This is a genomic window from Maribacter aquimarinus, assembly GCF_047345505.1.
GTDB lineage: Bacteria > Bacteroidota > Bacteroidia > Flavobacteriales > Flavobacteriaceae > Maribacter.
In genome coordinates this window covers 57672-113052 of record NZ_JBLFEO010000012.1, presented here as the reverse complement: position 1 = coordinate 113052, position 55381 = coordinate 57672, and the positions used below count along the sequence as shown (strand labels likewise).

Below are 55381 nucleotides of genomic sequence, written 5' to 3'. Positions count from 1 at the left end.
AACACATTTTTAAATTGAATGTGGCCCGAAACAAATGGATTTTAAGAAAGGACATTGCCCGTTATGTGGGAAAGAACATGGGGGGCATAGAAATCACCGAATCCGGGATCATAGCGGCGGCCCACCTGGCTGGTGCGGGCAACGTGAAGCACTATCTCCGTTCTTTTGGGGAGATCGATGTTTCCGATGGCTTTGGGAGTTCCATTTCCAAGTACATCAAAAAGTTCAAAGGCTATGACATTTCGGCCATTCCCCCCTTGAAGAATCCGCGTATTTAACCATCCTTGGAACCAGTGCAGTGTTGGATAAAGTGAAGGGGGCACAAGACAAGACCCTGCTAGGCCAACAACATAAAGATGGTGGGTCTTTTGTGCAGGTCCACCTTTTCCTGTTTCCATTGGGAAACCGTCTTGGTGGCAATGAATTCGCTGCTCAGCGAAATATCCGAGGCAATGCAGATCCTGGTGTGCGGCCCAAGATGGCGGAGCATGCTCTCCAAAAATTTATTGTTCCTGTACGGGGTTTCAATGAACACTTGGGTCTGTTGCTCTTCTTTAGACCGCTTCTCCAACAGCTTCAACTTTTGCTTGCGTTCTTGTGCGTCTATGGGCAGATAGCCGTTAAAGGCGAAGTTTTGCCCGTTGAGGCCGCTGGCCATCACCCCCATTAGAATGGAAGAGGGCCCCACCAAGGGTATGGCACGTATCCCTTTCTCGTGGGCCATGGCCACGACACTGGCTCCGGGATCGGCAATGCCGGGGCAGCCAGCCTCAGATAGGATTCCCACATCAACCCCCTGCATACAAGGCTGTAAAAAAGAAGGAAGTTCGGCCGCTTCGGTAAACTTGTTCAGTAAGAACAAGGTGAGATTGGGCTGTGATTTGCGGGGGTGTATCTTCTTTATGAAATGCCTGGCCGTTTTTTCATTTTCCACAATATAGTGGTCAATTTTTTCTATGGACTGTTTTACGGACATGGGAAGCACCTCCAAGGGCTCATTGTCGCCCAGGGTGGTGGGGATGAGGTACAAATGTCCTTTGGGTGGTTTTTCCATGGGTGCTATTTTGCGTTAAGGTGGGCGGCGACCTTTTCACAGGCATCGGTGATCAGGGAAAAAATGTTCTCGAATCCTTTTTCGCCCCCGTAGTAGGGGTCCGGCACCTCGTTGTTGCCGGTGTTCAGGACATCCAACAACAGCCTTATTTTACTGCGCTGGTCATGGGTGGAGCACAACCTGATGACATTTTCATAATTGCTCCGGTCCATGACGTAAATATGGTCAAAACGATCTAAATCCCCGGCCTGGATCTGACGGCAGCGTTGGTGGCTTATATCAATGCCGTGGTCCTTTGCCACCGCTATGGATCTGGGGTCGGGGGGCTTGCCAAGATGGTAATTGCCGGTGCCTGCGGAATCTACCAAGACCTTTTCTGGATCTACCATCCCGGCAAGGATGCCCTGGGCCAAGGGCGACCTACAAATATTGCCCAAGCACACCATCAAGACTTTGGTCTTCATGTTCGGTTATGAAAGTTTTTTGGTAAGGTCCTCTATGTATTTGCGAAACTGTTTGTCCGTTTCAGCGAGGTTGTCCACGGTTTTGCAGGCATGCAGTACGGTGGCGTGGTCCCTTTTCCCAATTTGGGACCCTATACTGGCCAAGGAGGCCTTGGTGAATTTCTTGGCAAAGAACATGGCCAGTTGCCTTGCCTGCACAATATGGCGCTTTCTGGTCTTGGATTGCAGGGTGGCCACGTCCATTTCAAAATAATCCGAGACCACTTTTTGTATATAATCAATGGAGACTTCCCGTTTTGTGTTCTTCACAAACTTGTCCACGGTCTGCTGGGCCAGCTCCAGGGTCACCTCTTGTTTGTTCAAGGTGCTCTGGGCAATGAGCGAAATAATGGCGCCCTCCAGCTCGCGGATATTGGTTTTTATGTTCTTGGCAACGTGTTCCACGATCTCATCGGGCATTTCCACCCCATCCCTGTACAATCTGTTCTTTAGGATGCTGAACCGGGTCTCGTAGTCCGGGCTCTGTAGTTCCGCAGAAAGGCCCCATTTAAAACGGGACAACAGCCTTTGCTCAATATCCTGCATGTCCACGGGTGCCTTGTCCGAGGTGAGGATCACCTGTTTTCCGTTTTGGTGCAAGTGGTTAAAAATATGGAAAAACACATCCTGGGTGCCGGTCTTGCTGGAAAAGAACTGTACATCATCTATGATCAGCACGTCTATGAGCTGATAAAAGTGGATGAAATCATTTCTGGTGTTTTTCTTTACCGATTCTATGTATTGCTGGGTAAACTTTTCGGCAGAAATGTAGAGCACCGTACGTTCTGGGTACTTGTCCTTTATTTCAACGCCAATGGCGTGGGCCAAATGGGTCTTGCCCAAACCAACCCCTCCAAAGATCAAGAGCGGGTTAAAGGAGGTGCCACCGGGCTTGTTGGCCACGGCCAGCCCGGCCGATCGGGCCAAGCGGTTGCTGTCTCCCTCCAAAAAATTCTCAAAATTATAGCCCGCATTGAGCTGGGACTCTATTTTTATGTTCCTTATGCCGGGAATGACAAAGGGATTGCGGAGTTCCGGGTTCTTTGACTTTATGGGCACGTCCATTTCCTGAGGGGCCATGGTGCCTTTGCTGGTGCTGGGAATCTTCTCTACGGAACCTTCCTTGTTGCCATAGGTGTTTTCCAGTTTAATGTTGTAGAGCAATTTTGCACTCTCCCCCAGCTCCTTGGTCAGGGCCACTTTCAGCAGTTTTACATAGTGTTCTTCCAGCCACTCGTAAAAAAACTTACTGGGTACCTCTATGCTGAGCACATTGTCCGATAGCTTAACCGGTTTTATGGGTTCAAACCAAGTCTTGAATGCCTGCGGTTGAATATTATCCTGGATAAATTTCAAACAATTGTTCCATACGGAAGTCGCTGTGGCATTCATATTAGTTAAACTTCTACTATTTGGTTAGCATTTTATTGAAGAACCAAGCCATCTCCAGGACGGTGATCGGGGTTCCTTTGGGGGAAGGCAAATATGTGAACAAAAAACCTAAAAAAAAAATCGAATCATATTGAATTTGACCTTTTTTTTCCCCATGTTCCCCACCGGATCGGAAGGGCCTCTAAAGATATACTTTTTTATATGAAAACAATGCTGTCAAGAAAAATAACTTTTAGGGTAAGGTACGCGGAAACGGATCAAATGGGCGTGGTGTACCACGGGAACTACGCGCAGTACCTGGAAATGGGAAGGATTGCCTGGCTGCGTTCTTTTGGCCTGTCTTACAGGGAGATGGAAGAGAACGGCATTATGTTGCCCGTGATACAGCTACAGCTCAATTTTAAGAAGTCGGCGCTTTTTGATGACGAGCTCACCCTGGAAACTTCTTTAAAGGAGCTGCCAACCGTACGTATCGCTTTTGGGTATTCCCTTACCAATCAGCACCAAGAAATTGTGGCCACGGGCAGCACGGATCTGGTGTTTATGGACGTTAACAGGAAAAGGCCCATGCGCTGCCCGGAATACATCTTAAAAAAACTGCGGTGAGGCACAGATTTCCATCATTTTTGCTTGCCGGCAGGCTCAAGGGGTCCCTTGCACGATCGTAATCTTCCGGTGCGCTTCCAAGGTCTTCTTCACTTCGTTGAGCTTCCCTTTCCTTACGGCAAGTGTCATTTGGCACTCTAAACCCATCTGTTGGGCCGTAATGCGGAGTTTTTTGGTGCGCACCAAGCGCATCACTTTGTTCATCTCGGCGTAGCCAAAGGAAAGAACAAGGGGCACCTCAATGGTTTTGGTAACGATGTTTGCGCGCTGTAAGGTTTCTTTTGCCGTTTCCCTGTAGGCCGTGATCAAACCGCCCACGCCCAGCTTGGTGCCGCCAAACACCCGTACCACCACAAGGAGCAGATTGGTAAGGTCAAAGGACTGTATCTGGCCGTAGATGGGCATCCCGGCAGAATTGTTGGGTTCGCCGTCATCATTGGCCCTATGGGACCTGTCTTCCGTGCCCAGTTGCCAGGCATAACAGAAATGGTTGGCCGTGGGGTAGGTCTTCTGCAAGGTTTCCAAAAGGGGCTTTACCTCATCTTCTGATGCAATGGGATAGGCATGGCCAAAAAACTTGCTCTTGCGTTCTTTTAGCAATACGCCGTTCACGGGGGCGGCAATGGTGCTATAGCTGTCCTTGGCTTCCATTGGGTTCAGTGCTTTGTTCTTATGTCCCGGATGGTTCTCCGTGATCTTGAACGATCGAAACCATCATAATTGCTTGTTCGGTAATCTTCCGTGGCCATATCAATTTAACTTTCGGAACCCTTAGACCACCAGAATGATGCTTACCACGGCCAAGGCAATGCCCATCCAATTCTTTTTGCTCAGGGGCTCTTGGAACAGTAAAATGCCCAAAAGGGTGGACAGCAGTACAATGCCCACATTGTTCACCGTAAAAATCGAGGCACTGGGCAAGCTGCCGTGATCAAGGGCGAGCAATAGAAAATAAATGGAAAAGAAATTGGGGATGCCCAGGGCAATGCCGCCGATCACATTTCTGGGGTTGGCCCTTATGGGGGTTTTGCCGGCCTTGACCAGGATGAACAATAGGCCCGTGGTACCCGCAAAAAAGAAAAGCAGGGCAGAGAAAAGGGCAAATTCCGCTTCCGGCACGTGTTCTTCCTGAAAATACTTTATGGCCGCATCAATGATCCCGGAGCCCAAGAACACCAAAAAGGGATAGCGCAGCATGGATAGGGAGAACCTTTCCGCAGTTTGCTTCATACTGCTCAGGTACACGGCCACCACCGCAATGCAAATACCCAGGACCTTTACGGTATTGAGGGACTCATCATAAAGCCGCACCCCGAGCAGAACGGGTACCACAAAGGACATCTTGGTGGCCACAGAGGCCACGGACACGCCCAATTTCTGTGCCGTGGCCGCCATAATGTTAAAAACAAGTATAAAGAGGACGCCCAAGGCCAAGGCGCCCCAGAACCAGCTTTTTTCGGGGAGCGCTGCCACATCCACTTGTTCGCCATAAAAGAGCAGGCCCACCGTACAGGCCACCACATAATTGGTAATGATGGCGTAGAGCGTTTGCACCTTAAAGCGCACATACAGCTTAAAGACCACAAAGATGAAGCTTGAAAAGAGGATGCTAAGGACCAGGTAGTGCATTAAAGCTTTGCTTTAAGGTCGGTGATGTCTTCCTCGCCTACTTTGAGGTGCCAGGTGGTTATGCCCAAACCTTCGGCGGCATCGGTGTTTTCCTTGGTGTCGTCCACAAAGAAACTCTCTTGGGGCTTCAAGTCGTTTTCGTTGAGCACAAACTGATAGATGTCCAAATTGGGTTTTCTAAGGTGTATTTCGTGGGAAAGGTAGAACTGTTCAAAACAGGCCTGAAACCTTTGGAAGCGATCAAGACCCATCGTCTTTTTCACATAATCGATATGGAGATCATTGGTATTGCTCAGTAAAAAGAGACGGTACTGTTTGTCGGCTGCCAATTGTTCAATAAAGTGCAACCTGGACTCGGGAAAGTCCAGTAAAATGGAGTTCCAAGCTTGGGTTATTTCTTCCGCCGTTGCCTTGGGAACAAGGCGTTGCAGTTCTTTTATAAAATCTGGGGAACTTATTTTGCCCACTTCGTAGGTCTTGGCCAGCGTGTCCATTTCAGGGGTCAGGGCAGGATGGCCGTATTTGGCCAGGTCACGGTACACGGCCTGCTTGTCCAGGTTTATAAAAATGTCGCCAAAGTCAAAAATGATGTTCTTGATCATGTCGCAGTATGGTTAAAAGGTCATGCCTTATTCTTTTCTGTGCCAAGCACTTCCCCTTTATTTTGGGGGCAGGTACACCATTGTCCATGTTTTTGGGTCCACGGAAGATGCGTGCCTCGTCCCAGAGATCGGCCTCAATAAAGGATTGTAGGGTTTTTGCCCCGCCTTCCACCATGACGCTCTGTATGTTAAGTTGGTGCAACTTCCGCAAAAGCTCGGCCATCGCGTCCGGTCCTTCCGGTAGTGGAACATGGGTAAGGCCGCTTTTGGCCATCCGTTCCCCCTTTTTGGCGCTAAACACCAGGGTGGGAGGGTGGCCGCTTAAAAGATGGTGGTCCCGGGGTATGGCCAGGTGCCTATCCACCACAATGCGCAGGGGCGATGTTCCGCTCCAGTCCCGCACATCCAGTTTTGGGTTGTCTTCCAGGGCCGTGCCCGTGCCCACCAAGATGGCCTGCTCTTCGCTGCGCCATTTGTGGGCAAGCTGCCTGGATAGGGAGTTTGTGATCCAATAGGGTTGGGGTTCGGTCTCACGATATTGTTTTAACGGGGCCATAAAGCCGTCTGCACTTTCTGCCCATTTCAAGACCACATAGGGGCGCTTTTTTAGGTGAAAGGTAACAAAACGCCTGTGGTGCTCCCGGCACGCCTGCTCCAGGACGCCCACGTTTACCTCGCAGCCGGCCTGTTTCAACCTTTCAATGCCCTGGCCCGCAACCTTGTGGTGGGGGTCCGGCATCCCCACCACCACCCTGGGAATGTGGTGCTTTACAATGAGATCGGCACACGGGGGCGTTTTTCCAAAATGGGAGCACGGTTCCAAGGTCACATAGAGCGTGCACTCTTTTAGCAAGGCTTTCTCCTTTACGGCGTTTATGGCATTGACCTCTGCGTGTGGGCCGCCAAAGGGGCTCGTGTGCCCCTCACCAACAATCTTGCCCTTGTGCACCAAAAGTGCGCCCACCATGGGGTTGGGCGCCGTTGTGCCCAAGCCATTCCTGCCCAGTTCAATGCAGCGCTGCATAAATTGGGCGTCCAGGCTCCCGTGCGCATCCAAACGCGGTATGGCCATGTCTTTTTTTTGGTGTTCGTTTTTCTCCGTCACGCTCATTTTGCGTATTTCACGTATCTTCGGGCAGTAAAAATAAGACTTTAAAAACGATTGTGATCTAGGATGGAAACCGCCCTCATCAGACCCATTTCCCCCAAGGACAACGTAGCTGTTGCCCAGCTCATTAGAACGGTATTGTTGGACTTTGGCGTCCCCAAGGTGGGCTCGGCCTACGCAGACGTGTCCCTGGACAGCTTGTACCAGCACTACCAATTGCCCAGGTCCGCTTTTTATGTGGTGGAGCTACAAGGCACGCTTGCCGGATGTGCCGGACTGGGTCCCTTGGAAGGGTATCCGGGCAATTGCTGTGAACTGCAAAAAATGTACTTTTCGGAATCTGCCAGGGGATTGGGCCTTGGTGCAAAAATGATAGACCGCTGCCTGGCCAAAGCAAGGAAATTTGGGTTTCAACAATGCTATCTGGAAACCATGCCCAATATGGAAAGCGCCCAAAAACTATATCTTAGGTTCGGCTTCGATTATATCGATGGGCCCTTGGGCAACACTGGCCACCACGCCTGCACCGTGCACATGCTCAAAACGCTATAGCGATGCTGCTCAGGGAGATAAAACGGATTTACCACCAAGAACTGGATGTCCATTATGGGGCGCCGGAGGTGTCCTCCTTCTTTCATTTGCTCACGCACCACTATTTGGGCCTGGAAAAATTTGTGCTGGCCGTACAACCGGAACTGGTGCTGGGCAAGGAAGAGGAGACGCCCTTGTTCCAAGCCCTTAGCCGTTTAAAACAGATGGAGCCGGTACAGTACATTATCGGTGAAACCGAATTCATGGACTTGAAGTTCAAGGTGAACCCCGCCGTGCTCATACCCCGACCGGAGACCGAGGAATTGGTGCGGTGGGTGTTGGACGATTTTTCCAGCGCAAAAACCAAAGATGCCGAGGCGGCCAAAATACTGGACGTGGGCACGGGAAGTGGCTGTATTGCCATTTCGCTGGCCGAGAACATGGCGGATGCCAAGGTTTATGGAATGGACATATCGGAAGATGCGCTCGCTGTGGCCCGGTCAAATGGGGAGTTGCACCAGGTGGATGTCCATTTTTTCAAGGCCGATGTCTTGGCCAGGGAACCTACCGTTCCGGCCGAAGTTGTTTACGATTGCATCGTGAGCAACCCGCCCTATGTGCGCCGAGGGGAAAAACACGAAATGCAGCCCAATGTGCTGCAATATGAGCCCCACGGGGCACTTTTTGTTCCGGATCAAAACCCATTGGTGTTTTACCGGGCCCTGGCCACCTTTGCCAAAAGGCATCTGTGCAAAAAAGGAAAGCTCTTTATGGAGGTAAATCAGTACTTGGCCAAGGAAACCCTGGCGTTGTTCGTGGCATTTGGCTTTGATCAGCTGGAGCTGAGGCAGGACATGTACGGCAACGAGCGCATGTTAAGGGCCGTTCGCCCTTGAACGTGCCTTTGGGCCTTGCCCGGAGGGAACATGAGAAACAAGGATAAAGATATGAAAGGAGTAGTGGTGTTTTGCGGCAGCAGTGAGGGTGGTGATCCGGCCTTTGCCAGGGAGGCCCATGGTTTGGGTGCCGCCCTTGCACAAGCGGGGATGGACCTCATTTACGGAGGCGCCAAGATCGGCATCATGGGCCAAGTGGCCCAAGGGGCACTGGCGCATCGGGGCAAGGTCATAGGGGTGATTCCCGAATTCTTGAAGCGGAAAGAGGTCTATCACGAAGGGCTTACGGAATTGGTGGTGACCCAAAGCATGCACGAGCGAAAGTTGAAAATGCACGATCTTAGCGATGGCATCATCATGCTGCCGGGAGGTTTCGGTACCTTGGAAGAGTTCTTTGAGATGCTCACTTGGGCACAGTTGGGCCTGCATCCCTATCCCATGGGCATCCTCAATACCAATGGTTTTTATGACGAGCTCTTGCAGATGCTGGCCAAAATGGTGCAGAAGGGGTTTGTGGAGCGCGCAAACTTCGAGGCCATATTGGTGGCGCGCAACATTCCTGAACTATTGCGAAAGATGAACGGGTTTACCCCTTTGCCCGTTCCAAAATGGATGACAAAAGACGAATTGTAATGGATATGGAAAAGAGAATCAAGGCGCTGCGTCAAGCGTTGCGGGAGCACAACTACAATTACTATGTGCTGGACAGCCCCACCATTTCTGATTTTGAGTTCGATATGAAGCTCAAGGAACTTCAGGAACTGGAGGCCCAACACCCTGAATTTTACGATGCCAACAGCCCCACCATCCGCGTGGGCGGTGGGGTCACCAAAAATTTTGAGACCGTGGTGCACGAGCATCGCATGTATTCCTTGGACAACAGTTACAGCAAGGACGACCTGGAAGATTGGGAAAAGCGCATACAGCGCAATCTGGGCCCTGTGCCCGTGGCCTATACCTGCGAGCTCAAGTATGACGGGGCCAGCATCAGCATCACCTATGAGAAGGGAAAGTTGCTGCGCGCCGTTACCCGGGGAGATGGGGTACAGGGCGATGACGTGACCACCAACGTGAAAACCATAAAATCCGTGCCCTTGCAGCTCAAGGGCAATTTTCCCGATCGGTTCGATATCCGGGGAGAGATCGTACTGCCCTTTGATGGGTTTGTAAAAATGAACCAAGAGCGGGCGGCCAATGGCGAAGAGCCCTATATGAACCCCAGGAACACGGCTTCCGGCAGCCTAAAGCTCCAAGACAGCGCCATTGTGGCCAAAAGGCCGTTGGAATGTCTCTTGTACAGCATTGTGGGAAAGGACACGGGCATAGGCACCCAGTACGAAATGTTGGAAAAGGCACGGGAGTGGGGCTTTAAGGTGCCCACGGTGGCCAAGTTGTGCCACAGCACCGAAGAGGTGATGGCCTTTGTGGAACATTGGGACACCGCCCGGCATGAACTGCCCTATGAAACCGATGGGGTGGTGGTTAAAGTGAACAACCTGCAGCAACAAGAAGAGCTCGGCTTTACCTCCAAGGCCCCGCGTTGGGCCATGGCCTATAAGTTCAAGGCAGAACAAGTGAGCACCATCCTGCAAAAGATAAGTTACCAAGTGGGGCGCACCGGGGCCATTACCCCGGTGGCCAACCTGGCCCCGGTGCTCCTCGCCGGAACCACCGTAAAACGGGCTTCGCTGCACAATGCGGACCAGATCGCAAAACTGGACATCCGCGAGGGAGATACCGTGTTTGTGGAAAAGGGCGGGGAAATCATCCCAAAGATCGTTGGGGTGGACATGGCCAAGCGCCCGCCGCACTCACGGCCCACGGTGTACATAGACCATTGTCCGGAATGTGGCGCTCCCTTGGAGCGCACGGAGGGCGATGCCAAGCATTATTGTCCCAATGAATACGGTTGTCCGCCACAGATCACGGGGAGAATCCAACATTTTATCTCCCGTAGGGCCATGGACATAGAGGGACTGGGCGGGGAAACGGTGGTGCTGCTCTTTAAGGAAGGCCTGATCCAGGATTATGCCGATCTTTATGACCTTACCAAAGAACAGGTGCTCCCCCTGGAGCGCATGGCAGACAAATCTGCCGAAAATTTGATCAACGGCATTGCGGCCTCCGTGGCAGTGCCCTTTGAGCGCGTGCTCTTTGCCCTGGGCATTCGCTTTGTGGGGGAGACCGTGGCCAAAAAATTGGCCAAGGCCTACAAGAACATCGATGCGCTGGCCAATGCCACAGTGGAAGAATTGGAGGCCGTGGACGAAATTGGGGAGCGCATTGCCCATAGTGTCATCGCCTTTTTTGGCAATGAAAAAAACCGTTTGGCCATACGGCGCTTAAAGGAAAAGGGCCTGCAGTTCTCCCTCTCTGAAGATGATCTGGCCCAGCAGACAGACTTGCTAAAGGGACAGACCGTGGTGGTGTCCGGTGTTTTTGAGACCTTGGGCCGGGACGAACTCAAAAAGTGCATAGAGGACAATGGGGGCAAGGTGGGATCTTCCATCTCGGCCAAGACCACCTACCTTGTGGCCGGAGACAAAATGGGCCCCAGCAAGCGCACCAAAGCCGAAAAACTGGGGGTGCCCATCATTTCGGAACATGATTTTTTAAAGTTGGTGGGCAGGTAGGGACCAGGGACCGGTACCTTAAGTGACCATGACCAAAGGCATCCGTAAAAAAGTGAAACGCCATGGAGAAAAAATCCGCACTCCCCAAAGATTTAGACGCGTTCAAAGACGCCTTGGAAAGGCCCGGGCCACCTTTGGATTGGCCGCTGGCCTTGAAGGTGATGTGGCACGATGTCAAGGGCGACTGGGAAAGTGCCCATAACATTGCCCAGGATATGTACACTGCTTTGGGCAGTCTCCTGCATGCCTATCTGCACCGTCAGGAAGGGGACGAGTTCAATGCTGGGTATTGGTATCGGCGGGCGGGAAGGGATTTTCCCAAAATGAGCCTGGAAGAGGAACGGTGGGAATTGGTGAACAGCCTACTGACGTAAGGTGGTCTTTTTGCCCATAGGTCGGTTCCCTGCCGTTCCGGCCCCCGGTCAGCCATTATAGCGCCGCGCCATACGTAGGGTCTTTATGGCCATCCGCTTGCGCAGTCGTTCTGGTTCAAGAACCTCCATGGCCTCCCCAAAACCTAGAATAATGCGTTCCAGTTCAAAGTTGAGCCGCACCGAGATGGTAACTTCCACACTGCCATCGGTATGGGTCCGTAGGGTGCGCTGGGAATGGTGCAAGGGCTTGGTAAGGACGTAGGGCGCGTTATGGGCATCTACCCAAAGCCTCACCAAAGAGGGCCGTTCGCGGTTCACGGTAACGCCGATCACATCCTGGTAAAAGAGGTCTGGATCAAAGTCATACCTATTATAGGGAATCTTAAAGTCATAATCCAGGGACAGCATACGATCCAGGGCAAGATTCAGCAAGGCATTGCTCTTGTGGTTGCGCCCCACCAAGAACCAGCGATTGTTGTACTCCTTGAGCAGATAGGGATGGAAGATCACGGTGTTGGCCTTCGTGGCCTTAAAGGATTGGTAGGTGATGTGCACCACCACTTCTTTTTGGATGGCACCATAAAGTTCATCCAGCCAATGGAGGCCCCTTAGGTTTTCGTTCCGATCTAAATGGATGATGGACGGGCGATGGGTTTTCTCCGTATATACCCGATCTTCCAACCGCTGAATGATGCCGCCCAATTCCGAAAAGAGCGAAAAATCCTTGAACTGCTTCAGCATATCCACGGTCTCCGAAAGGACGCTGATGTCATTTTCCGTGATCGGAATGTCGGTGATGGTATAGCCTTCCTGGGCATACCGATAGTACTTTTTGTCGTACACCACGATCGGGGCGTTGTACCCCAGTTTATCGCTGCGCATGAGCTGTATGTCCAGCTGTACGGTACGCTTGCTCACCTGTACGGCCCGGCCCTCATATTCTTGGAGCACTTCGGAGCATGCGGTGATCAAATCGTCCAAACTCCATTTTCGGTAGTGGTTCTGCAAACACTTGTCTATGGTCTTGTAGCGGATCAGGGCATTCTTGTTCTGGGCCATCTTTATTTTGGTCGTACCCAAAGATAAAACTTTCCTGCGCAAAATAATTGCGTAGTGGTTTGAGATCTTTACATCGAACCAAAAAAACAATGATGAAGGGGCTTATAGAGGAAAGCAAGACCTTGTTTGGGGAATACGGACGGCTTTACAGCCTGGACATCTGTTCCCCTTGTTGTGTGAGCCGTGAAGATGAGCAGCTGTTGTTGGGGCACGATCGGTATCAGGTTCCGCTCCCCGCCATCTACGCGTACAACGATACGGCAAAATCGGGCTATACCCTGGAGACCATGGGCGAGCTTAAATATTTTGCCCCGCGCATCTTGGAATTGGTGGCTCAAAATGCCGAGGTGCACCATTCCCGGGAGCTTTACCTGCAACGTTTTCATCTGGCTCCGCGAGAGGGCTGGTCTCCTTCGGAACTGGATTTTTTTGAGCGCTACGCCCTGGCCCTGTTCGCCGAACAGTTGGGCAGTGCCAAGTCTCCGATCCGTACCCTGGTCATGCTGCATGATCTTCCGGTTGATGTAAGCGCGCTATTTCCACCAATGTTTAAACAGCATCCCAAACAATTGGTTTTGTTCTTCGCGGATCTTTACCTGTACAAAGTCAATTGGCGCAAGCACAAGCTTATCAATGCCTTTGCCCGAAAGGAGCTGAGCAATGTGGTCATTGAATTTCTATTAAAAGAGGATACGCTGCGGCGCGTCTCGGAGACCCTGGAACATTTGGTCTGGGTACAAGCCATTGAACTAAGTGCCCGGGAGGAAGAGCAATTTGAAATATTGTACACTGTTTTGGGGGGATTAAGGAATAATTGAACTGCGCAAAATAATTGCGTAGTTGGGGTGCACCTTTGTACCGGAATCATCAAGAAGTCGTTCAAAGACTTCAAAGTAGTGCCCCGCCGAACGAGGAGTCGGCGGGGTTAACCCAAGAAATAAAGAGATGGAAAACAAAGCAAAAATAACGGGCAAGGAATTGGTGGCATTGGGATTTACATCTGGAAAATGGTTTCCGGAGGCGTTGAACCATATCAATGCACAGCAGTTGCGGGGCGAGGCCATGCTCCGCTATTTGGAGCAATTTAGGCCCGGGCCCGTTGTGGACCTATATGCCTCTGCCGCACCTTTTTCCGTGAACATAAAGGCAGACAACCCATTGGAAGAGGGCAACATCCGTTCCGTTTTGGAGTCAATGGAAACGTTGATGCGCACCCCCACCTTGATCAATGGCGCCGTCATGCCAGATGCCTGCCCTGCCGGGCCCAAGGGCACCATTCCCGTGGGCGGGGTGGTAGCGGCCAAGAACGCCATTCATCCCGGCATGCACAGTGCGGACATCTGTTGCTCCGTAATGCTGACGGATTTTGGTGCGGCCAGCCCCAAGGAGGTGTTGAATGCGGCACATGCCATAACCCATTTTGGTCCCGGTGGCCGCGATCAAAACACCCAGTTCCGTTTCCCATCAGAGCTAATGGAGGCTTTTCAGGGCAATTTTTTCCTCAATGATGGCAACATGCTGCAAATTGCCCGTTCCCATCTGGGAACCCAAGGGGACGGCAACCATTTCCTGTTCGTGGGGGTCTCCAAACGCACCGGGAACACCATGCTGATCACCCATCATGGATCGCGTGGGCCCGGAGCAAGGCTATATGCCAAGGGAATGAAAGTTGCCGAGCGCATTCGCCAAGAAATCTCCCCAGAAACCCTAAAACAAAATGCGTGGATTCCTTTTGACAGTGAGGAAGGCCAGGCCTATTGGGGTGCCCTGCAGATCATTCGTGCCTGGACCAAAAAGAACCACGAGGTGTTGCATGACGCCACTTTGAACGCTTTGGGGGTAAGGTTGGAAAACCGTTTTTGGAACGAACATAACTTTGTGTTTCAGGACAATGATGTGTTCTACCACGCCAAGGGGGCCACGCCCCTGGACAAGAAGTTCATGCCCGATATCACCGGCCCACGTTTAATTCCCCTGAACATGGCAGAGCCGGTGCTCATTGTGTCTGGAGAAACAACACATTCCAACCTGGGCTTTGCGCCCCACGGTGCGGGCAGGAACATGAGCCGAACGCAACACAGGAAAAGCAAGGCGGAATTTACGGATGAAGAAGTGTTCCGGGAAGAAACCAAAGGCTTGGACGTACGCTTTTTCTCCAACGAGATCGACGTTTCAGAGCTCCCCAGTGCTTATAAGAATGCGGCCGCCGTCCGTGATCAAATGGATCATTTTGGCCTGGGGGTGGTGGAGGACGAGGTCATGCCCTACGGCTCCATTATGGCTGGAGATTGGCAGGTGAACGCCCCCTGGCGGGCACGGCAACGTGCCAAACAAAGGCAACGAAAGTGATGGATGCCAAGAGTGCCCCTAGTTGCGGGGCACTCTTTTTTTGTATCCAGACCCAGTGGCGGTCCCCTGGTTCTTTTGCATCACAAAAGAATGATTTTTTTTTGACGGATGGGGCTGCTCTTTTTTGATGGTCTATAAGGTGACCCATTTATTTTCTGCGGACGATTTCAAAACGGCCTCCACCACCCGGATGTCCCGTAACCCCTCTTCGCCGGGCACCAGCATGGGTTCGCCCATTTTCAGGGCTTTGGCATCATTGTCCATCTGCAGGGCCTGTTGGTTGTTCACCGGAAAGTTGATCAGCGTCCCGTCCGAAAGGCTTCCCTTGTTCCCGGCGTAGGCGGAGTGGGGCTCCATTTGTAGCGATCCCTTCCCGTAGTTCACTTTTAGGTGGTTCATCCGTATGCCAAAACTGGTCTGGCAGGCGGCGCGTGCACCGCTGGGAAAGGTGAGCTGGAACATGGCGGTTTCCTCCACCTCATGGTAGATTTCGGGCCTTGTGGTGTAGGTCTGGGCCATTACGGAAATGGGTTCTTCCCCGGTGGCCAGCCGCGCACCTTGAATGGCATATACCCCCATATCGCCCATTGCTCCACCGCCCATGGCCTTCTGTTGCTTCCAGTGGTCGCTTCGGCCATCAAAATAACCGGCGGCCGAGGTGAGCATTTTCACGGCCCCAAAGGGCTTCTCGCGTCCCACTTTCATATAGGCCTGTATGTTGGGGTCGTGTTGGCAACGATATCCTATGGAAAGTTTCACTTTGTTGTCCGCACACGCCTTTATCATCGCTTGGCAGTCTGCCACCGTTGGGGCCATCGGCTTTTCGCACCAAACGTGCTTTCCCGCATTGGCCGCCCTTATGCTGTATTCGGCGTGCATGGAAGGGGGCAGTACCACGTAAACCACATCTATGTCCGGATTGTTGGCCACGGAATCGAAAGTGGCATAGCTGTACACGTTCTTGTCCGGAACACCATACTTTTCCTGCCATACCGGTATTTTCTCCGGACTCCCGGTGACAATGCCCCGGAGCTCGCAATGCTCGGTGAGTTGTAGGGCAGGTGCCAGGATATCGGTGCTGTAGTAGCCCAGGCCTACCAGGGCCACTCCCAATTTTTCCTTCTTCCATGTCTTTTTTGGCCAAACGATATGGGGCATCAAAACGGTGGCTGCACCGGCCGCCCCCGTGGTTTTAAGAAATTGTCTTCGCGCTTTTGTCATGGGTAGCTTGGTTTAGCGGAAAAATACAACATTGGGCAGGAATGGGCAAGCCCGGCATCTTTTTACGGTCATACACAACATCTCAGGGAAAATGGGCAGTGTGAAGATACCGTAAGCTCCTGGCCAAGAAACCCCTTAAACCCTTAGGGCCACCGCATCTGCGCTGATGCCTTGGGCATCAAAATAAAAATCAATGCGGCCCAAGTGCACCCCATAACAGCCCACCTGGTTCACCAGGACTTCCTTTCCCTTGGCATTGATCACTTTTGCGGGGGCGTCCAAGAAGGTATGGGTGTGCCCGCCAATGATCAAATGGGTGTGCTTGGTCTTTGCGGCCAAGGTCAGGTCGTCTGGCCGGTTTTCATTTTTATACCGGTGGCCCAAGTGCGAGAGGCAAATGATCAGGTCGCAGCCTTCTTCCGTCAATAGGCGTTCTTCCATGTCCACGGCCACTTCGTACGGATCTAAATATTTGGTTTCCTTGTACAGGTTCTGCGTGACCAGACCGGCCAATTCAATTCCCAGGCCATAGACCCCAACTTTTAGCTGATCGCGCACATAGGTCTGGTAGGGCTTGGTATGCCCGTCCATCATGGTATGGCTAAAATCGTAGTTGGAGGAGACAAAATCGAAGCTGCTATGGGGCAGTTGTGCCAAGAGCCCATCCAAACCGTTGTCAAAATCATGGTTGCCCAAAGTGGCGGCATCGTACTTGAGCATGGACATCAGCCTAAATTCCAACTCGCCGCCGTAGAAATTAAAGTAAGGGGTGCCCTGAAAGATGTCGCCCGCATCGAACAAGAGGGTGTTCGGGTTTTCCCGGCGAATGCCGTTCACCAGACTTGCCCTGCGCGCCATACCGCCCAGTCCCGGGAAACGGCCGTGATCGGCCGGAAAGGCATCAATATGGCTGTGCACATCATTGGTGTGCAAGATGGTCAAGTGCTTTTTGCCCGGCGTTGCGCAAGAATGGAACAGACTGCTGCCAGCCGTTGCCAAGAGGGCCGTGGCCGATGTTTTTTTAAGGAAATCCCTTCTGTACATTTACTTTGGTTTATGGTAACGTTGGTCTATTTGCGGGCGCAGGGTATCTTTTTTGCCAAAATAATCGATCAAGGCATTGCGTATGGAATAGTTGAGGTCATAGAAGGCACTGCCTTCCCTGAAAAAGACCATATTGTCCCCGCCGGCCACCAAGTAATCCGATGTGGCCACGTGGTACAGGCCTTCCGGGTCCACGGGTTGGTGGTTTATGGTATAGGATTTTAGGGAACCGTTGGGTTTTAGCTCAATTTGTAGGCCCGATATGGGATGCGCACGCCGGCTGGTAACAATATGCTTCACCATCTTGTCCAGCGCCGATCCGGACAGGGCCACCACGCTGATGCTGTTTTCAAAGGGCATTACCTCATATGCCGTTCTTGCACTGACGTTTCCTTTGGAAATTACGGCCCGTATGCCGCCGTGGTTCATCAGCACGGCATCCAATGCTTTACCCGTTCTTTTCTCAAAAATGGGGGTTGCCATTTCGTACATGGCATCGGCCATAAGGTTGCCTGCGGTGGTGTTGTAGGGGCCATCTGTTTTCGTGATGTCGTAGGGGGCGTATGCCAGGGTGCTGTCCAACACGGCGTCAATGCGCTCGCGGTAAGGTTCCACAAAGGTTTCCACTTCCAAGGAGGCCGCATGGGCACTGTCTATCACAATGCTTTGGAAGGTGGTCCGTACGGCCTCCCGTGGCGTTTGCCTGCAGCCCAAGAAACATCCAATTGTTACAAATGTAACAATAAGTTGTATTTTTAAATCGGATAAGTGCCCTAACTTCGTCATACGGGTTGAACGGATATTATTTACATTTGTGAAAATGTAAAAATACATGTTTTTCAAAGCAGTTAAAGACAAGTTCAAACGGAGGTCCGGAGCAAAAAGCCTGGCCGGCCTGTTGGAAAGGGATGTACCGTCTTTGGACCGCCCCCCCGGAATACGTTCTTTGGGATGTATAGTGAATTTGGACACCTTTGAAAAAGCGGATGTGTTTTACGAGTTGTTGGAGGAGTTTTCCCTACGGCCCAATGCGGTGAAGATCATTGGGTACAAAAAGCTCCACGACAAAAACTCCCCCTATGCACTCCCTGTTTTTTCCGATAAGGACTTGGGGTGGAACGGCCGTATCGAAAACAGTTATGCCTTGGAGTTCCTGAACAGGGAGTACGATGTGATCATCAATTATTACAAGGAAGATAACTTGCTGCTAAATCTCATGTCCATACAGTCCAAAGCGCGCATTAAAGTTGGTTTTGTCCAAGTGGGCAAGGCTTATAATGACATTATGTTGCAAACGCCCTATGACGATTTTAAGTTGTTTAAAAGTGAACTTAAGAAATACCTGGGCATTTTAAAAGAGATTTGAAATGAAAGAGTTGAGAGGAACCGGTGTTGCTTTGGTAACCCCTTTTACGGGGGAAGGACAGATTGATGTGCCTGCCTTGACAAGGTTGGTGGAGCACTGTGTCTCCGGTGGCGTGGACTATCTTGTGGTGCTTGGCACAACGGCAGAGAACGTTACTTTGGGCAACGCGGAAAAAAAGCTGGTCACGGACACGGTGGTAAAGGTCAATGCAGGCAGGTTGCCCGTTGTGCTGGGCCTGGGCGGGAACAACACCCGAGCGCTTTGCGAGGCGCTTTTGCAGCTCGATCCCGGTCCGTTCACGGCCATTCTTTCGGTTTCACCCTATTACAATAGGCCCACCCAAGAGGGCATTTACCGGCATTTCAAGGAAATAGCCGCGGTTTCGCCCTTGCCCATTGTGCTCTACAACGTTCCCGGCCGTACCGGGAGCAATATGGAGGTGGAAACCACGCTGCGCCTGGCCAGGGAGCTGCCCAATGTCGTGGCCATTAAAGAGGCTTCCGGTGACATGGCACAGACCCTGCGGCTCATTGCCCAGAGGCCACCGGGCTTCTTGGTGCTCTCCGGGGAAGACATGTTGGCCTTGCCCACCGTTACCGCAGGTGGGGACGGGGTCATATCTGTGCTGGGACAGGCTTTTCCGTCCCGTTTCAGTGAAATGATCCGGTTGGGGGCAAACGGCGGCACCAGCGAGGCCTACGCAAGGCACTATGAACTACAGTCCGCTATGGAACTTATTTTTCAGGAAGGCAACCCGGCAGGCATCAAAGCACTGCTGGAGCAGCTCGGGATCTGTCGTGCCCACGTAAGGCTGCCCCTGGTGGAGGCCTCGGAATCCCTGAAAAAAAAATTGCTGGCCTGTAACCAGGCCTTGACCCCTGTGGCGCTGAACAAATCCTTCTAGGCGCACCGCAAACGGCCATCACGCCCTGGGGCCGTGCCGGGCCATTGATGTGGGCGCCCGATCATCGCGTCCTGGGGTGTTTCCCGGGAAGGAGTGGCCCATTGGCTGAGGGCATTTCAAGAAAACAAACACACAAATCCTTTTTAACCAATGGATTATGGGTTTTTTTCTATGCTTTTGAGGGGGCTCGGAAATGTTTTTTAAATTCGGCCAATATGTTTACTTTTGCAGGATGTTTTCGAAGATGCGATATATAGGAGTGCTTTTTGGCGTGTTCTTGCTGCACACCTCTTGCAGTGAGTACCAAAAAGTGCTCAAAGAGGAGGACGTGAAGGCCAAGTATGACATGGCGGAGAAGTTCTATGAGGAAAAGGACTATAAACGGGCCAACAGACTGTTGGAGCAGATCGCACCCAAGTATGTGGGCAAGCCACAAGGGGAGCGGGTCATGTTCTTTTTGGCGGACACTTACTTTAAAAGGGGGGATTACAACATGGCGGGCTACCAATTGGAGCGCTTCATCAAATCCTATCCCAAGAGTGATAAGGTCGTGGAAGCGTCCTTTTTGGGCGCCAAAAGCTATTTTGAACTTTCCCCGGTCTATTCCCTGGACCAGACCGATACGGACAAGGCACTGTTGAAGCTGCAGAATTTTATAAACACCTACGGGGAATCGGAGTTTTTTGATGAGGCGAACGAGATGGCCCAAAAGCTCACCACCAAAAAAGCCCGCAAGGCCTTTGAAATCTTGAAGCAGTACAACAAACTGGGCGAGTTCAATTATGACATGCTCAAATCTGCCATCGCGGCCAGTGACAATTTCATCTCCGGTTTTCCGGGATCGGAATTTAGGGAGGAGGCCCTTTTCATTAAAGTACAGGCAGCCACCAACCTGGCCATCAACAGTTTTCAGAGTTTACAGCGGGAGCGCTTCCAGACCGCGATGGAGGCCTACAAGGCCTTTGTAAAACAATACCCTGACTCCAAATTCAAGGACGAAGTGGCAGACCTTTTGGAAAAGATCCAAAACGGTCTTGAACCTTCCACCGAAGAGATTTCAAAATAAAAGTTTTCAACCTATGAACATGAACGATCTAAAAAATTCCAAGGCACCCGTAAGTACCGTTACCATCAACAAGAACGAGTATGATGCCCCCACCAACAATATCTACGAGGCCATTTCCATAACGGCCAAACGGGCGGTGCAGATCAATTCCGAAATCAAGAAAGAGCTTTTGGAAAAATTGGAGGAGTTTGCCACCTACAGCGACAGTTTGGAAGAGGTTTTTGAGAACAAGGAGCAAATAGAGGTGTCCAAGTTCTACGAAAAACTGCCCAAGCCCCATGCCCTGGCCGTGGAGGAATGGTTAAACGATAAAATATACCATAGGAACACCGAGAAAGACGGATAATGGGAGCGTTGGGCGGTAAGAACATCCTTTTGGGCATCACTGGGGGGATCGCCGCTTACAAGACCACATTTCTGGTACGTTTGTTCATAAAAGCTGGCGCCAACGTTAAGGTGATCCTTACCGAGAGCGCCAGTTCCTTTGTTAGCCCCCTGACCCTGGCTACGCTTTCCAAACATCCGGTCATTGTCAATTTCGTGAAAGAGGAGGGCCATACCGTGGATTGGAACAACCACGTGGCCCTGGGCCTTTGGGCAGACTACATGCTGGTGGCACCGGCCACGGCCCATACACTATCAAAAATGGCCCACGGGAACTGCGATAGCATTCTGTTGGCCGCCTACCTCTCTGCCAAATGTCCCGTTTTCTTTGCCCCGGCGATGGATCTGGACATGTACCGGCACCCCAGTACGGTGGAAACCTTTGACAAACTCAAGTCTTTTGGGAATATCATGATCCCTGCCACGGCCGGCGAGCTGGCGAGCGGTCTTTATGGCGAGGGGCGTATGGCAGAGCCCGAAGACATTCTCTCCTTTATGGAGGCACACCTTGGAAAGGACCTGCCCCTGGCCGGAAAACGGGTGCTGATCACGGCCGGGCCCACTTACGAGGCCATAGACCCCGTACGCTTTTTGGGCAACCACGCCACCGGGAAAATGGGTTTTGCCCTGGCGGAGGAAGCCGCGGCACTGGGGGCCACCGTGGTGCTGATAACCGGGCCCACCCATTTGCGCACCGAGAAAGATGGGATAGAAACCATCAGGGTCACCGGGGCCAACGAAATGTACGGGAAGGCCCACGCCCATTTCGCTGATGCGGACGTGGTGATCTGTGCCGCCGCGGTGGCAGATTACCGTCCCAAAACCGTGGCCAAACAGAAAGTAAAGAAGCAAGGGGACCGCATGGTGCTGGAACTGGTGCCCACCAAGGACATTTTGTTCTCCCTGGGACAGCAAAAAAAACAGCAGTACCTCGTGGGGTTTGCCTTGGAGACGGAAAATGAACTGGAAAACGCAAAGGCCAAACTGGTGCGCAAAAACTTGGATGCCATTGTGCTCAATTCCCTGAACGACCCTGGGGCGGGCTTCGGGGCCAGCACCAATAAAATTACCTTCATTGATACCAATTTTAAAATAGAAACGTTTCAATTAAAGACCAAGGCCGAGGTGGCCAAGGACATCTTTAACGAGATCATAAAAAGAAGGTATGCGTAATTGGGCCATTGTAACGGTATGGTTGCTCATGGGCTTGTGGGCCAAGGCCCAAGAGCTCAACTGCACGGTTACCGTGAATTCCGATCAGGTCTCCCAGACCAACCAGCAGATTTTTAAGACCTTGGAACGTTCCTTGACCGACTTTGTCAATAAACGGAAATGGACCAACCGGGTGTACAAGGAAAACGAGCGGGTAAACTGCCAGATGTTCATTACCGTAACGGATTATGAGGCGGATCGCTTTACCGCCAACATACAGATCCAGTCTTCCCGGCCCGTGTACAACACCTCTTATGAGACGCCCATTTTCAATTACAAGGACAACCAGTTCAACTTTCAGTACATAGAGTTCCAGCCCTTGGTGCTCAACGAAAATGTCTTTGAATCCAATTTGGTGGCCGTGGTAAGCTACTACGCCTATATTATTTTGGGTCTTGATGCGGATACCTTCTCCCTGGAGGGGGGCACCGAGCTGTTCAGAAAGGCCCAACAACTGACCACGCAGGCCCAAGGCAGCAGTTTTGCGGGTTGGAACCAGGACGCCTCGGACAACAGGACGCGCTTTGACCTGATCAGTGACCTGCTCTCCAATACCTACAAGGAGTACCGGGTGGCCATGTACAATTACCACCGCAAGGGCATGGATGTCATGGCAGACAACAACAGCGCCGGAAAGCAGGTGGTGGCGGGGACCATGAACCTCTTGGAGACCATGGTGCGCAGAAGGCCCAATGCCTTTTTGATCGCCACTTTTTTCGATGCAAAGTCAGATGAGATACGCAACCTGTTTTCCGATGGCCCCAAGGTGGACATTGTGAAGCTCAAGGAGACCCTGAACAAGATCGCGCCCCTCTACTCCAGTACCTGGAACGAGATCACCTACTGAATCTTTTCTCAATTCAGAATATGGGTTACCTTTGTCCTGTTAAATCCTGAACGGTGCTGGCCAAACTCTCCATTTCCAATTACGCCTTGATCGACAATCTCCAAGTGGATTTTGACGGTGGTTTTTCCGTGATTACGGGAGAGACCGGGGCGGGGAAGTCCATTCTTTTGGGCGGGCTGTCACTGGTGTTGGGCAAACGGGCCGACCTGTCTTCCCTCAGGGAAAAGGGGAAAAAGTGCATTGTGGAGGCCGATTTTAAGATTGCCGACTATGGCCTGGGACCTTTTTTTGAGGAACATGACCTGGACTATGAAGAGCTTACCGTGGTCCGTAGGGAAATACTGCCCAGCGGGAAGTCCAGGGCCTTTATAAACGACACCCCGGTGAACCTCGGCGTGCTCTCCCAATTGGGCGATCACCTGCTGGACATCCACTCACAGCACCAGACCCTGCAGTTGACCGAGAACGCTTTTCAGTTTAAACTGGTGGACGCCCTGGCCGGGACCAAAGACGAGCTTTTGCGCTACAAAGGCCTGCTCTCCCAATACCAGAGTGCACAAAAGGCCTTGGAGGCCCTACAAATTGCCCAACAAAACGCCCTAAAGGAAAAGGATTACAATGCCTTTTTGCTCTCCGAACTGGAGGCGGCACCCTTGGAGCATGGCATTCTGGAAACTTTGGAGGAAACCCACGCGCAGCTGAACAATATGGAGCTCATCACCGAAGAATTGGCCAAGGGAACCCAGCTGATGGAGGATGAGCAAATGGGATTGCTGCAGCTCGTGGCGGCCTTGCGGCAGACCCTGGGAAAATTGAGCGGCTTCAATGCCCAATATGCGGATGTTTTTGCCCGGGTACAGGCCGTGGCCATAGAACTGGACGATATTGGCCAGGAACTGCACCGCTTTCAAGACAGGCTGGAGGCCGACCCAGGGAAGTTGGAGGTGGTCAATGCCCAGTTGCAGGCCCTCTATGATCTTCAAAGAAAACACGGGGTGCAGGAAATCACAGAGCTCATTGCCGTAAGGGACGCCCTTTCCCAGCAGGCATTTGAAACGGCTTCGCTGGAAGAGAAAATGGCCCAAAAGACCCAGGAAATATCCCAATTGAGGGAACGGCTCCAGGCATTGGCGGCAACACTGACCAAAAAGCGCAACAAGGCGCTACCGGGCCTAAAGGCACAATTGGAGGCAGACCTGTCCCAGTTGGGGATGCCCAGCGCATCATTTGAGATCGGGCTACGGCCCGAAACCGAGTTCAAGGCCAATGGCAAGGACGCGCTGCGCTTCCTCTTTTCGGCCAACAAGGGAACGGCCCACGGCGAATTGAAGAAAGTGGCATCGGGCGGTGAGCTGTCCCGCATCATGTTGGTGATCAAAGCGCTTTTGGCCAAGTACGAAAAACTGCCCACCATCATGTTTGATGAGATCGATACCGGGGTCTCCGGCGAAATCTCCCAAAAAATGGCTCAGATCATGCATCAAATGAGCCAAGAAATGCAGGTCTTTTCCATTACCCACTTGCCCCAGGTGGCCTCTAAGGGTGCCCACCACTTTAAGGTGTTCAAGTTTGATGAAAACCAAATGACCCGTACGGACATGAAACGCCTTGGCACGGACGAAAGGATCACGGAACTGGCACAAATGCTGGGGGGAAAGCAACTCACGGATTCTGCCCTGGCCCACGCCAAACAGCTCTTGGATGCCTAAAGGGACAGGCAGCGATTCGGGCAGGGCAATCCACATATTTTGAATATCTTTGCCCACATAATTTTAACATTACACCATCTGACTATGGCATACGATCTACTCAAAGGGAAACGAGGCATTATTTTTGGCGCACTGGACGAGAATTCCATCGCCTGGAAGACCGCGGAAAGCGTTCATAACGAAGGAGGGCGCTTTGTCCTTACCAATGCCCCCATTGCCATGCGAATGGGGCAGATCAAGGATTTGGCCAAAAAAACGGGCTCCGAAATCGTTCCGGCCGATGCCACCAGTATGGAAGACCTGGATGCCCTCGTGGCCAAGGCCACTGAAATCTTGGGCGGTAAGCTGGACTTTGTGCTGCATTCCATAGGGATGTCCGTCAATGTGAGAAAAGGTAGGGCCTATACCGATCAGAAGTACGACTTCACGGCCAAGGGCTGGGACGTGAGCGCCCTGTCCTTCCACAAGGTGATGCAGGCCCTCTACAAGGCGGATGCCATGAACGAATGGGGCAGTATTGTGGCCCTTACCTATATGGCGGCACAACGATCTTTCCCAGATTACAATGATATGGCGGATAACAAAGCATATCTGGAATCGGTGGCGCGTAGTTTTGGGTACTTCTTTGGAAAGGAAAAGAAGGTGCGGGTAAACACCATTTCCCAATCGCCCACACCTACCACGGCAGGTCAAGGGGTCAAGGGATTTGATGGTTTCATCAGCTATGCCGAAAAAATGTCGCCCTTGGGTAATGCCACCGCCCAGGACTGTGCCGATTATACCCTTACCCTGTTTTCGGACCTCACCAGAAAGGTGACCATGCAAAACCTTTTCCATGATGGGGGCTTCTCCAATACGGGCGTGAGCCAAGAGGTCATTGAAAAGTTCTAGCCCCTCCCCACCGGCCGTGGGCAGGCCCGCCCCGAAACCAAGATAGGATGGATGTGTTCTTTTCCTTCATAGTTCCCGTGTACAACAGGCCCCAGGAGGTGGGGGAGCTGTTGCACAGCCTTGCCCAACAGACCTATGCCGAACCCTTTGAGGTGGTGGTCGTGGAAGATGGATCTACCCAGACCTCCGCCGCCGTGGTACGGGAGTATGCGCAACGGCTCACCATCTCTTACCATCAAAAACTTAATTCAGGACCGGGCAGTTCGCGGAACTACGGGATGGAAAGGGCCCGGGGGAATTACTTCATCATCTTGGATTCGGACTGTATCCTGCCGCCCCATTATCTAAGTGCGGTCCAGCGGGCCCTGGAAGAAGACTTTGTGCACTGTTTTGGCGGCCCGGATGCCGCCCATGCCTCCTTTACACCCGTGCAAAAGGCCATAAATTATGCCATGACCTCCCTGTTCACCACCGGGGGCATACGGGGCGGCAAGAAATCCGTGAACCGCTTTCAGCCCAGAAGTTTCAATATGGGCATTTCCAAGGAAGCCTTTGGCAAGGTGGGCGGGTACGGGAACATTCACCCGGGGGAAGACCCGGACCTTACCATTCGGATCTGGAAGGAAGGGTATGGAACCAGATTGTTCCCAGAGGCCTATGTGTACCACAAGCGACGTATTGACTGGAACAAATTTTATGTGCAGGTGAACAAATTTGGTATGGTGCGCCCCATTTTAAATCAATGGCACCCCCATACCGCCAGTGTGGTGTATTGGTTTCCCACCGTTTTTCTGTTGGGGCTGGTGTTGGCCCTTGTGCTCCCCCTGTTGGGGCTTTGGTGGCCCATTTTGGGGTATGGTGCCTATTTTATGCTTCTTTTGGCAGATGCCCTGATCAAGACCCGAAGCCTCCGGGTCTCGCTCATGGCGCTTTGGGCCACCCTGGTGCAATTTTTTGGTTATGGACTGGGTTTTCTCAAATCCTATCTGTATCTTAAACTTGGGCAGAAGAATGCGGAGCAACGTTTTCCAAACCTGTTTTTTGATTCTAAAGGGCAAATGAGGTGATCGAGCGCATCAAGGTAGGTCTTGGCAAAAGAAAGGTACAGGTCTTTTTGGTCTTCCTGTCCTTTTCCGCCCTTTCTTGGTTTGTGAACAGTCTGGGCAAAACCTACGTGGGCAACAGCTCCTTTGGCATCCAGTACGTAAATGTGCCCAATGCCTTCCGCCTCGCCGAAATGCCCAAGGAAGACATCCAAGTAAGACTGGAGACCGTTGGATTCCAATTTTTGGGACTGTCCCTGCGCAAGCGCATGCTGCAGTTGGACCTCTCACAAACCTCAAAAAAGGATTCCATGTATTTTTTGGCGCCCTTGGTCTATAAGCGGCAAATAGAGAACCAGTTGCCCGCGTCCATAAGGCTGTTGGACGTGGAGCGCGATACCCTGTTTTTTGATCTCACCAAGATCGTGTCCAAATGGGTGCCCGTGGTGCCCAGGGTCTCTTACCAATTGGCGCCAAACCATACCTTAAAAGACGGGTTGGTGGTCTATCCGGACCGGGTGGAGGTGAGCGGCCCAAGTTCGGAAATAGATACCATTGCCCAGCTGCAGACGAGCCCCTTGGACCTGGGAACCATCAAGAGTGATTTTTCCACCAGCCTCCCCCTTGCCAAAGCTGAAGGCCTCACCTTTACCACCTTGTCCCCAAACTCGGTTACGGTCAGCGGTAGGGTCTTTCGGTTTTCGGAAAGGGTGCTTTCCGTTCCCATTACGCCCGTAAATGTGCCGGACAGCCTGGAAATGATCCTTGTTCCCAAGAAGGTGGAGCTGGTCTGCCAGGGGAAATTGGAGGATTTGGAAGCCGTTGCGGCAAGTTCCTTTAGGGTGCTGGCAGACTACCAATTGGCCAAGGAGCGGACCGATGCCACAACCCGATTGGTGTTGGAGAACTGGCCCACGGTCCTGAGCCATGTGCGCTTGCAAACGGATGAAGCGGCCTTCATCATAAAAAAAAGACCATGATCGTAGGCTTAACAGGAGGTATAGGCAGTGGCAAGTCCACAGTGGCCAATGTGTTCAGGGAGTTGGGCGTTCCCGTTTACGATTCGGATGCCGAGGCCAAATTGTTGATGCAAGGGAACGCAGCGGTCAGGGCCGCCATCATGGACCTGTTGGGAAAGGATTCCTACACCGATCAAGGATTGAACCGGGCCCACATTGCCAAAAGGGTCTTTGCGGACAAGGAGCTGTTGCAAGCGCTCAACGCCATAGTGCATCCCGCCGTAAAAAAGCATTTTCTCCAGTGGCAAAAAGAACAGCGCTATCCCTACGTGGTTCAGGAGACCGCCCTCATTTTTGAGAACGGCGCGGCCGATCGCTACGATAAGATCATCCTGGTCACCGCCCCGGAGGAGGTGCGCATACAGCGGGTCATGCAGCGCGATGGCGCCAGTAGGGAGGCCGTTCTGGCCCGGATGGAGCATCAATGGAAAGATGGGGTCAAGATACCGCTGTCAGACTTTGTCATACATAATCTGGAGGTGGGGAAAACCCGGGAAAGGGTCAAGGAAATAAACGCTGCTTTGCTTCCATTTCATTAGGCATTCTGGGATTTTAACATTTTTGTTAAGTTTTGGTTAAACGTGTCCAACCCCTTGGGCTAAATCTGTAATTTTAACAAAATATGAATAAGAGGTTGTTTGTGCTCTTGGTGGTCTTAATGAGCATATCGCTCATTGGCCTCATCGTTGTTCAGAGTTATTGGATCAAGCGATCGGTGGATGATAGTGAGGAGCAGTTTTCCCACACCGTTTCCGAAGTTTTGAGCAGCGTGACCCGGAAAATTGCAGAACGGGAGACCAAAAATTACTTTGATCGGTACCTAAGGGCCAAGGACAGCGTTGGGGAGCTCAAGGGAAAGCAGCTCACCAATTTCTTCTTCATAGACAGGGATATCAACTCCAATGAGATCTTGCTCTATGAGCACGGTATCTTGGAGGAAGATTACGGCATATCCTCCACGTTCTTTGATAGCGGGGATGGTGGTGATTCCACCATCATCAAAAATTACACCAGCAAGCGCACCACCTCCATATTCAAGGAAGATTTTGACCTGGACGGAAAGCGGTTCCGGTTGAACCCCATACAGCGGGTGGAAAAAATTGGCGGCCTGTCGGCCATGGAAAAGGCCGCGATGGAAGATATGTTCGGCACTTACGCCAAACGTGTCCCCATACACAAGCGCGTCTCCAAACAAGAGATAGAATTGCTGCTACAGCGAGAATTGGAGAACAGGGGCCTGGGCATCAATTTTGAATATGGGGTCTATAGCAACGGGCTGCCCACCAAAGTGAAGTCCAGAAGGTTCAAGTACGTGAAAGAGAACGTTTACAGAGCGCCCATGTTCACGGATTTGGAGGGCAGTTCCAGTTTTTCGCTCTTGGTGTCCTTTCCCAAAAAGAAAGGCTTTCTGGTACAGTCCATTTTGGGTTTGGCGCTGCTGTCCCTTTTGTTCACGATCATTATCGTGGTGGCCTACTCGGGAGCCATTTACCAGTTGATCCGGCAAAAACAGATCTCTGAGATCAAGACCGATTTCATCAACAACATGACCCACGAGTTCAAAACGCCCATTGCCACCATAAACCTGGCCGTGGAGGCCATTAAGAATCCAAAGATCATTGCCGATCAGGAAAAAGTGGGCCGCTATCTTAAAATGATACGCGATGAGAACAAAAGGATGCACGCACAGGTGGAGAATGTGCTCCGGATCTCCAAACTGGAAAAAAACCAGTTGGACATCAGTAAGGATAGGGTAGATGCGCACGACCTAATAGCGGACGCCATTTCCCACGTGGAGCTGATCGTGGCCGACCGGGGTGGATACATAAAAACCCACTTGGAGGCAGAGCGGAGCGAGATATTGGCCAATGAAATGCATTTTACCAACGTTTTGGTGAACATCTTGGACAACGCCATAAAGTATTCGCCCGAAGCCCCCAAAATTGATGTCCATACAGAGCGGGCCAAGAATTTTATCATCATAAAGATAAAGGATGAAGGGGCCGGTATGGGCAAGGCGGCATTGAAAAAGGTGTTTGAAAAGTTTTTCCGTGAACATACCGGAAACATACACAACGTAAAAGGGCATGGGCTGGGATTGGCCTATGTTAAAAAAATAGTCGAAGATCATCAAGGCGAGGTCTATGCGGAAAGTGAAAAAGGCAAGGGCAGCACTTTCTACGTTAAAATGCCCTTAATATGAATATTATGGAAACAGTGAACAAGAAGATACTTTTGGTGGAGGACGACCCCAATTTTGGAATCGTTCTTAAGGATTATCTCTCCATGAACGATTTTGACGTTACCTTGGCCAAAAACGGAATGGAAGGATTTGAAAAATTTAAAAAGGACAACTATGACATCTGTATCTTGGATGTGATGATGCCCTACAAGGATGGCTTTACACTGGCCAAGGAAATCCGTGAAAAAAATGAGAACGTGCCCATTGTGTTCCTCACGGCCAAGACCATGAAGGAAGATGTGCTAAAGGGGTACAAGGCAGGGGCCGATGATTACCTGAACAAGCCCTTTGACTCCGAGGTGCTCTTAATGAAATTGAAGGCCATTTTGCAAAGAAAGGCCACCAACGGCCTGGCCGACAGCAAGAAGTTTGAGTTCACCATTGGCGGGTTCCATCTGAACTCCAAACTGCGTTTTCTCAAGTACAAGGACGAAGAGGCCATAAAGCTCTCCCCCAAGGAGAACGAGCTGTTGCGCCTTTTGGCCTTGCACGAAAACGATCTCATGCCCCGGGAACTGGCGCTTACCAAGATTTGGAGGGACGACAATTACTTTACCTCCCGAAGTATGGACGTTTACATTGCCAAATTAAGGAAGTACCTGAAACGCGATGATACTGTGGAGATATTGAACATTCATGGCGAGGGCTTCCGTTTGGTGGTTAAAACGGAGGAATGACACCGGACCACAAAACGAAACAAGATTGAAAAACGCCCCACAGGGCGTTTTTTTATGCCTTCAAGACCGTTGTGATCTGGCGCACCAGCTGTTGGGGGGTGTGGCCAATGGACACTTCAATGGCATCTTTTGGGGGCTCCAGTGCATCAAACTGCGACTGTAGCAAGGCCCTGGGCATGAAGTGGCCCGTCCTGTCCTTCAATCGGTTCATGATCTGGTCCATTGAACCGGACAGGTGCACAAAGACGGCCATATTCGCAAGGCCTTCCACCAAAATGGTCCTGTACCTTTCCTTCAGGGCAGAACAAACAATAACGGCGCCGCTGGTTTGGTGTTCCTTGGCCAATCCGTTCAATCGGCACAGCCAGGGGGCCCTGTCTGCATCATTCAAAGGACGGCCACCCGCCATTTTGTCAATATTGGCCTTGGGGTGGTAATCGTCCCCATCAAAAAAAGGAATCCCCAGATCCTTGGCCAGCAATTTGCCCACGGTGCTTTTTCCACTGCCGGACACCCCCATTACATAAACAATTCTAGGCCGGTTCATCTTCTTTGTTTACCATTTGATCGATCCAGGGCAATAGCGCGTGCTTTTTGTAATCGTGGTCCAGCCAGTGGGTGTCTTGGTTTTTTCGGAACCAGGTGCCCTGGCGTTTGGCAAAGCGCCTGGTGTTTTTCTTTATTTCCATTACGGCGGTGTCCAGGTCATATTGCCCATTGAAATGGGCAAAGAGCTCTCTGTACCCCACGGTTTGCAGGGCATTCAGGTCACGGTACGGGTAAAGCGCCCTGGCCTCTTCCAAAAGTCCTGTTTTCATCATGGCCTCCACCCTGGCTTCAATACGGGCGTACAAAATTTCCCTTGGGGCCCTGAGCCCCACGGTGACGATCCTGAAGTTTCGCTTTTCCCGTTGCTTGTTCAAAAAACTGGAGTAGGGCTTTCCCGTGCCCAGGCAGATTTCCAGGGCACGGATGAGCCGGTGCGGGTTGTTGCGGTCCACGCGCTGCCAATGTTCGGGGTCCAATACGGAAAGTTCTTGCTGCAGCGCCTTGAGGCCCTTGTTGCGCCAAAGGGTGTTCAATTCCGTTCTCAAGGAGGGGTCCACTTCGGGAAAATGGTCCAGCCCCTTTGTCACGGCATCCACATAGAGTCCGCTTCCGCCCACCAAAATGGCCTTGTTGCGGCTTTTAAAAGTGGTTTTCAGCACCGCCAGCGCGTCCCGTTCAAATTGCCCCACGGAATAGGGGTCATGCACGCTTTTGTGCTGTACAAAATGGTGCTGGGCACGTTGCAGTTCCTCCTGGGACGGTACGGCGGTTCCCACCGTCATCTCCCTATAGAACTGTCTGGAGTCCGCAGAGAGGATCTCCGTGCCGTAGTGCTCGGCCAACACTAGGGAAAGCTGGGTTTTGCCAATGGCCGTGGGCCCCACAATGCAGATGAGCGTATCAGTCATTCAACAATCCTCCACAGTGATAACAATGGGTGGCATCGTCCCGGTGGCCCTCACTGGTGCAGTGGTGGCAGACCTGGGTATTCAAGTGCACCCTTTTTTCAATGGTCTTGGCCTTGGCCTTCTTCTTGGAACCTTTTTTTCTGTAGTTTCCCGCAAATTCTGCCGATACAATGCCCGTGGGCACGGCAATGATGCCATAACCAATGATCATGATCAGGGTGGCAATGGACTGCCCCAGGGCGGTCTGGGGCGCAATGTCCCCGTAGCCCACGGTGGTGAGGGTAACAATGGTCCAATAAATACTTCTGGGAATACTCGTAAACCCGGCCTCATCGCTCTCTATGAGATACATCACGGTGCCCATCATCACGGAAAGGATCAGGACCACATAGATGAATACCACGATCTTGGTCCTGCTGGCCTTGAGGGCCTGTTTTAATTGGGAGGCCTCGCCAATGAACTTTACCAGTTTTAGAATTCTGAAGATGCGTAGCATCCTAAAGATGCGGAAAGCCAGCAACACCTGGGAACCCGCAAAAATATAGGACAGGTAGAGCGGAATGGTGCTGATGAAGTCAATGATGCCATAAAAACTGAAAATGTATTTGGAGGGCTGGCGTATGCAGACAATGCGGGCAATGTACTCTATGGTAAAAAAAATGGTGACCACCCACTCCATGAACAGCAGTTGGTCATGGTACTTTACGTCTATCTCCTTTACGCTTTCCAGCATAATGAGCACCACGCTGAACAGAATGAGGATAATGAGAAATATATCAAACTGTTTGCCCAAGGGGGTGTCTGCCTCATAAATGATTTCATGAAGTCTATCTCGCCAGTTCTTTTTTGGGCTTTCCGCTGTCAATTTTCCTGTGGTAAGGGGATTTCCTTGATGTGCTTACTTTTTCTCAAAAATTCCTCAATGATGAAATGGGCATTCTCGGTGGCCTCCATTGGGGTAATGAACTTCTCTAAAATGGATAAATGGGTGATCTGGTGGTTAAGCGTAAAATATCCGGTGCCCAATAGGGCGCCATTTTTAATGACCACCACCGACTTTTCGCCCACCTCGCGGCCCTTGTCCACCAAGATGACATTCTTGCCATATAGGCTGCCTTCCCCAAGGGCGCGCAAAACCCTTTTGTTGTACTTTTCCGCGGGCTCCACACCGGAGCAGGCCCCGTGGCAACCCCCGTCCGCATATTTGGCACAGTTTTTTTTGGCTTCGCTAAAGCCGTTCAATTTGTCGCAAAGGTCGTGTTCCACACCAATCTTATGTAGGTGGTTTTTGGCTCCCAACATGCTCTTGAACCTTCCCCGTCCGGGCTTTTTTGGATTCCAGGGCACTGCCCCAATTTGGTAATGCCCCGTCTGGTTCTTGGTTATCTCCAAGGTATGCGAAAACATGGCTTTACGGGATATCTGGTTGTACCTGGGCCGATTTTTTTTGAGTTCCGCATGTTCCTTCAAAATGGCCATAAGCTCGCTTCCGGTACGTTCAAAAGTGACTTTCTTTGTCGTTTTCACCAATTTCCGTGCTTCTGCACCGCTTTTTGTAAAGAGTTGGTTCACCCTTTTTTTAATGTCCTTGGTTTTACTAAGGTACACAATTTCCCCATCCTTGTCGTGCATGTAAAAGACGCCCGTGGCATTGGGAAGGCTTCGTACAATGTCCAGTTGTTTCTCTGAAAGCTCCCCGTGCTGTTCCTTTCGAATGGTTTCTGTAATGATCATTTTTTCCGTGTCCTTGGCCAAAAGCAACTTAAACAGCTGCAAGGTGGCCAGGGCATCGCCATTGGCGCGGTGCCTATCGCTGACCGGAATGCCCAGGGAGCGCACCAATTTCCCCAAACTGTGCGATTCGGCATCGGGCAGCAATCTTTTGGAAAGATCAACGGTGCACAGGCTCTTGCGCTCAAAATTATAGCCCAATCGTCTAAATTCGGTGCGCAGTATGCGGTAATCGAACTGTGCGTTGTGGGCCACCAAAACGGAATCTTCGGTGATTTCCACGATGCGCTTGGCCACCTCATGAAACTTGGGGGCGGTGCGCAGCATCTTGTTGTTTATGCCCGTAAGGTTTACCACAAAGGGCTGTATGGGTTTCTCGGGGTTTATGAGGCTAATGAAACGATCTACCACTTCATGGCCATTGAACCGGTGAATGGCAATTTCGGTAATGCCCTCCTCATTGTATTTGCCCCCGGTGGTCTCAATGTCTAAAATGGTGTACATGCCTGTTTGTTCGGTTCTGCGGTCTTATATGGACGCGGGGTCCTTTAGTTTCGTGCCCCAAAGATACTACTTCCAATGCGTACCATGGTACTCCCTTCGGCTATGGCCACGGCATAGTCGCCGCTCATCCCCATGGAAAGTGTTTCCAGACCGCCAAATTTTGGGGCCAGGGCATCAAAAAGTTGTTTTAGTCCTCTGAACTCGCGCCGTACCTGGTCCATATTGTCGGTAAAGGTGGCCATGCCCATGAGCCCTTTTACGTTCACGTGCTGCAATGCCTTGAACTCTGGATCATCTGCGAGTGCGGCCAATTCTGCTTCGTCAAAACCGAACTTGGTGTCTTCCTCGGCAATGTGCACTTGCAGGAGGCAGGAGATGACCCTCTGGTGCTTCTGGGCCTGTTTGTTTATTTCCTTGAGCAGTTTTAAACTGTCCACCCCGTGCACCAGGGCCACAAAGGGCGCCATGTACTTTACTTTGTTGCGCTGCAGGTGGCCGATCATGTGCCATTCAATGTCCTTGGGCAGTGCTTCCCATTTGCGGGTCATCTCCTGCACCTTGTTTTCCCCGAATATGCGCTGGCCGGCCCCATAGGCCTCCAAAAGGTCTTCCTTGGGCTTGGTCTTTGAAACGGCCACAAGCTCCACGTGGGGGGGCAGCTCGGCTTTAATGCGCTTTAAATTGTTCTTTATGGTCATACTGACGGGAAAGGAATTAAAAAGGTGGAGGTCATAGGAACTGGGGGGCTACCCGTTCCGCTTTTTTGGAACTGCTGTAATCGTAAAAGCCCTCGCCGGACTTCACCCCCAATTTTCCGGCCATAACCATATTCACCAGCAGGGGAGAGGGCGCGTATTTATCTTTTTTGAAACCCTTGAACATCACCTCCAAAATAGAGAGGCAAACATCCAACCCAATAAAATCGGCCAGTTGCAAGGGCCCCATCGGGTGGGCCATGCCCAGTTTCATCACCGTGTCTATCTCCGCTACCCCCGCCACGCCGTGGTGCAGGCTTTCCACGGCTTCATTGATCATGGGCATCAGGATCCTGTTGGCCACAAAACCGGGATAATCGTTCACCATCACCGGGGTCTTGCCCAAGGCTTTGGAAAGTTCCATCACTTTTTTCAAGGTGGCATCCGAGGTGCTGTACCCCTTAATGACCTCTACCAAGCGCATCACCGGCACGGGATTCATAAAGTGCATGCCTATGACCTGTTGCGGTCTGTTTGTGGCCGCCGCGATCTGGGTAATGGAAATGGAGGAGGTGTTGGTGGCCAATAGGCAGTCTGCCGGGGAAAGGGCATCGAGCTGTTTAAAGATATCCAACTTCAAGGAGGTGTTCTCCGTGGCCGCCTCTACCACCAGTTGTGCCTGGGTAAGCCCGGGGGCCATTTCCGTAAAGGTGGTGATGTTGCCCAAGGTAAACGCTTTTTCCCCGGGGCCTATGCGCTCCTTGGCCAGCATGCGGTCCAGATTTTTGGCAATGGTGGCCAAACCCTTTTCAAGGGCGTCTTTGGAGGGGTCCACCAGGGACACTTGGTGGCCGTGCTGTGCAAATACGTGGGCAATGCCATTGCCCATGGTGCCAGCGCCCAAAACGGTAATCTTATCCATAGTTTTCGGTATTGAATGCGTCAATGATGTTCAGGGCCACCCGGAGGGCATTGGTGCCCTGTTCAAGGGACACCACGGGGGTCCGGTCCTTGGCAATGGCCTCGGCAAAGGACTCCAGCTCTTCCAAAATGGCATTGTTGGGCGCCACTTCCGGGTGCTCAAAATAAATCTGTTTCTTTTCCCCTTCGGCATTTTGGAGCAGCATGTCAAAATCCCCCGGGGTCTCCGGCGCATCCTTCATCTTTACCACTTCCACTTTCTTTTCCAAAAAATCGACGGAAATATAGGCGTCTTTTTGGAAAAAGCGCGATTTGCGCATGTTCTTGAGGGAAATTCGGCTGGCCGTTAAGTTGGCCACGCAGCCGTTTTCAAATTCCACCCGGGCATTGGCAATGTCGGGCGACTGGCTAATGACGGCCACACCGCTGGCATTGATGCGCTTTACCTTGCTTTTAACCACGCTCAGAATGGCATCTATGTCATGGATCATCAGGTCCAGCACCACGGGCACGTCCGTACCGCGGGGGTTGAACTCGGCCAAACGGTGGGCCTCAATGAACATGGGGCTGTCAATGCTCCCCTTTACCGCTTTAAAGGCGGGGTTAAAGCGCTCCACGTGGCCTACTTGCCCCTTTACCCCATGCTTTTTTTCCAACCGCAGCAAGGCCTCGGCCTCGGCCAGGGTATTGGTTATGGGTTTTTCCAAAAAGACGTGCTTCCCCTTGGTCATGGCCCTTTGGGCGCAGTCGTAATGGGAGAGGGTGGGCGTTACAATGTCCACCACCTCCACCGCATCGATCAGGGCATCCAGGGAATCAAAAAAGGTGTGGCCCAAGGAGCGTGCCACCTCCTTTCCGTTCTCGGCATCGGCATCATAAAAACCCACCAGCTCATAGGCAGGGGAGGCCTCGAGCAGCTTAAGATGTATCTTGCCCAAATGTCCGGCGCCCAAAACTCCTATTTTCAACATGTATTTTTCTTTCCCCAAAAATAAGCATACTTGTGTAGTTAACGGAACGCAAGGGCCAAAATAGCGCTGCCAATGTGTGCTTTTTGGTGTGCGATTCTTTAAAAGAAGTTTAACTTTGTGCACAAACCAAGTACTTTTGAAAGATACCTTAAAGCACAAAGGAATGCGCAATCAACTGGCAAATCTGCTGGTTGAAAAAGGCATTACGGACCGCGCGGTGCTCAAGGCCATAAGAACGGTGCCCAGGCACTTGTTCATGGACAGCGGATTTGAGGGGCACGCCTATCAGGACAAAGCCTTCCCCATTGCGGCGGACCAGACCATTTCCCAACCCTACACCGTGGCCTTCCAGACCCAATTGTTGCAGTTGCGCCCGGGAATGACCGTCTTGGAGATCGGTACCGGTAGCGGTTACCAGACCGCGGTGCTCTTGCACTGTGGGGCCAAGGTCTATACCATTGAACGGCAACTGGAACTCTTTAAAAAAACCAACCTGTTCTTTAAAAAGATGCACTACAGGCCCAAAAAAGTGGTTTTTGGCGATGGCTACAAAGGCCTTCCGGAGGAGGCCCCCTTTGATCACATTTTGGTCACGGCCGGGGCTCCGGAACTTCCCAAAGCCCTCTTGGCCCAAGTAAAGGTGGGCGGCAGTCTGGTCATTCCCATAGGGGAAAACGATCAGATCATGACCCGTTTTCTGCGTACGTCGGAAAAGGCGTTTGAGAAAAGTGAATACGGGAATTTTAAATTTGTGCCCCTATTGGAAAACAAGAATTAAGATGGTTTTGCCCTACGGGCGATGATCGTTGGGAAAGGTCGTGGGGGCCGCACCATCAAAGTGCCTTGTTCCCTGCCCAAAAGGCAACCGCTGGCGGAGCCATCCCAAAAATCCTGTTCGCGGGTGGCAAGAAGGGATGCCGAAACATCCAACAAGGACAGGATGGGGCAGGCCGGAAAGGCAGCGGCCGCCGGCTCAGCCGTTGTTGAAGCTCTTCTTTACCCGGTCCAAGTTGCGTTTGTTGTCCCGGTCCCTGATGGTCTCCCGTTTGTCGTACAGTTTCTTTCCCTTGGCCAGGGCAATGTTCATTTTGGCAAGGCCACGGTCATTGATAAATACCCTTAGGGGCACAATGGTGAGCCCGGAGGCCTTTACCTGCTTTTGCAGTTTCTGCAGTTCCCGTTTGTTTAGGAGTAATTTGCGCTCCGCCTTGGGCCTGTGGTTAAAATGGGAGGCATGGGAGTACTCGTCTATCTGCATGTTCACCACGAAAAGCTCCCCCCGGTCATTGAACTCGCAAAAGCTCTCGGCTATGGAAGCGCGGCCTTCCCGCAAGGATTTGATCTCCGTGCCTGCCAGCACAATGCCCGCCGTAAAGGTGTCCAGCAGCTCGTACTCAAAACGCGCCCTTTTGTTTTTGATGTTCACCGTGTTCTGCATGGGTGCAAAAATAAGACAATAGTTAGGGCAGGCCCATTTTAAAACCCCAAAATGTGCGCGCTTTTGCCCAACATCGCTAATTTTGCAAAAAAAAAACGGGATGCGATTACCACTGCTTTTTCTCTGCGTTGGCCTGTGCCTTTCCTGCAAGGAAAGGCAGCCCTCCTCTTCCAGCCCTGCCCAAGACCTGGTAGATAAGAGCATTGTGGCGGCCGGAGGGGAACGGCACCGCAACAGCGACATTGGGTTTTATTTTAGGGACATCCATTACAGCGCCACCTGGGAGAACGGAAAACGTATCTTAAAACGGAAGATGGAAAAGGATACGGCCACCATTGTAGATGTGATGTACCCGGATTCCCTGGCGCGGTTCGTGAACGGGCAGTTTGTGCCGGTGCCGGACACCACGGCCTTGAAATATGCCAACAGCATCAATTCGGTACATTATTTTGCCTACCTGCCCTACGGCCTCAATGATGCCGCCGTGAACAAAGCCTATCTGGGCAGGGAAGAATTAAAGGGGGTAAATTATCATAAGGTACAGGTGACCTTTGATGAAGAAGGTGGGGGCACCGATCATGACGATGTGTACCTATATTGGTTTCATCCAAACACCCATCTGCCAGACTATCTGGCCTACGAGTTTCACGTGGACGGTGGGGGCCAACGCTTTAGGGAGGCCTACAACCCCCGTTGGGTAGAGGGCATTCGTTTTGTGGACTACAGGAACTACAGGCCCAAGGGGAACACCGGGCCCATACAAGACATCGGGGTAAAGTACGAAAAAGGGGAATTGGAGCTGTTGTCCAAAATTGAGCTAAAACAGGTCCAGGTCAGCGCGGGCAGTTACAACTAAAGTTGAGTCGGGTTGCCGAAGCCTCACCATCGATCAGGGTAACGATGAAAAGGGCCCCGTTTTCATTGTCATCCAACTGGCCGTACTTTTCTTCACCCAACAGCTTGTTTACCATGTCCGGGGTGGTGTTGCTGTGCCCCACGATAAGCACCTTCTGGTTAATGTGGTCCCGTTTCAATTTGTCAATGTCCCAGGTTTCCTGATCATAGTACTGTACGTCCACATTCTGTTTCACCGATACGGGGGCGGCGGTCATGGACGTTCTGTTGTAGTCGGTGGAGTAGATGGCATCCAAGGAAACATCGTCCAGGATTTCGGCCCAGTGCATGGCCCTGCCCAACCCTTTTTGGTTCAGCTCGGGGTCCGCATCTTCAGGATTGCTTCTTTCCTTTTCCGCATGGCGGATGAGATAAAAGGTGGTGCTGCCCTTTAGAATGGGTTCGCTGGGGGGCGTGTCTTCTTTACAGGCCAGTGTAAACACCAACAAACAAATGGCAATGAGGCTATGGGCTTTCATATAAAACGGTCTTGGGGTTATCCAGAAATAAAAATAACGGTATTTTGCCCGATAAATTACCTATTTTTTGTTTTTTTGCATATGAAAAACTTTTGTGGGGCGCTTCTTATTTTCTTTGTTGTAATCGGTGCATGGGGCCAAGAACCCACCCTTCCCATCGATTTTAGGCAACAGAACATCACTGAATACAATTCCAGCCTGCTCAACCCGGCTTTTTCCCTGGACCGCAACAATCCGTCTTCCATTGCCCTTTGGTCCCGCTGGCAGTGGCAAACCTTTGACGCCGACCCCACCTCGCTCTTTATCAATTACACGGCGCGCCTTAACGCGTCCTCTGCCGGTGGCGTTGGCTTTTTCCAACACAACACGGGCATCTTTTTAAATACCGGTGCCGCCTTGAACTACGCCTATGACATTGCCTTGGGGGAGGGCATCACCTTGGGTGTGGGGTTAAACCTCTTTGGGTACATGCAGGAATTGGCAGATACCCGTTTTTTTCAGCCCAACCCACTGCAGCCGGAACTCACCACGGATTTTATCCTTCAGATGGCCCCTGGACTCAACTTGAGGATGGATCGCTTCAGTCTCGGCATCACTTCAGAAAACCTCTTCGATTATAATTTCACCACCAACGAGCGTAGCACGCCTCCCAACGATCGTATGTTCTTGGGAATGGCGGCTTACGATATTGCCATGCCCAGTGTGGCCGCGGATGACAGTGCTTTCTTGAGGCCTGCCGTTTATGTAAAAACCTTGCCCGGGACAGATACCCAAGTGGGGGTCTTGGGGCTGTTGTCCACCTCCAAATTTTGGGCGCAGGCAGGCTACAATACTTTTTATGGGGCCTCTGTGGGGGCCGGCGGAAGGTTCTTTAAGCGACTCTCCTTTGGCGCTGTGGTGGAGTTTGGCACCAGTGAGGCCCTGGAGGGAACGGACCCTTCGTTTGAGCTTGTCACTTCCTATAGGTTAGGGCCCTTGGAGAGAAAGACGCCCCCTGAACCAGAGGAGGAATTGATCGCGGGGAAAGATAAGAACGAGACCAAGGAACAAGAGGGGCTCACCGAGGCCGAGCTGCTTGCGGTAAAAGAGGCCCTGCGAGAGCAGAAGCGTTCGGACAGGGTGGATAAGAAACGTGCCAAAGTGGCCATCAAGGAGGCCAAGGGCGCCGAGGAGCTTCGGTTCAAGGAAACCAGGCGCGCTATGGAGAGGAAAAAAGACAGTATTGCCCGGGCCACGGAACAACAGGCGCTGGCAGAGGCCACCGAAAGGAAACGCCAGAAAGAGGAACTGATCGTGGGGAAGGATAAGAACGAGATCACGGAAAAAGAGGGGCTCACCAAGGCCGAGCAGCTTGCGGTAAGGGAGGCTTTGAAGGAGCAAAAGCGTACGGACAGGGTGGATGAGAAACGTGCCAAGGTGGCCGTCAAGGAGGCCAAGGGTGCCGAGGAGCTTCGGTTCAAGGAAACCAGGCGCGATATGAAGAGGAAAAAAGACAGCATTGCCCGGGCCAAGGAACAACAGGCGCTGGCAGAGGCTACCGAAAGGAAGCGCCAGGAAGAGGAAGCCTTGCGAAACCAAAGGATGCAGGAGCGTGAGGCGGCCGTGGCCTTGGCGCAAAAACGCCAGCAAGATTCCCTCACCGCCGTGCGGTTGGCCGCAGCGGAACAGGCCCAAAAAGAAGCCGAGGCAGCAAAACTGGCGCAGCAGCAGGAAGCGGTGACCCCACAGCCAGGCGAGCGCTACGAGGAAGTGGACCAACAGGGCGACCTGAGACCCGGGTACTATCTCATAGCCAATGTGTTTGGAACCAAGCGCTATTTTGACATTTTTATGGCCGACCTGAAAAAGAAAGGCTTACAGCCAAGATCCTTCTACCGGGAGCAGAACAAATACAATTATGTCTATTTGGAGCGCTATGACACCGTCAGTGAGGCCCGGGCCGCAAGACAGTCAAAATTTGGTGGGAAGTACAATGAGAAACTTTGGATCTTTAGGGTGGTGGGCAAATAGATATGATGGTACGCCCCAGGCAAAGTAATTGTTCACCTTGATGTATTAAAAATTAGTCTTTTTTAAGTGAGTTTAAAAAGGGGCTTCACCGCAATCTTTAAAAGGTGCCACCATTCTGTTTGTGGGCATAAACTCTTGATTCACCATTTGATTTGGGACCAGAAGGCCCAAGGCGTGGGATTTTACATTCCATCAATTATGGAGACTCACCTTATGGATGTTTGTAATAAGACCTATTTTTTGGTCCTACGTCCTAGAGTCCTATCCTAAGTCTGGCCAATGCCATTTTTGTTTCCCCAACATTTGTGCTAGAGCCCTTTAACAGCCCAAAGAACGGCCCTGAGTGCCAAATGGCCCATTGGTACGTAAATGACCGCGTGTTTTTAAGATGACAATGCCTTACCGCCAGTAGGTTGTAGTGTTCCAACGGTCATTTCAGTTCTTGCTTTACCAAGACCTGTAGGTAGGCCATGGAATTGCCCAGGTATTTATGGTCTTTGGTAATGCTGGCCATGGCCACGGCGCCCTGGATGATGGTAAAGAGCTGTTTGGCAAATTGCAGCGGGGTAACCCCAATGCGAAATTCTTGGGCATTGACGCCATTTTCCAGCACCAAGGCTATTTTGCCTTCCACTTCCCTCAAGGTTTCCTTGGCCGCAGCCGCCAAAAGGGGGTTGTGCGCCTGCGCGTCCATGCCAACGTTGAGTATGGGGCAGCCGCCCATGCCCTGGGTAAAGATATGGTAGTTCTTGTAAAAGGAGATAAGGCCAAAAATTTTGTCCATGGACGTCCCCTCCACGGACAAGCGTTCTTCCAGGGCCTGCAATAAATGGTTCCTATTGTGCTCAAAGGCGGCCAGGGCCAGGGCCTCCTTGTTCTCAAAATTTCCGTAGAGCGCCCCTTTGGTCAGGCCCGTGGCATCGGTAAGATCGCTCATACTGGTGCCCACGTAGCCCTTTTTGTTGAACACGGGGGCCACGGTCTTGATGATGTAGGCGGTGGTCTTTTCGGCTTTGGTGGTCATATGGCCTTCTCTTTTTCACGAAGATAAAAAAACTTATACTGTATGGTATATCTTGAATAAAAAAAAGCGCAACTTTAAGGGTTGCGCTTTTCGCTTTTTGGGTTTCCGGAACTAGGAGACCAGGTCGTTCTGGTTTCTAAAGACCAGTTGGTTGTCAAAGGCATCCAGGAGGACAATGCTGTCTGCCTTGATGTCTCCGCTCAACAGGGCTTTGGACATGTTGTTCAGCACCTCCTTTTGTAGGGTGCGCTTTACCGGTCTGGCACCGTACTGGGGGTCATAGCCGCGGCGGGCAAGAAAGTCTATGGCCTCTTCCGTGGCATCCAGGGTGATCTGTTGCTGGGAAAGCATTTTCTTCAAGGCCTCCAGCTGCAGTTTCACAATTTCCCGAATGTCTTGCTCGGTCAAGGGGGTGAACATCACAATATCGTCTATCCGATTCAGAAATTCCGGACGTATCATCTTCTTGAGCAGCCCCAACACCTCCACTTTGGCGGTCTCGGTGGCACTGTGCACATCGTTGTTGTTCTCAAACTTTTGCTGTATGATGTCACTGCCCATGTTGCTGGTCATGATGATGATGGTGTTTTTAAAGTCGGCCACCCTTCCTTTGTTGTCCGTGAGCCTTCCTTCGTCCAGCACCTGCAGCAAAATGTTGAAGGTGTCCGGGTGGGCTTTCTCTATCTCATCCAGCAGCACCACGGAATAGGGCCTTCTGCGCACTGCCTCCGTAAGCTGTCCGCCCTCGTCATAGCCCACGTATCCCGGGGGCGCCCCCACCAAACGGCTCACGGCATGGCGTTCTTGGTACTCGCTCATGTCAATTCGGGTCATGGCATTTTCGTCATCAAAAAGATAGGCGGCCAGGGTTTTGGCCAGTTCCGTTTTGCCCACTCCGGTGGTGCCCAGAAAGAGGAAGGAGCCAATGGGCTTTTTCGCATCCTGCAGTCCGGCCCGGCTGCGCCGAATGGCGTCCGAGACGGCCTGGATGGCCTCTTCCTGTCCCACAACGCGCCGGTGCAGCACATTTTCCAATTTTAAGAGTTTTTCCCGCTCGCTCTGCAACATCTTGGTCACCGGTATGCCGGTCCACTTTGCCACGACTTCCGCAATGTCGTCATTGGTAACCTCCTCTTTGATCAGCGTGCCCCGTTCTTGCTGTGCCGCCAGGTCCTCTTGCAGTTTGGACAGGTTTTCCTGTGCCTCTTTGATCTTTCCGTAGCGCAGTTCTGCCACAAAGCCATAATCGCCGTTTCGTTCGGCCCTTTCCGCCTCCACTTTAAAGTGTTCAATATCGGCTTTGGTCTTCTGGATGTTGTCCACGACCGATTTCTCGCTCTCCCATTGTGCGTAGATCTCGTTGCGTTCTTCCTTAATGTTGGCCAGGTCCATGTTAAGCACCTTGAGCTTGTCCGGGTCGTTCTCGCGTTTAATGGCCTCGATCTCAATTTCGAGCTGCATGATCTTGCGGTCCAGTACATCCAGGTTCTCCGGTTTGCTGTTGATCTCCATGCGCAATTTGGCCGCGGCCTCATCCATCAGGTCAATGGCCTTGTCCGGCAAAAACCGATTGGTAATGTAGCGCTGCGACAGTTCCACGGCGGCAATCACGGCCTCGTCCATGATCCTTACCTGGTGGTGTGCCTCGTACTTCTCCTTGATGCCCCGTAAAATGGAGATGGCACTCTCCGTATCGGGCTCGTCCACCACCACTTTTTGGAACCTTCGCTCCAGGGCCTTGTCCTTTTCAAAATACTTCTGGTACTCATCCAGGGTGGTGGCGCCAATGGCCCGTAACTCGCCCCTGGCCAAAGCGGGTTTTAGAATGTTGGCGGCATCCATGGCGCCCTGGCCGCCACCCGCACCCACCAAGGTGTGTATCTCGTCAATGAAGAGGATAATGTCGCCGTCCGCACTGGTCACTTCCTTGATCACCGCTTTTAAACGCTCTTCGAATTCCCCCTTGTACTTCGCTCCCGCAATGAGGGCGCCCATATCCAGGGAATAGATTATTTTTTCCTTCAGGTTCTCCGGGATGTCTCCCTGTATGATCCGGTGCGCCAGACCCTCGGCAATGGCGGTCTTGCCCACTCCGGGTTCGCCCACCAGCATGGGGTTGTTCTTGGTTCTTCTGGAAAGGATCTGCAGCACGCGCCGTATTTCCTCGTCCCGGCCTATGACCGGGTCCAGCTTGCCGCTGTCTGCCATCTCGTTCAGGTTCTTGGCATATTTGTTCAGCGAATTGTAGGTCTCCTCTGCACTTTGGCTGGTGACCTTGCTCCCCTTTCTTAGTTCCGAAATGGCCGCTTTCAAGTCTTTTTCAGACACGCCCTGGTCCTTTAGAATTTGGGCAATTTTACTTTTGGAGGCGTAAATGGCCAGCAGCAAATGCTCCACGGATACGTACTCGTCGCCCATTTTTTTTGCCAGGGCCGTGGCTTCGTTCACTGTTTTGCCGGCTTCCCTGCCAAACATAAGGTCCGCGCCCTGCACCTTGGGAAAGGTGTTCATTTCCTTGTCCAAGATTTGGAGCACCATATCGGTGTTCACCCCCAGTTTTTTCAGCACAAAGGGAATAACGTTGTCATCCACCTCGGAAAGGGCCTTGTACAGATGCTCGTTTTCTATTTGTTGGTGCCCAAGGGACTGGGCAATGACCTGGGCCTGTTGTATGGCCTCTTGCGATTTTATGGTAAAATTATTGATGTTCATGTCTCGTTTTTTTAGTTTTCCACCTATTTTTACTCTTTCACAGCAACAACCCTACCAACGCATTGGGTACGACAGTTTGTCTTGTTTTTTGTTGATTGATAGGACAATATGTCTTGTTTTTACGTAGGTTGTATAAAGAAGATGGTTATGGGACTATTTGGAAAAATCTTTGGCAATTCCGGAAGCGCACCCCAGGGCGATGGTCCCCAGGTGCCTTGGCAACCCTTGGTCTCGCGCACGCAGTTGGAGGAAATTCCCGGGAAATCCAAGACGCGTCCGCAGCTTATCTTTAAGCATAGCACCACCTGCGGCATCAGCCGTATGGTGCTCAACGGTTTCAACGCCCAATTTGACCTGGACAGGGAGGCCGCCGACCTTTATTATTTGGACCTGCATGCCCACAGGGACCTATCCAACGCCGTGGCCGAGGTTTTTCAGGTCATGCACCAGTCTCCGCAACTACTGATCATAAAGGATGGGGCAGTGGTGGCCCATGATTCCCACGGGGCCATTTCGGACATAGATCTGAAGGATTTTGTTTGATGGTTTGGAATTGATGTCCCCTTTGCCCCGTTGAGGGTGCCGGCACCATTTATTTTTCTATGCCTATCATCACGGCTTTTAAAGCAGTTGGTCAGTGTGATGCACTGCCGCCATTGTGCTTTGCATTCCTGACCCCGACCTTGTTTCTTTTATTTCCCCTTTGGCCTTACCTGCCCTGAGGGGTCTTTTCCATCCCGGTTTTCCTGCCTGCCGTGCCGGCTGAACACCGCAAAACGAGATGGCGCGTTCCCTGTCTTGTCAAAACAACAACCTGCTCCATGCCCAAGCCGATTTTTTTTGGCGATGTGGATTGAGGTCAGAATACAAACACGTGGCTCACAGCGGGATGTTCCCGTGCTTCTTTTTGGGCGGTTCCACTTGTTTGTTTTCCAGCATGGCAAAGGCCTTCATCAGTTTGCGGCGGGTGTGCTCGGGGAGGATCACCTCGTCTATGAAGCCGCGCTGTGCCGCACGGTAGGGATTGGCAAAGGTGTGGGCATATTCCGCCTCTTTTTCCTTGAGTTTCGCCTCGGGATCTTCTGCGGCCGCAATTTCCTTTCTAAAGATGATTTCGCTGGCCCCTTTGGCACCCATCACCGCAATCTCGGCCGTTGGCCAGGCAAAATTGAAATCAGCCCCAATGTGCTTGGAGTTCATCACGTCATAGGCTCCGCCATAGGCCTTTCTGGTAATGACGGTGACGCGGGGCACGGTGGCCTCACTGAGGGCGTACAGCAACTTGGCCCCGTGCGAAATAATGCCCGTCCACTCTTGGTCGGTGCCGGGGAGGAAGCCGGGGACGTCCACCAAGACCAGGAGAGGTATGTTAAAGGCATCGCAAAAGCGGGTAAAGCGGGCGGCCTTCTTGGAGCTCTTTACCCCGAGTACCCCGGCCAGGAACATGGGCTGGTTGGCAATGATGCCCACGCTCCTTCCGCCCAATCGGGCAAAGCCCACAATGATGTTTTCCGCATACGCCTTATGGATCTCATAAAAGGAGTCTGCATCTATGATGCCCTTGATCACCTGGTGCATGTCATAGGGTTTGTTGGGATTGTCGGGCACGATATCGCGCAGCACTTCCCGCACCTCATCTTGGGGCTCATAGGGGAGCCTTGGGGGCTTTTCCCTGTTGCTTTGTGGAAGGTAGGACAATAGCCTGCGCAGGTCTTGCAGGCAGGCCGCATCATTGGCCGATGTCCTGTGCGCCACCCCGGATTTGGTGGCGTGCGCCATGGCACCGCCCAAGGCTTCTGAGGTCACCTCTTCGTTGGTCACCGTTTTTACCACGTTGGGCCCGGTAACGAACATATAGCTGCTCTGTTCCACCATCAAAATAAAATCCGTCATTGCGGGGCTATATACGGCCCCTCCCGCACAGGGCCCCATAATGGCAGAGAGTTGGGGCACCACCCCGGATGCCTGCACGTTCCTGTAAAAGATATCGGCATAGCCCCCCAGGGAACGAACGCCCTCCTGGATGCGGGCCCCACCGGAGTCGTTGAGGCCTATGATCGGGGCCCCGACCTTCATGGCCAGTTCCATGACCTTACAGATCTTTTCTGCGTGGGTTTCCGAAAGGGCCCCGCCAAAAACGGTAAAATCCTGGGCATAGACATAGACCAAGCGGCTCTCTATGGTGCCGTAGCCGGTGACCACCCCGTCTCCGTAGTAGATTTCCCTGTCCATATTAAAATCTGTGGTGCGGTGGGTAACCATAAGGCCCATTTCCTCAAAAGAGCCTTCATCCAACAAAAAGGCAATGCGCTCCCGGGCCGTTAGCTTGTTCTTGGCGTGTTGTTTCTCAATGCGTTTTTCCCCACCGCCCAAATGGGCGGCCTGGATACGTTCTTGCAGTGCTTTTATCTTGGGGTCCATGGGCTCAGGTTTTAGGTAGTCTTAGTTTTTTTTGGTCTTCGGCATAGTGCCAGAGTGCCACCTTTGCGGCAAGCTGTGCCTCTTTTTCCCGTTGGGCCAACAGGGTTTTGGGCGTGTAGTGGTCGTTGACAAAATGGGTGTCGAAGTTACCGGAGGTAAAGGCTTCATGCTGCATGACAAAGGCGCCGAAGGGGAGGGTGGTCTCCACGCCCACCACCTCATAGTTGGCAATGGCCTCGGACATGAGGGCAATGGCTGCTTCCCGGGTGGGGGCGTGGGTAATGAGCTTGGAAAGCATGGGGTCATAATAGATGGGAATGTCCATGCCCTCTTCAAAACCGTTGTCCACCCGGATTCCCGGTCCGCTGGGCAGCCGATAGCGCTCCAAGGTGCCCACACTGGGCAGAAAATCGTTCAAAGGGTCTTCTGCATACACCCGAAGTTCCACCGCATGCCCCATGATCTTCAGGTCTTGCTGTTTTAGCGGCAGGGCCTCTCCACGGGCTACCCTTAACTGTAGCTCCACCAGGTCCACCCCGGCAATGATCTCGGAAACGGGATGTTCCACTTGCAGTCGGGTGTTCATTTCCAGGAAATAGAAATTGTGTTGGGCATCCATCAAAAACTCCACCGTCCCCGCGCCCACATAGTCACAGGCCTGGGCCACCTTTATGGCCGCTTGCCCCATGGCCTCCCGCAATGTTGGGGTGAGCACGGCAGAGGGCGCCTCCTCCACCACTTTTTGGTGCCTGCGCTGTATGCTGCACTCCCGCTCAAAGAAATGGAGGGTGTTGCCGTGGGTATCGGCCATGACCTGTATTTCTATGTGCCTGGGCGAGCTCACATATTTTTCAATGAAGACGGAACCGTCCCCAAAGGCAGAAACGGCCTCGCTGATGGCACGCTCCATTTGCGCTTCCAGGTCTTCTTCACGTTCCACCACCCGCATGCCCTTGCCACCACCGCCGGCACTCGCCTTGATCAATATGGGAAAGCCAATTTGCTGGGCTACGGAGAGGGCCTTGGCCACATCGGTTATGGCCTCATCAATGCCCGGTACCATCGGTATATCGTATTTGGCCACGGCCTCCTTCGCCGCCAGCTTGCTGCCCATGACCCTAATGGCGTGTGGTTTTGGCCCCACGAAAACCAGGCCGTTCTTCCCCACCGCCTGGGCAAAGTCCGCATTCTCGCTCAAAAAGCCATAACCGGGGTGTATGGCATCCGCCTTTAGTTCAAGGGCCGTTTCAATGATCTTGTCTCCCCTGAGGTAGGATTCTGCCGAGGGTGCGGGACCAATGCAGACGGCTTCGTCCGCATAGCGGACGTGGGGCGCATGCCGATCGGCCTCCGAAAAAACGGCCACGGTGCGGATGCCCATTTTTTTTGCGGTGCGCATGACACGAATGGCGATTTCGCCACGGTTGGCCACAAGTATTTTTTTCATCGGTTGCTATTTATTTGTTTTTAAGGTCAGACTTGCCCGTTCCGGTTCAGGCGGGTGCAATTCGCCAATCAACATTTCGGTGGGTATCCGGCATGGTCATGGCACATTTCACAACAAAGCTCATTCAAAAGTAATGAGCGCTTGTTTTTTCTCCACGGCATCGCCTTTTTTGATGGCAATGCTCTTGATGACGCCATCCCTGGGCGATACAATGGTGTTCTCCATTTTCATGGCCTCCAACACCAAAAGGGTGTCGTTTTCCCGAACCTCCTGACCCTCTTTTACGGCAAGCTCCAGGATCAGGCCGGGCATTGGGGCCTCTATCTCCTTAACCACCTGGTTTTCGCCCATGACAAATCCCATATTGGCAATGAGTGCGTCCAAGGGACGGGAAATGGCCACTTGGTAAAGGGTTTGGTTCACCCTAATGGTATAGGTGCGGGAATGGAAATTGGCCGCCACCACTTCGACCTGTTCCGATTGGGCATCGCTCAGTACATGATGGAAAGGGCCTTGGGTGTGTATGATGTCCAGCGCTTTTACATCTTTTTCCGTTACCCTAAACGTAAACTGCCCGTTCACGGTGACTTCGTGGGATTTTTCCATGGTGAATGCTTGTGGATTTGCTTCTAAGGTACTGATTCCTGTTGAAATTTGGAGCCCCCGCTTTTTATTTGGCGCTTGCGGTCCGTTGTACGGCCTCGGGAGGTCCGGGCTTGCCCAGGGGAAGCGGCCCGGTCCCGGTGCCCTTGGCGCCAGCGCTGCCAAAGGCCCTGGATTTCCTGGCAGCGTGCGCCGTGTGCCATACTCAGAATCCGTGTTGCAATATCATAAAAACCCCTTATTTTAGCATTCTAAACACACTACCATTATGAAAGATGTTACCTATTACGCAGAATTGTTGCGAGACAATGTCATTGCCTACACGCCCCGGGTGCTCGGGGCCATCCTGGTCCTTTGGCTGGGTTTTAAGTTATTGAAAAAGGTGGACAAGCTGCTGAGCAATAGTCTAAGCAAGCTGAGCATTTCGGACACCATGCGGCCCTTTATCATTTCACTGGTCACCACCGTGCTAAAGATAGTGCTCGTACTGGTGGCCGTATCCATTCTGGGCGTGGAACTGTCCGGTTTGGTCACCATTGTGGCCGCCATGGGCTTTGCCATTGGACTTTCCCTACAGGGAAGTTTGGGCAACTTTGCCTCGGGGATTCTCATTCTTTTCCTTAAGCCGTACAAGGTGCATGATTGGATCCAAGTGGACGATAAGTTTGGCAAGGTGGAGGAGATCGGCATCTTCAACACCGTACTGGTCACGCCCGGCAACAAGACCCTGATCGTGCCCAACAGCATGATCACGGATGGGGTGGTCACCAATTTTTCCGAAAAAGGGGTGGTGCGCTTGGAGCTCAACGCCAACATTCCCTATGAGGAAGATTTTCCCAAGGTACAGCAAATGATCGCCAGTGCCTTGGCCAACACCCCTTATGTGCTGCAGGATCCGGCGCCTGAAATTGGGATAGAAAGTTTTGACAGTCATTACATCATCCTGGCCATTAGGCCCTATGTGCTGCCGGACAACTACTGGGAAGCCGTCTTTGAGTCGCACAGGGCGGTAAAAAAGGTCTTCCACGACAATAAGGTGCAAGTGGCCTATTCCGAAGGTATTGAACTGGGCAGGATAGGGGGCTAAGCTGCTAAATCCTTACCTTTGCACCTTCAATAAAAATATTTCCATCATGCAGCATCCCAACTGGAAGACCGCCATTGAATTTGACGATATCACCTATAAAAAAAGCTATGGCGTGGCCCGCATTGCCTTTAACAGGCCCAATGTGCGCAACGCGTTTAGACCGCACACCACCAGCGAGCTCATCAAGGCCTTCCACGATGCCCAGGAAGACACCTCCATTGGGGTGGTGCTGCTCTCCGCAGAGGGGCCTTCCACCAAGGATGGCGTCTGGTCTTTTTGTTCCGGAGGCGATCAAAAGGCCAGGGGACACCAGGGCTATGTGGGCCAGGATGGGCAGCACCGCCTAAATATCCTGGAGGTGCAGCGCATGATACGCTTTATGCCCAAGGTGGTGATCGCCGTGGTCCCCGGATGGGCCGTGGGCGGTGGGCACAGCCTGCACGTGGTCTGTGATATGACCCTGGCCAGCGAGGAACACGCCATCTTTAAACAGACCGATGCCGATGTCACCAGCTTTGATGGGGGATATGGATCGGCCTACCTGGCCAAAATGGTGGGGCAGAAAAAGGCACGGGAAATCTTCTTTTTGGGCAGGAACCATTCTGCCCGGGAGGCCTTTGACATGGGGATGGTGAACGCCGTGGTGCCCCATAAGGAATTGGAGGCCACGGCCTACCAATGGGCCCAGGAGGTGCTGGAAAAATCGCCCACATCCATTAAAATGCTCAAGTTTGCCATGAACCTTACCGATGATGGGATGGTGGGCCAACAGGTCTTTGCCGGGGAAGCCACCCGTTTGGCCTATATGACGGAAGAGGCCAAGGAAGGGAGGAACGCTTTTTTGGAAAAGCGAAAGCCCAATTTTGGCGAGGACAAATGGTTGCCCTGAAAACACGGGCCATAGCGGCGGCTTACCGCCATTTCTGCGCTAAAGACCAGCCCATAAAGCGCCCCAGTGGAACCTTAGGGACTTCCCGTGCCTACAAAAAGGACAAGTGGGCCAGTACCGGAAGATGATCGGAAATATGCTTGTTGTTTTCCATGCGATCATCAATGTGCATGTAGCTTTCCACGCCAAGGCGTTCCGTAAAAATATAGTCTATCCTCTTGTCCAAGACCCGGTCATGATCAAAACCGCTAAAGGTTCCCCTGGGGCCATAGAAGGGTTGTTTGGAGACCTTCTGGGCATCCGTGAGCGCACCTTTTAAAAATTGAATGGGGGCGGTGTCCGGCGTCAGGTTAAGATCGCCCATCAGGATCACGGGGTGGCCCTCGGTGTTCAGTTCGGTAATTTTATCGGCGATCAGTTGGGCCGATGCTTCCCTGGCCTTGACCCCAACATGGTCAAAATGGGTATTGAACACCCATAACTTTTTACCGCTCTCCCGGTGCTGGAAGAGGCCATAGGTGCAAATACGTTCCATGGCGGCATCCCAACCCACCGAAATGGTCTCCGGGGTGGGGGACAGCCAAAAGGTACTGCCTTGAAGGAGGGCAAAGGCACTGCTGTTGAACAAGATGGGGGAGTACTCTCCCTTTTCCTTGCCATCGTCCCTGCCCACGCCCAGATGATCATAGCCCGGCAGGTGGGCCTTAAGGTACTCCAGTTGGCGGTGCAGCACCTCTTGCATCCCCAAAAAATGGGGCGCATGGTGCTGTACCAGTTTGATCATAGCTTCTTTGCGTTGCTCCCAATTGTTCACGGTGTCGTTTACATTATCGTATTTTATGTTGTAGGACACCGCCGTGAAATCTTGGGCATTGCCCAACAGGACACCGAGCAAAAAGAAAGCGGGAAGGAGGGTTTTTAGCGTCATTTTTTGATTTTTATGTTGAATTATCCCTATTTTGAAACCGGCCTGTTTTGGGCCTGAACCACTATCCATTAGGCAGCTTAAACTCCTCGTGACATTCGAAACAGTGGTATTTTTTGGAAAATACCGGAATGGGCAAGCCGGTGACCATAAGAATGATCAGGGCTATTTTACCGTTCAGTCCCACGCCATCCACATTTCCGGAGGCACACCTTGGGCATTTCAGTTTGGCATCTGGGTATTCCGCTGAAATGTCCGGATGATCGCTCAGTACTTCCCTTGCCCTTTCATAATCTTTTGGATGCACCTGCAGCTTAATGCCGCCCAGTGCGTTGGAGTAGAAATTATGCACTTGAATGGTTAGCCCATCCTTTACGGTGCAAGCAATGCCAAAGGCTTCCAGTTTGCTTCTGTCCACCAGCACTTGGTGCGGAAAGGTATAGGTCGCTAAAGTAATATGTAATGCCATTGCTTTTTGTAATCCTTGATCCGTGCCCGGGAAACCAAGTCACCTTATGCCGTGCAATTGCCAGCGCCCTTGGCGTGGGCTTTTGGTTAAAAGTAAGCATTTTCCTTTATGTGGGCCATCCTCTTCTGGGTGCCGTATTGGCCCAAGGCGCGATTTTGGTGTCCCACTTCCCATAAAATATCTTCCTGACTGAAGCTTGGGTCAAACCAGGGATGAACGTGCCTGTGCACCTCATTTGGTGACGCCGTGGGCCCGGGCCGCTTTTCAATGGGGCTGGCACTGGGTTTTCCCGAGTCCCGGTGGCTCAGTCCGTTCCCCTGTACTTTTCAAACCAGGCCAATATCCCTGCGATTTTGGCCACGAGGTTGCTCGGTCTGTTGGCAATGCCGTGCGATGCCCCCGGTATGCGCACCAAGGCGGTCTCCACGCCTTCCAGCTTTAGGGCGGTGTAGAACTGTTCGGATTCGGCTATGGGGGTCCTGTGGTCTTCCTCGCCGGTGAGCAGCATGGTGGGCGTGCTTATGTTGGCCACGTAATTCAGTGGGGAGCGCTTAAAATAGGCTTCCGGATCTTCCCAGGGCTTTTTGCCAAACCAATATTTGGCAAAAAAGGCGGGATTGTCCGCATAGAGCACAAAACTGGCCCAGTTAATTACCGGTTTGGCCACCACGGCCGCTTTGAAACGGTCCGTTTTGCCCACGATCCAGGCCGTGAGCACCCCACCGCCACTGCCCCCGGTGACAAAGAGTTGTTCGGGGTCCACATAGCCTTTTTCGATCACAGCATCCACCCCGCTCATGAGGTCTTCATAGTCATTGCTGGGGTAGTTGTGGTGGATCAGGTTCCCAAACTCCTTGCCGTAGCTGGTACTGCCCCTGGGGTTGGCGTAGAGCACTACATAGCCCGCGGCGGCGAAGGCCTGTATCTCCGCGGAATACACAAAGCCATAACTGGTGAAGGGGCCTCCGTGTATCTCCAAGATGAGGGGATACTTTTTGTTTGGGTCAAAATTGGGCGGGGTCACCACCCAACCTTGTATGTCCCTTTGGTCATGGGAAGATTTCCACCAGAGCGCTTCCACCTTTCCCAAATTCCTGGCGGCAAAGAGGTCATCGTTCACAAAGGTGAGGCGTTTGTTCCCTTTTTTGGTGTGCACGCCCAGATCGGCAGGGTGCTCCGTGGTGCCCAGGGTATAGGCCAGGTTGCCGTTGTTGGCCAGGCTAAAATCCCCTGCGTTGTAAGGTCTGCCCAAGGAGAGACCGCCCACTTGGCCCACCATATCGGTCACCTTTCCACCAAGGCTCATCAGGGCAATTTTGGTTTCGCCCTTGTCATCGTATTGAAAGTAAAGCCCCTTTCCGTCCCTGGCCCACTGGATGTTGCTTATGTTGCGGTCAAAGTCCCCGGTGATCAATTGGGGTTCCCCGCCCTTAAGGTCGCGCACGTACAGTTCGTTGGGCTGGTAGCCCAAAAAGCGATCGTCCAGTCCCAAATAGGCCAGTTTACTGCCGTCTGGTGATAGGGCGGGGGCACGGTCCGGCCCGTAGCGATCGGTAATGGCACGGACCGCTCCGTTGTTCAGGTTCAGGGCATAAATCTCGCTGTCATTGGGCTCAAAGGCTTCCTCTGGGTGGTCATTGGCCGAGAAATACAGCGTTTTCCCGTCTTTGGACCAGACCGGGGCCCCGTGGTCATAAGGGGCGTCCGTCCACTGCTTTGGCGTACCGCCATCCAAGGGGAGCGTAAAGATTTGGGTGTTCCCATTTTTCAGATAGCCCCGGCCATCTCCCCTGTAGTTGAGTCGGTCTATGTACACCGGAGGGGCGTTCCACGTTGCACCTTCGGGCGCTGCCGGCATTTGAATGATGGAGTGCTCCTTTTTTGTAACGAACATGGTAAAGGCCAAATAGCGGTCGTCCGCGGACCAGCTTACACCGGACGGGGTTTTTGGGGTATTGGTCAGCGGGGCCGTTTCCTTGGTGTCCATCCACATCACATAGAGCTTGCTGCGCCCGTCTTCCCGGTTGGAGGTGAACACGATGCGATCGCCGCCGTGGGACCAGCGCGGTTGGGCGTCGTTGTGGTTGCCGGTGGTCAAGGGCCTGTTTAGGGAACCGTCGGTGGCGGCCAACCACAGGTTGGAGTGGTTCTTGTCCGTCATGATGTCCTTGAAGTTGCGCACATACACCACTTGGCTCCCATCTGGCGATATTTGGGGATCGGAGATGTATTCCATGGCAAAAATGTCCGTTGGTTCCAGATTTTTTTTGTGCTGGCCCAGGGCCATGGTGCCGGAAAAAAGCAACAACAAAATCACAAATCTTCGCATTGTCCTGTATTTTA

The 55381-nt window shown here is 52.2% G+C and carries 56 protein-coding genes (1 of these 56 running past the window's edge); 28 read left to right on the top strand and 28 right to left on the bottom strand.

The features are described from left to right. On the top strand, nucleotides 1-278 hold the final stretch of the coding sequence (locus tag ACKWCC_RS10690) for a hypothetical protein (RefSeq protein WP_413995925.1). 358 nt of this gene lie to the left of the window's left edge; 278 of the gene's 636 nt are visible here — the last part of the coding sequence; the start codon falls outside the window, past its left edge; the stop codon is at nucleotides 276-278. Between the two features lie 59 nt (nucleotides 279-337). Here the strand turns inward: ACKWCC_RS10690 and ACKWCC_RS10685 are convergent, their stop codons facing one another. Genes ACKWCC_RS10685 through dnaA form a run of 3 tightly spaced genes read right to left on the bottom strand, consistent with a single transcriptional unit; the run spans nucleotide 338 to nucleotide 2949 of the window. Beyond that, on the bottom strand, nucleotides 338-1054 hold the full coding sequence (locus ACKWCC_RS10685) for an SAM-dependent methyltransferase (RefSeq protein WP_413995924.1): 717 nt from the start codon (nucleotides 1052-1054) through the stop codon (nucleotides 338-340). A gap of 5 nt (nucleotides 1055-1059) precedes the next feature. After that, nucleotides 1060-1518 carry a low molecular weight protein-tyrosine-phosphatase gene (locus ACKWCC_RS10680; RefSeq protein WP_413995923.1) on the bottom strand — a complete coding sequence of 153 codons (459 nt, stop codon included), beginning with the start codon at nucleotides 1516-1518 and terminating at the stop codon, nucleotides 1060-1062. Nucleotides 1519-1524: 6 nt separating this feature from the next. Next, nucleotides 1525-2949 (bottom strand): chromosomal replication initiator protein DnaA, encoded by a 1425-nt coding sequence (gene dnaA, locus ACKWCC_RS10675; RefSeq protein ID WP_413995922.1) that lies wholly within the window; start codon nucleotides 2947-2949, stop codon nucleotides 1525-1527. 210 nt (nucleotides 2950-3159) lie between these two features. On the opposite strand from dnaA, the gene ACKWCC_RS10670 reads away from it, so the two are divergent. Beyond that, the gene (locus ACKWCC_RS10670) at nucleotides 3160-3555 is read left to right on the top strand and encodes an acyl-CoA thioesterase (protein WP_413995934.1); all 396 of its coding nucleotides are present in this window, start codon (nucleotides 3160-3162) and stop codon (nucleotides 3553-3555) included. A 36-nt stretch (nucleotides 3556-3591) separates the two neighbouring features. On the opposite strand, the gene ACKWCC_RS10665 is transcribed toward ACKWCC_RS10670, so the two are convergent. The 4 genes from ACKWCC_RS10665 to ribD all read right to left on the bottom strand — a co-directional run bounded on the left by ACKWCC_RS10665 (nucleotide 3592) and on the right by ribD (nucleotide 6897). Further along, nucleotides 3592-4206 carry an IMPACT family protein gene (locus tag ACKWCC_RS10665; RefSeq protein ID WP_413995921.1) on the bottom strand — a complete coding sequence of 205 codons (615 nt, stop codon included), beginning with the start codon at nucleotides 4204-4206 and terminating at the stop codon, nucleotides 3592-3594. A gap of 120 nt (nucleotides 4207-4326) precedes the next feature. Beyond that, nucleotides 4327-5184, bottom strand: coding sequence for an EamA family transporter (locus ACKWCC_RS10660; protein ID WP_413995920.1), 858 nt, complete (start codon nucleotides 5182-5184; stop codon nucleotides 4327-4329). Further along, nucleotides 5184-5786, bottom strand: coding sequence for an HAD family hydrolase (locus ACKWCC_RS10655; RefSeq protein ID WP_413995919.1), 603 nt, complete (start codon nucleotides 5784-5786; stop codon nucleotides 5184-5186). Before ACKWCC_RS10655 ends, ACKWCC_RS10660 begins: the two co-directional genes overlap by 1 nt. Continuing rightward, nucleotides 5764-6897 carry a bifunctional diaminohydroxyphosphoribosylaminopyrimidine deaminase/5-amino-6-(5-phosphoribosylamino)uracil reductase RibD gene (gene ribD / locus ACKWCC_RS10650; protein ID WP_413995918.1) on the bottom strand — a complete coding sequence of 378 codons (1134 nt, stop codon included), beginning with the start codon at nucleotides 6895-6897 and terminating at the stop codon, nucleotides 5764-5766. The genes ACKWCC_RS10655 and ribD overlap by 23 nt, the downstream gene beginning before the upstream one ends. 63 nt (nucleotides 6898-6960) lie before the next feature. Here ribD and ACKWCC_RS10645 point away from each other — a divergent pair, with 63 nt between their 5' ends. The 5 genes from ACKWCC_RS10645 (at nucleotide 6961) to ACKWCC_RS10625 (ending at nucleotide 11328) form a co-directional block, all read left to right on the top strand. Next, nucleotides 6961-7446, top strand: coding sequence for a GNAT family N-acetyltransferase (locus tag ACKWCC_RS10645; protein WP_413995917.1), 486 nt, complete (start codon nucleotides 6961-6963; stop codon nucleotides 7444-7446). A gap of 2 nt (nucleotides 7447-7448) precedes the next feature. Then, entirely contained in the window at nucleotides 7449-8321 is an 873-nt protein-coding gene (prmC, locus tag ACKWCC_RS10640; protein ID WP_413995916.1) for a peptide chain release factor N(5)-glutamine methyltransferase, read from the top strand. A 51-nt stretch (nucleotides 8322-8372) separates the two neighbouring features. After that, on the top strand, nucleotides 8373-8954 hold the full coding sequence (locus tag ACKWCC_RS10635; RefSeq protein WP_413995915.1) for an LOG family protein: 582 nt from the start codon (nucleotides 8373-8375) through the stop codon (nucleotides 8952-8954). Then, nucleotides 8954-10954 carry an NAD-dependent DNA ligase LigA gene (gene ligA, locus ACKWCC_RS10630; RefSeq protein WP_413995914.1) on the top strand — a complete coding sequence of 667 codons (2001 nt, stop codon included), beginning with the start codon at nucleotides 8954-8956 and terminating at the stop codon, nucleotides 10952-10954. The genes ACKWCC_RS10635 and ligA overlap by 1 nt, the downstream gene beginning before the upstream one ends. 62 nt (nucleotides 10955-11016) lie before the next feature. After that, nucleotides 11017-11328, top strand: coding sequence for a hypothetical protein (locus ACKWCC_RS10625; RefSeq protein WP_413995913.1), 312 nt, complete (start codon nucleotides 11017-11019; stop codon nucleotides 11326-11328). 48 nt (nucleotides 11329-11376) lie between these two features. Here the strand turns inward: ACKWCC_RS10625 and ACKWCC_RS10620 are convergent, their stop codons facing one another. Next, nucleotides 11377-12387: a helix-turn-helix transcriptional regulator gene (locus ACKWCC_RS10620; RefSeq protein WP_413995912.1), complete on the bottom strand. Its 1011-nt coding sequence runs from the start codon at nucleotides 12385-12387 to the stop codon at nucleotides 11377-11379. A gap of 92 nt (nucleotides 12388-12479) precedes the next feature. On the opposite strand from ACKWCC_RS10620, the gene ACKWCC_RS10615 reads away from it, so the two are divergent. Continuing rightward, a complete protein-coding gene (locus ACKWCC_RS10615; protein ID WP_413995911.1) occupies nucleotides 12480-13205 on the top strand; it encodes a hypothetical protein in 726 nt (241 codons plus the stop codon). Nucleotides 13206-13332: 127 nt separating this feature from the next. After that, nucleotides 13333-14736 (top strand): RtcB family protein, encoded by a 1404-nt coding sequence (locus tag ACKWCC_RS10610; protein ID WP_413995910.1) that lies wholly within the window; start codon nucleotides 13333-13335, stop codon nucleotides 14734-14736. Nucleotides 14737-14868: 132 nt separating this feature from the next. On the opposite strand, the gene ACKWCC_RS10605 is transcribed toward ACKWCC_RS10610, so the two are convergent. From ACKWCC_RS10605 to ACKWCC_RS10595, 3 genes are all read right to left on the bottom strand, one after another. Continuing rightward, a complete protein-coding gene (locus tag ACKWCC_RS10605) occupies nucleotides 14869-15957 on the bottom strand; it encodes a Gfo/Idh/MocA family oxidoreductase (protein ID WP_413995909.1) in 1089 nt (362 codons plus the stop codon). Nucleotides 15958-16092: 135 nt separating this feature from the next. Beyond that, nucleotides 16093-17001, bottom strand: a complete 909-nt coding sequence (locus ACKWCC_RS10600; RefSeq protein ID WP_413995908.1) for a bifunctional metallophosphatase/5'-nucleotidase — start codon at nucleotides 16999-17001, stop codon at nucleotides 16093-16095. Beyond that, nucleotides 17002-17715 (bottom strand): 5'-nucleotidase C-terminal domain-containing protein, encoded by a 714-nt coding sequence (locus ACKWCC_RS10595; RefSeq protein WP_413995907.1) that lies wholly within the window; start codon nucleotides 17713-17715, stop codon nucleotides 17002-17004. Nucleotides 17716-17833: 118 nt separating this feature from the next. Here ACKWCC_RS10595 and ACKWCC_RS10590 point away from each other — a divergent pair, with 118 nt between their 5' ends. From ACKWCC_RS10590 to ACKWCC_RS10530, 13 genes are all read left to right on the top strand, one after another. Then, entirely contained in the window at nucleotides 17834-18367 is a 534-nt protein-coding gene (locus tag ACKWCC_RS10590; protein WP_413995906.1) for a DUF6913 domain-containing protein, read from the top strand. A gap of 1 nt (nucleotide 18368) precedes the next feature. Further along, complete coding sequence (gene dapA / locus ACKWCC_RS10585; RefSeq protein ID WP_413995905.1) at nucleotides 18369-19271, top strand: 4-hydroxy-tetrahydrodipicolinate synthase; 903 nt, start codon at nucleotides 18369-18371, stop codon at nucleotides 19269-19271. 244 nt (nucleotides 19272-19515) lie between these two features. Continuing rightward, nucleotides 19516-20337: an outer membrane protein assembly factor BamD gene (locus tag ACKWCC_RS10580; protein WP_413995904.1), complete on the top strand. Its 822-nt coding sequence runs from the start codon at nucleotides 19516-19518 to the stop codon at nucleotides 20335-20337. 13 nt (nucleotides 20338-20350) lie between these two features. Continuing rightward, nucleotides 20351-20683 carry a DNA-directed RNA polymerase subunit omega gene (locus tag ACKWCC_RS10575; protein ID WP_413995903.1) on the top strand — a complete coding sequence of 111 codons (333 nt, stop codon included), beginning with the start codon at nucleotides 20351-20353 and terminating at the stop codon, nucleotides 20681-20683. After that, on the top strand, nucleotides 20683-21894 hold the full coding sequence (gene coaBC, locus ACKWCC_RS10570; RefSeq protein WP_413995902.1) for a bifunctional phosphopantothenoylcysteine decarboxylase/phosphopantothenate--cysteine ligase CoaBC: 1212 nt from the start codon (nucleotides 20683-20685) through the stop codon (nucleotides 21892-21894). Before ACKWCC_RS10575 ends, coaBC begins: the two co-directional genes overlap by 1 nt. Continuing rightward, entirely contained in the window at nucleotides 21887-22780 is an 894-nt protein-coding gene (gene porD, locus ACKWCC_RS10565) for a type IX secretion system protein PorD (protein ID WP_413995901.1), read from the top strand. Before coaBC ends, porD begins: the two co-directional genes overlap by 8 nt. Nucleotides 22781-22833: 53 nt before the next feature. Then, entirely contained in the window at nucleotides 22834-24489 is a 1656-nt protein-coding gene (recN, locus tag ACKWCC_RS10560; RefSeq protein WP_413995900.1) for a DNA repair protein RecN, read from the top strand. Between the two features lie 84 nt (nucleotides 24490-24573). Then, nucleotides 24574-25380: an enoyl-ACP reductase FabI gene (locus ACKWCC_RS10555; protein ID WP_413995899.1), complete on the top strand. Its 807-nt coding sequence runs from the start codon at nucleotides 24574-24576 to the stop codon at nucleotides 25378-25380. Between the two features lie 47 nt (nucleotides 25381-25427). Continuing rightward, entirely contained in the window at nucleotides 25428-26447 is a 1020-nt protein-coding gene (locus ACKWCC_RS10550) for a glycosyltransferase family 2 protein (RefSeq protein WP_413995898.1), read from the top strand. After that, nucleotides 26444-27403, top strand: a complete 960-nt coding sequence (locus ACKWCC_RS10545; RefSeq protein ID WP_413995897.1) for a CdaR family protein — start codon at nucleotides 26444-26446, stop codon at nucleotides 27401-27403. The genes ACKWCC_RS10550 and ACKWCC_RS10545 overlap by 4 nt, the downstream gene beginning before the upstream one ends. Further along, complete coding sequence (coaE, locus tag ACKWCC_RS10540) at nucleotides 27400-27981, top strand: dephospho-CoA kinase (RefSeq protein ID WP_413995896.1); 582 nt, start codon at nucleotides 27400-27402, stop codon at nucleotides 27979-27981. The genes ACKWCC_RS10545 and coaE overlap by 4 nt, the downstream gene beginning before the upstream one ends. An 83-nt stretch (nucleotides 27982-28064) precedes the next feature. Further along, entirely contained in the window at nucleotides 28065-29645 is a 1581-nt protein-coding gene (locus ACKWCC_RS10535) for a sensor histidine kinase (RefSeq protein ID WP_413995895.1), read from the top strand. A gap of 5 nt (nucleotides 29646-29650) precedes the next feature. Beyond that, complete coding sequence (locus tag ACKWCC_RS10530) at nucleotides 29651-30361, top strand: response regulator transcription factor (RefSeq protein ID WP_413995894.1); 711 nt, start codon at nucleotides 29651-29653, stop codon at nucleotides 30359-30361. A 52-nt stretch (nucleotides 30362-30413) separates the two neighbouring features. Here the strand turns inward: ACKWCC_RS10530 and ACKWCC_RS10525 are convergent, their stop codons facing one another. From ACKWCC_RS10525 to ACKWCC_RS10495, 7 genes are read right to left on the bottom strand one after another with little or no spacing between them, the layout of a single operon-like run. Then, nucleotides 30414-30908 carry a gluconokinase gene (locus ACKWCC_RS10525; RefSeq protein ID WP_413995893.1) on the bottom strand — a complete coding sequence of 165 codons (495 nt, stop codon included), beginning with the start codon at nucleotides 30906-30908 and terminating at the stop codon, nucleotides 30414-30416. Next, a complete protein-coding gene (gene miaA / locus ACKWCC_RS10520) occupies nucleotides 30895-31818 on the bottom strand; it encodes a tRNA (adenosine(37)-N6)-dimethylallyltransferase MiaA (RefSeq protein ID WP_413995892.1) in 924 nt (307 codons plus the stop codon). The genes ACKWCC_RS10525 and miaA overlap by 14 nt, the downstream gene beginning before the upstream one ends. After that, entirely contained in the window at nucleotides 31811-32683 is an 873-nt protein-coding gene (locus ACKWCC_RS10515) for an ion transporter (RefSeq protein ID WP_413995891.1), read from the bottom strand. The genes miaA and ACKWCC_RS10515 overlap by 8 nt, the downstream gene beginning before the upstream one ends. After that, complete coding sequence (locus ACKWCC_RS10510) at nucleotides 32680-34053, bottom strand: exonuclease domain-containing protein (protein ID WP_413995890.1); 1374 nt, start codon at nucleotides 34051-34053, stop codon at nucleotides 32680-32682. Before ACKWCC_RS10510 ends, ACKWCC_RS10515 begins: the two co-directional genes overlap by 4 nt. A 44-nt stretch (nucleotides 34054-34097) precedes the next feature. After that, nucleotides 34098-34751, bottom strand: a complete 654-nt coding sequence (locus ACKWCC_RS10505) for a YggS family pyridoxal phosphate-dependent enzyme (protein WP_413995889.1) — start codon at nucleotides 34749-34751, stop codon at nucleotides 34098-34100. Nucleotides 34752-34782: 31 nt separating this feature from the next. Next, a complete protein-coding gene (locus ACKWCC_RS10500; RefSeq protein ID WP_413995888.1) occupies nucleotides 34783-35670 on the bottom strand; it encodes a 3-hydroxyacyl-CoA dehydrogenase family protein in 888 nt (295 codons plus the stop codon). Next, nucleotides 35663-36640 carry a Gfo/Idh/MocA family protein gene (locus ACKWCC_RS10495; RefSeq protein ID WP_413995887.1) on the bottom strand — a complete coding sequence of 326 codons (978 nt, stop codon included), beginning with the start codon at nucleotides 36638-36640 and terminating at the stop codon, nucleotides 35663-35665. Before ACKWCC_RS10495 ends, ACKWCC_RS10500 begins: the two co-directional genes overlap by 8 nt. 136 nt (nucleotides 36641-36776) lie before the next feature. On the opposite strand from ACKWCC_RS10495, the gene ACKWCC_RS10490 reads away from it, so the two are divergent. Further along, nucleotides 36777-37418 carry a protein-L-isoaspartate(D-aspartate) O-methyltransferase gene (locus ACKWCC_RS10490; RefSeq protein ID WP_413995886.1) on the top strand — a complete coding sequence of 214 codons (642 nt, stop codon included), beginning with the start codon at nucleotides 36777-36779 and terminating at the stop codon, nucleotides 37416-37418. Between the two features lie 195 nt (nucleotides 37419-37613). Here the strand turns inward: ACKWCC_RS10490 and smpB are convergent, their stop codons facing one another. Then, nucleotides 37614-38078 carry an SsrA-binding protein SmpB gene (gene smpB, locus ACKWCC_RS10485; protein WP_413995885.1) on the bottom strand — a complete coding sequence of 155 codons (465 nt, stop codon included), beginning with the start codon at nucleotides 38076-38078 and terminating at the stop codon, nucleotides 37614-37616. A gap of 100 nt (nucleotides 38079-38178) precedes the next feature. Between smpB and ACKWCC_RS10480 the strand changes: the two genes are divergently transcribed. After that, nucleotides 38179-38934, top strand: coding sequence for a DUF6503 family protein (locus tag ACKWCC_RS10480; RefSeq protein WP_413995884.1), 756 nt, complete (start codon nucleotides 38179-38181; stop codon nucleotides 38932-38934). Here ACKWCC_RS10480 and ACKWCC_RS10475 read toward each other — a convergent pair. Then, entirely contained in the window at nucleotides 38912-39451 is a 540-nt protein-coding gene (locus ACKWCC_RS10475) for a SixA phosphatase family protein (protein WP_413995883.1), read from the bottom strand. The two genes, ACKWCC_RS10480 and ACKWCC_RS10475, sit on opposite strands and share 23 nt — an antisense overlap. An 81-nt stretch (nucleotides 39452-39532) precedes the next feature. Here ACKWCC_RS10475 and ACKWCC_RS10470 point away from each other — a divergent pair, with 81 nt between their 5' ends. Beyond that, nucleotides 39533-41461, top strand: a complete 1929-nt coding sequence (locus ACKWCC_RS10470; protein WP_413995882.1) for a PorP/SprF family type IX secretion system membrane protein — start codon at nucleotides 39533-39535, stop codon at nucleotides 41459-41461. Between the two features lie 430 nt (nucleotides 41462-41891). Here the strand turns inward: ACKWCC_RS10470 and ACKWCC_RS10465 are convergent, their stop codons facing one another. Both ACKWCC_RS10465 and clpB read right to left on the bottom strand, forming a co-directional pair. After that, on the bottom strand, nucleotides 41892-42485 hold the full coding sequence (locus tag ACKWCC_RS10465; protein WP_413995881.1) for a TetR/AcrR family transcriptional regulator: 594 nt from the start codon (nucleotides 42483-42485) through the stop codon (nucleotides 41892-41894). A 111-nt stretch (nucleotides 42486-42596) separates the two neighbouring features. Continuing rightward, the gene (gene clpB, locus ACKWCC_RS10460) at nucleotides 42597-45197 is read right to left on the bottom strand and encodes an ATP-dependent chaperone ClpB (RefSeq protein WP_413995880.1); all 2601 of its coding nucleotides are present in this window, start codon (nucleotides 45195-45197) and stop codon (nucleotides 42597-42599) included. Between the two features lie 147 nt (nucleotides 45198-45344). Here clpB and ytxJ point away from each other — a divergent pair, with 147 nt between their 5' ends. Next, entirely contained in the window at nucleotides 45345-45740 is a 396-nt protein-coding gene (gene ytxJ, locus ACKWCC_RS10455) for a bacillithiol system redox-active protein YtxJ (protein ID WP_413995879.1), read from the top strand. Nucleotides 45741-46076: 336 nt separating this feature from the next. On the opposite strand, the gene ACKWCC_RS10450 is transcribed toward ytxJ, so the two are convergent. From ACKWCC_RS10450 to ACKWCC_RS10440, 3 genes are all read right to left on the bottom strand, one after another. Next, nucleotides 46077-47618, bottom strand: coding sequence for an acyl-CoA carboxylase subunit beta (locus tag ACKWCC_RS10450; protein ID WP_413995878.1), 1542 nt, complete (start codon nucleotides 47616-47618; stop codon nucleotides 46077-46079). 4 nt (nucleotides 47619-47622) lie between these two features. After that, nucleotides 47623-49065, bottom strand: coding sequence for an acetyl-CoA carboxylase biotin carboxylase subunit (locus tag ACKWCC_RS10445; protein ID WP_413995877.1), 1443 nt, complete (start codon nucleotides 49063-49065; stop codon nucleotides 47623-47625). Nucleotides 49066-49185: 120 nt separating this feature from the next. Then, nucleotides 49186-49671, bottom strand: coding sequence for a biotin/lipoyl-containing protein (locus ACKWCC_RS10440; protein WP_413995876.1), 486 nt, complete (start codon nucleotides 49669-49671; stop codon nucleotides 49186-49188). A 265-nt stretch (nucleotides 49672-49936) separates the two neighbouring features. Here ACKWCC_RS10440 and ACKWCC_RS10435 point away from each other — a divergent pair, with 265 nt between their 5' ends. Continuing rightward, nucleotides 49937-50755 (top strand): mechanosensitive ion channel family protein, encoded by an 819-nt coding sequence (locus ACKWCC_RS10435; RefSeq protein WP_413995875.1) that lies wholly within the window; start codon nucleotides 49937-49939, stop codon nucleotides 50753-50755. A gap of 46 nt (nucleotides 50756-50801) precedes the next feature. Then, nucleotides 50802-51644, top strand: coding sequence for a 1,4-dihydroxy-2-naphthoyl-CoA synthase (locus tag ACKWCC_RS10430; protein WP_413995874.1), 843 nt, complete (start codon nucleotides 50802-50804; stop codon nucleotides 51642-51644). Nucleotides 51645-51735: 91 nt separating this feature from the next. Here ACKWCC_RS10430 and ACKWCC_RS10425 read toward each other — a convergent pair whose 3' ends face one another. The 3 genes from ACKWCC_RS10425 to ACKWCC_RS10415 all read right to left on the bottom strand — a co-directional run bounded on the left by ACKWCC_RS10425 (nucleotide 51736) and on the right by ACKWCC_RS10415 (nucleotide 55367). Continuing rightward, nucleotides 51736-52572 carry an endonuclease/exonuclease/phosphatase family protein gene (locus tag ACKWCC_RS10425; protein ID WP_413995873.1) on the bottom strand — a complete coding sequence of 279 codons (837 nt, stop codon included), beginning with the start codon at nucleotides 52570-52572 and terminating at the stop codon, nucleotides 51736-51738. A gap of 61 nt (nucleotides 52573-52633) precedes the next feature. Further along, nucleotides 52634-53038 (bottom strand): hypothetical protein, encoded by a 405-nt coding sequence (locus tag ACKWCC_RS10420; RefSeq protein WP_413995872.1) that lies wholly within the window; start codon nucleotides 53036-53038, stop codon nucleotides 52634-52636. Nucleotides 53039-53342: 304 nt separating this feature from the next. Continuing rightward, on the bottom strand, nucleotides 53343-55367 hold the full coding sequence (locus ACKWCC_RS10415) for a S9 family peptidase (protein ID WP_413995871.1): 2025 nt from the start codon (nucleotides 55365-55367) through the stop codon (nucleotides 53343-53345). Nucleotides 55368-55381: the final 14 nt, after the last annotated feature.

Bases quoted from the DNA above. Each gene is read 5' to 3' on its own strand.
- ACKWCC_RS10550 (WP_413995898.1), top strand. From the start codon at position 25,428: ATGGATGTGTTCTTTTCCTTCATAGTTCCCGTGTACAACAGGCCCCAG.
- ACKWCC_RS10610 (WP_413995910.1), top strand. From the start codon at position 13,333: ATGGAAAACAAAGCAAAAATAACGGGCAAGGAATTGGTGGCATTGGGA.
- ACKWCC_RS10525 (WP_413995893.1), bottom strand. From the start codon at position 30,908: ATGAACCGGCCTAGAATTGTTTATGTAATGGGGGTGTCCGGCAGTGGA.
- coaBC (WP_413995902.1), top strand. From the start codon at position 20,683: ATGGGAGCGTTGGGCGGTAAGAACATCCTTTTGGGCATCACTGGGGGG.
- clpB (WP_413995880.1), bottom strand. From the start codon at position 45,197: ATGAACATCAATAATTTTACCATAAAATCGCAAGAGGCCATACAACAG.
- dnaA (WP_413995922.1), bottom strand. From the start codon at position 2,949: ATGAATGCCACAGCGACTTCCGTATGGAACAATTGTTTGAAATTTATC.
- ACKWCC_RS10470 (WP_413995882.1), top strand. From the start codon at position 39,533: ATGAAAAACTTTTGTGGGGCGCTTCTTATTTTCTTTGTTGTAATCGGT.
- smpB (WP_413995885.1), bottom strand. From the start codon at position 38,078: ATGCAGAACACGGTGAACATCAAAAACAAAAGGGCGCGTTTTGAGTAC.
- ACKWCC_RS10425 (WP_413995873.1), bottom strand. From the start codon at position 52,572: ATGACGCTAAAAACCCTCCTTCCCGCTTTCTTTTTGCTCGGTGTCCTG.
- ACKWCC_RS10420 (WP_413995872.1), bottom strand. From the start codon at position 53,038: ATGGCATTACATATTACTTTAGCGACCTATACCTTTCCGCACCAAGTG.
- ACKWCC_RS10680 (WP_413995923.1), bottom strand. From the start codon at position 1,518: ATGAAGACCAAAGTCTTGATGGTGTGCTTGGGCAATATTTGTAGGTCG.
- ACKWCC_RS10440 (WP_413995876.1), bottom strand. From the start codon at position 49,671: ATGGAAAAATCCCACGAAGTCACCGTGAACGGGCAGTTTACGTTTAGG.
- ACKWCC_RS10620 (WP_413995912.1), bottom strand. From the start codon at position 12,387: ATGGCCCAGAACAAGAATGCCCTGATCCGCTACAAGACCATAGACAAG.
- ACKWCC_RS10535 (WP_413995895.1), top strand. From the start codon at position 28,065: ATGAATAAGAGGTTGTTTGTGCTCTTGGTGGTCTTAATGAGCATATCG.
- ACKWCC_RS10665 (WP_413995921.1), bottom strand. From the start codon at position 4,206: ATGGAAGCCAAGGACAGCTATAGCACCATTGCCGCCCCCGTGAACGGC.
- ACKWCC_RS10660 (WP_413995920.1), bottom strand. From the start codon at position 5,184: ATGCACTACCTGGTCCTTAGCATCCTCTTTTCAAGCTTCATCTTTGTG.
- ACKWCC_RS10480 (WP_413995884.1), top strand. From the start codon at position 38,179: ATGCGATTACCACTGCTTTTTCTCTGCGTTGGCCTGTGCCTTTCCTGC.
- coaE (WP_413995896.1), top strand. From the start codon at position 27,400: ATGATCGTAGGCTTAACAGGAGGTATAGGCAGTGGCAAGTCCACAGTG.
- ACKWCC_RS10475 (WP_413995883.1), bottom strand. From the start codon at position 39,451: ATGAAAGCCCATAGCCTCATTGCCATTTGTTTGTTGGTGTTTACACTG.
- ACKWCC_RS10450 (WP_413995878.1), bottom strand. From the start codon at position 47,618: ATGGACCCCAAGATAAAAGCACTGCAAGAACGTATCCAGGCCGCCCAT.
- ACKWCC_RS10495 (WP_413995887.1), bottom strand. From the start codon at position 36,640: ATGTTGAAAATAGGAGTTTTGGGCGCCGGACATTTGGGCAAGATACAT.
- ACKWCC_RS10580 (WP_413995904.1), top strand. From the start codon at position 19,516: ATGCGATATATAGGAGTGCTTTTTGGCGTGTTCTTGCTGCACACCTCT.
- ACKWCC_RS10645 (WP_413995917.1), top strand. From the start codon at position 6,961: ATGGAAACCGCCCTCATCAGACCCATTTCCCCCAAGGACAACGTAGCT.
- ACKWCC_RS10445 (WP_413995877.1), bottom strand. From the start codon at position 49,065: ATGAAAAAAATACTTGTGGCCAACCGTGGCGAAATCGCCATTCGTGTC.
- miaA (WP_413995892.1), bottom strand. From the start codon at position 31,818: ATGACTGATACGCTCATCTGCATTGTGGGGCCCACGGCCATTGGCAAA.
- ACKWCC_RS10655 (WP_413995919.1), bottom strand. From the start codon at position 5,786: ATGATCAAGAACATCATTTTTGACTTTGGCGACATTTTTATAAACCTG.
- ACKWCC_RS10530 (WP_413995894.1), top strand. From the start codon at position 29,651: ATGGAAACAGTGAACAAGAAGATACTTTTGGTGGAGGACGACCCCAAT.
- porD (WP_413995901.1), top strand. From the start codon at position 21,887: ATGCGTAATTGGGCCATTGTAACGGTATGGTTGCTCATGGGCTTGTGG.
- ACKWCC_RS10590 (WP_413995906.1), top strand. From the start codon at position 17,834: ATGTTTTTCAAAGCAGTTAAAGACAAGTTCAAACGGAGGTCCGGAGCA.
- ACKWCC_RS10465 (WP_413995881.1), bottom strand. From the start codon at position 42,485: ATGACCACCAAAGCCGAAAAGACCACCGCCTACATCATCAAGACCGTG.
- ACKWCC_RS10685 (WP_413995924.1), bottom strand. From the start codon at position 1,054: ATGGAAAAACCACCCAAAGGACATTTGTACCTCATCCCCACCACCCTG.
- ACKWCC_RS10670 (WP_413995934.1), top strand. From the start codon at position 3,160: ATGCTGTCAAGAAAAATAACTTTTAGGGTAAGGTACGCGGAAACGGAT.
- ACKWCC_RS10510 (WP_413995890.1), bottom strand. From the start codon at position 34,053: ATGTACACCATTTTAGACATTGAGACCACCGGGGGCAAATACAATGAG.
- dapA (WP_413995905.1), top strand. From the start codon at position 18,369: ATGAAAGAGTTGAGAGGAACCGGTGTTGCTTTGGTAACCCCTTTTACG.
- ACKWCC_RS10415 (WP_413995871.1), bottom strand. From the start codon at position 55,367: ATGCGAAGATTTGTGATTTTGTTGTTGCTTTTTTCCGGCACCATGGCC.
- ACKWCC_RS10625 (WP_413995913.1), top strand. From the start codon at position 11,017: ATGGAGAAAAAATCCGCACTCCCCAAAGATTTAGACGCGTTCAAAGAC.
- ytxJ (WP_413995879.1), top strand. From the start codon at position 45,345: ATGGGACTATTTGGAAAAATCTTTGGCAATTCCGGAAGCGCACCCCAG.
- ACKWCC_RS10430 (WP_413995874.1), top strand. From the start codon at position 50,802: ATGCAGCATCCCAACTGGAAGACCGCCATTGAATTTGACGATATCACC.
- ACKWCC_RS10505 (WP_413995889.1), bottom strand. From the start codon at position 34,751: ATGACCATAAAGAACAATTTAAAGCGCATTAAAGCCGAGCTGCCCCCC.
- ACKWCC_RS10575 (WP_413995903.1), top strand. From the start codon at position 20,351: ATGAACATGAACGATCTAAAAAATTCCAAGGCACCCGTAAGTACCGTT.
- ligA (WP_413995914.1), top strand. From the start codon at position 8,954: ATGGATATGGAAAAGAGAATCAAGGCGCTGCGTCAAGCGTTGCGGGAG.
- ACKWCC_RS10635 (WP_413995915.1), top strand. From the start codon at position 8,373: ATGAAAGGAGTAGTGGTGTTTTGCGGCAGCAGTGAGGGTGGTGATCCG.
- ACKWCC_RS10500 (WP_413995888.1), bottom strand. From the start codon at position 35,670: ATGGATAAGATTACCGTTTTGGGCGCTGGCACCATGGGCAATGGCATT.
- ribD (WP_413995918.1), bottom strand. From the start codon at position 6,897: ATGAGCGTGACGGAGAAAAACGAACACCAAAAAAAAGACATGGCCATA.
- ACKWCC_RS10435 (WP_413995875.1), top strand. From the start codon at position 49,937: ATGAAAGATGTTACCTATTACGCAGAATTGTTGCGAGACAATGTCATT.
- ACKWCC_RS10605 (WP_413995909.1), bottom strand. From the start codon at position 15,957: ATGACAAAAGCGCGAAGACAATTTCTTAAAACCACGGGGGCGGCCGGT.
- prmC (WP_413995916.1), top strand. From the start codon at position 7,449: ATGCTGCTCAGGGAGATAAAACGGATTTACCACCAAGAACTGGATGTC.
- ACKWCC_RS10600 (WP_413995908.1), bottom strand. From the start codon at position 17,001: ATGTACAGAAGGGATTTCCTTAAAAAAACATCGGCCACGGCCCTCTTG.
- ACKWCC_RS10615 (WP_413995911.1), top strand. From the start codon at position 12,480: ATGAAGGGGCTTATAGAGGAAAGCAAGACCTTGTTTGGGGAATACGGA.
- ACKWCC_RS10555 (WP_413995899.1), top strand. From the start codon at position 24,574: ATGGCATACGATCTACTCAAAGGGAAACGAGGCATTATTTTTGGCGCA.